Origin of the sequence: Rhizobium mongolense USDA 1844, assembly GCF_000419765.1 — a bacterium.
Taxonomy (GTDB): Bacteria; Pseudomonadota; Alphaproteobacteria; order Rhizobiales; family Rhizobiaceae; genus Rhizobium; species Rhizobium mongolense.
The window spans coordinates 1-52,465 of the sequence record NZ_ATTQ01000029.1; the positions used below are offsets into that span (position 1 = coordinate 1).

General features: G+C 57.9%; 51 protein-coding genes, 1 tRNA gene, 1 rRNA gene and 6 pseudogenes. 33 read left to right on the forward strand and 26 right to left on the reverse strand.

The window, feature by feature from the left end; genetic code table 11:
- The 6 genes and pseudogenes from rrf to A3C3_RS47450 form a co-directional block, all read left to right on the forward strand.
- Nucleotides 1-92: ribosomal RNA gene (gene rrf, locus A3C3_RS42795) — 5S ribosomal RNA — on the forward strand; the annotation flags it as partial.
- 100 nt (nt 93-192) lie between these two features.
- A tRNA-Met gene (locus A3C3_RS0132365) sits at nt 193-269 on the forward strand.
- Between the two features lie 262 nt (nt 270-531).
- Nucleotides 532-756: a transposase gene (locus A3C3_RS48265; RefSeq protein ID WP_325058583.1), complete on the forward strand. Its 225-nt coding sequence runs from the start codon at nt 532-534 to the stop codon at nt 754-756.
- Between the two features lie 283 nt (nt 757-1,039).
- Complete coding sequence (locus A3C3_RS0132370; RefSeq protein ID WP_028740190.1) at nt 1,040-1,291, forward strand: ribbon-helix-helix domain-containing protein; 252 nt, start codon at nt 1,040-1,042, stop codon at nt 1,289-1,291.
- Between the two features lies 1 nt (nt 1,292).
- A complete protein-coding gene (locus A3C3_RS0132375; protein ID WP_022718700.1) occupies nt 1,293-1,670 on the forward strand; it encodes a type II toxin-antitoxin system RelE/ParE family toxin in 378 nt (125 codons plus the stop codon).
- A 151-nt stretch (nt 1,671-1,821) separates the two neighbouring features.
- Nucleotides 1,822-1,967: pseudogene (locus A3C3_RS47450) on the forward strand (transposase); the annotation flags it as partial.
- Between the two features lie 4 nt (nt 1,968-1,971).
- Here A3C3_RS47450 and A3C3_RS0132380 read toward each other — a convergent pair.
- Nucleotides 1,972-2,466: a YqhA family protein gene (locus tag A3C3_RS0132380; RefSeq protein WP_022718701.1), complete on the reverse strand. Its 495-nt coding sequence runs from the start codon at nt 2,464-2,466 to the stop codon at nt 1,972-1,974.
- Between the two features lie 349 nt (nt 2,467-2,815).
- Here A3C3_RS0132380 and A3C3_RS0132385 point away from each other — a divergent pair, with 349 nt between their 5' ends.
- From A3C3_RS0132385 to A3C3_RS0132410, 6 genes and pseudogenes are all read left to right on the forward strand, one after another.
- A complete protein-coding gene (locus tag A3C3_RS0132385; RefSeq protein ID WP_028740191.1) occupies nt 2,816-4,246 on the forward strand; it encodes a basic amino acid/polyamine antiporter in 1,431 nt (476 codons plus the stop codon).
- A 254-nt stretch (nt 4,247-4,500) separates the two neighbouring features.
- Nucleotides 4,501-5,934, forward strand: coding sequence for a basic amino acid/polyamine antiporter (locus tag A3C3_RS0132390; protein ID WP_022718703.1), 1,434 nt, complete (start codon nt 4,501-4,503; stop codon nt 5,932-5,934).
- Nucleotides 5,935-5,953: 19 nt separating this feature from the next.
- Nucleotides 5,954-7,198, forward strand: a complete 1,245-nt coding sequence (locus A3C3_RS0132395; RefSeq protein ID WP_022718704.1) for an arginine deiminase — start codon at nt 5,954-5,956, stop codon at nt 7,196-7,198.
- 218 nt (nt 7,199-7,416) lie between these two features.
- Nucleotides 7,417-7,635 (forward strand): annotated as a pseudogene (locus A3C3_RS48715) (alpha/beta-hydrolase family protein); the annotation flags it as partial.
- Nucleotides 7,636-7,816: 181 nt separating this feature from the next.
- On the forward strand, nt 7,817-8,311 hold the full coding sequence (locus tag A3C3_RS0132405) for a DUF1269 domain-containing protein (RefSeq protein ID WP_022718706.1): 495 nt from the start codon (nt 7,817-7,819) through the stop codon (nt 8,309-8,311).
- Between the two features lie 135 nt (nt 8,312-8,446).
- Entirely contained in the window at nt 8,447-9,481 is a 1,035-nt protein-coding gene (locus tag A3C3_RS0132410; RefSeq protein WP_022718707.1) for an AI-2E family transporter, read from the forward strand.
- An 11-nt stretch (nt 9,482-9,492) separates the two neighbouring features.
- Here A3C3_RS0132410 and A3C3_RS0132415 read toward each other — a convergent pair whose 3' ends face one another.
- Together A3C3_RS0132415 and A3C3_RS0132420 are read right to left on the reverse strand one after the other, a co-directional pair.
- On the reverse strand, nt 9,493-12,660 hold the full coding sequence (locus tag A3C3_RS0132415; protein WP_022718708.1) for an efflux RND transporter permease subunit: 3,168 nt from the start codon (nt 12,658-12,660) through the stop codon (nt 9,493-9,495).
- Nucleotides 12,657-13,802, reverse strand: coding sequence for an efflux RND transporter periplasmic adaptor subunit (locus tag A3C3_RS0132420; protein ID WP_022718709.1), 1,146 nt, complete (start codon nt 13,800-13,802; stop codon nt 12,657-12,659). The genes A3C3_RS0132415 and A3C3_RS0132420 overlap by 4 nt, the downstream gene beginning before the upstream one ends.
- A 501-nt stretch (nt 13,803-14,303) precedes the next feature.
- On the opposite strand from A3C3_RS0132420, the gene A3C3_RS0132425 reads away from it, so the two are divergent.
- Together A3C3_RS0132425 and A3C3_RS45630 are read left to right on the forward strand one after the other, a co-directional pair.
- Nucleotides 14,304-15,449: a helix-turn-helix domain-containing protein gene (locus tag A3C3_RS0132425; RefSeq protein ID WP_022718710.1), complete on the forward strand. Its 1,146-nt coding sequence runs from the start codon at nt 14,304-14,306 to the stop codon at nt 15,447-15,449.
- 127 nt (nt 15,450-15,576) lie between these two features.
- Nucleotides 15,577-15,729 carry a hypothetical protein gene (locus A3C3_RS45630; RefSeq protein WP_022718711.1) on the forward strand — a complete coding sequence of 51 codons (153 nt, stop codon included), beginning with the start codon at nt 15,577-15,579 and terminating at the stop codon, nt 15,727-15,729.
- 222 nt (nt 15,730-15,951) lie between these two features.
- Here A3C3_RS45630 and A3C3_RS0132435 read toward each other — a convergent pair whose 3' ends face one another.
- The 5 genes from A3C3_RS0132435 to A3C3_RS46300 form a co-directional block, all read right to left on the reverse strand.
- Entirely contained in the window at nt 15,952-16,485 is a 534-nt protein-coding gene (locus A3C3_RS0132435) for a hypothetical protein (RefSeq protein WP_022718712.1), read from the reverse strand.
- Nucleotides 16,486-16,731: 246 nt separating this feature from the next.
- Nucleotides 16,732-18,105: a sensor histidine kinase gene (locus A3C3_RS39860; protein WP_022718713.1), complete on the reverse strand. Its 1,374-nt coding sequence runs from the start codon at nt 18,103-18,105 to the stop codon at nt 16,732-16,734.
- A complete protein-coding gene (locus tag A3C3_RS0132445; protein WP_022718714.1) occupies nt 18,102-19,157 on the reverse strand; it encodes an HWE histidine kinase domain-containing protein in 1,056 nt (351 codons plus the stop codon). The genes A3C3_RS39860 and A3C3_RS0132445 overlap by 4 nt, the downstream gene beginning before the upstream one ends.
- Nucleotides 19,147-19,293: a type II toxin-antitoxin system ParD family antitoxin gene (locus tag A3C3_RS48720; RefSeq protein ID WP_084797091.1), complete on the reverse strand. Its 147-nt coding sequence runs from the start codon at nt 19,291-19,293 to the stop codon at nt 19,147-19,149. The genes A3C3_RS0132445 and A3C3_RS48720 overlap by 11 nt, the downstream gene beginning before the upstream one ends.
- A gap of 152 nt (nt 19,294-19,445) precedes the next feature.
- Complete coding sequence (locus A3C3_RS46300) at nt 19,446-19,799, reverse strand: tyrosine-type recombinase/integrase (RefSeq protein ID WP_022718715.1); 354 nt, start codon at nt 19,797-19,799, stop codon at nt 19,446-19,448.
- Nucleotides 19,800-19,860: 61 nt separating this feature from the next.
- Here A3C3_RS46300 and A3C3_RS46305 point away from each other — a divergent pair, with 61 nt between their 5' ends.
- Nucleotides 19,861-20,052, forward strand: coding sequence for a hypothetical protein (locus A3C3_RS46305; RefSeq protein ID WP_022718716.1), 192 nt, complete (start codon nt 19,861-19,863; stop codon nt 20,050-20,052).
- Nucleotides 20,053-20,562: 510 nt separating this feature from the next.
- Here the strand turns inward: A3C3_RS46305 and cydB are convergent.
- From cydB to hemA, 4 genes and pseudogenes are all read right to left on the reverse strand, one after another.
- The gene (gene cydB / locus A3C3_RS0132460) at nt 20,563-21,567 is read right to left on the reverse strand and encodes a cytochrome d ubiquinol oxidase subunit II (protein ID WP_022718717.1); all 1,005 of its coding nucleotides are present in this window, start codon (nt 21,565-21,567) and stop codon (nt 20,563-20,565) included.
- Complete coding sequence (locus A3C3_RS0132465) at nt 21,557-22,978, reverse strand: cytochrome ubiquinol oxidase subunit I (RefSeq protein ID WP_022718718.1); 1,422 nt, start codon at nt 22,976-22,978, stop codon at nt 21,557-21,559. Before A3C3_RS0132465 ends, cydB begins: the two co-directional genes overlap by 11 nt.
- A 113-nt stretch (nt 22,979-23,091) precedes the next feature.
- Nucleotides 23,092-23,403, reverse strand: a pseudogene (locus A3C3_RS47460) (DUF983 domain-containing protein); the annotation flags it as partial.
- Between the two features lie 216 nt (nt 23,404-23,619).
- On the reverse strand, nt 23,620-24,843 hold the full coding sequence (gene hemA / locus A3C3_RS0132475) for a 5-aminolevulinate synthase (protein WP_198019868.1): 1,224 nt from the start codon (nt 24,841-24,843) through the stop codon (nt 23,620-23,622).
- Between the two features lie 76 nt (nt 24,844-24,919).
- Between hemA and A3C3_RS0132480 the strand changes: the two genes are divergently transcribed.
- On the forward strand, nt 24,920-26,293 hold the full coding sequence (locus A3C3_RS0132480; protein ID WP_022718721.1) for an aminotransferase-like domain-containing protein: 1,374 nt from the start codon (nt 24,920-24,922) through the stop codon (nt 26,291-26,293).
- Between the two features lie 86 nt (nt 26,294-26,379).
- Here the strand turns inward: A3C3_RS0132480 and A3C3_RS0132485 are convergent, their stop codons facing one another.
- From A3C3_RS0132485 to A3C3_RS47465, 3 genes and pseudogenes are all read right to left on the reverse strand, one after another.
- Nucleotides 26,380-26,784: a cupin domain-containing protein gene (locus tag A3C3_RS0132485; RefSeq protein ID WP_022718722.1), complete on the reverse strand. Its 405-nt coding sequence runs from the start codon at nt 26,782-26,784 to the stop codon at nt 26,380-26,382.
- Between the two features lie 47 nt (nt 26,785-26,831).
- Entirely contained in the window at nt 26,832-27,587 is a 756-nt protein-coding gene (locus tag A3C3_RS0132490; protein WP_022718723.1) for an SDR family oxidoreductase, read from the reverse strand.
- An 822-nt stretch (nt 27,588-28,409) separates the two neighbouring features.
- Nucleotides 28,410-28,597 (reverse strand): annotated as a pseudogene (locus A3C3_RS47465) (zinc-binding dehydrogenase); the annotation flags it as partial.
- Nucleotides 28,598-28,809: 212 nt separating this feature from the next.
- On the opposite strand from A3C3_RS47465, the gene A3C3_RS0132495 reads away from it, so the two are divergent.
- The 8 genes and pseudogenes from A3C3_RS0132495 (at nt 28,810) to A3C3_RS0132525 (ending at nt 34,514) form a co-directional block, all read left to right on the forward strand.
- Nucleotides 28,810-29,160, forward strand: a complete 351-nt coding sequence (locus tag A3C3_RS0132495; protein ID WP_022718724.1) for a helix-turn-helix transcriptional regulator — start codon at nt 28,810-28,812, stop codon at nt 29,158-29,160.
- A 296-nt stretch (nt 29,161-29,456) separates the two neighbouring features.
- Nucleotides 29,457-30,440, forward strand: a complete 984-nt coding sequence (locus tag A3C3_RS41910) for a type II toxin-antitoxin system HipA family toxin (protein ID WP_233450671.1) — start codon at nt 29,457-29,459, stop codon at nt 30,438-30,440.
- Between the two features lie 556 nt (nt 30,441-30,996).
- Entirely contained in the window at nt 30,997-31,725 is a 729-nt protein-coding gene (locus tag A3C3_RS0132505; protein WP_028740193.1) for a phosphatase PAP2 family protein, read from the forward strand.
- Between the two features lie 151 nt (nt 31,726-31,876).
- Entirely contained in the window at nt 31,877-32,023 is a 147-nt protein-coding gene (locus A3C3_RS47470) for a hypothetical protein (protein ID WP_233450708.1), read from the forward strand.
- Nucleotides 32,024-32,562: 539 nt separating this feature from the next.
- Nucleotides 32,563-32,961, forward strand: a pseudogene (locus A3C3_RS39875) (nucleotidyl transferase AbiEii/AbiGii toxin family protein); the annotation flags it as partial.
- Between the two features lie 230 nt (nt 32,962-33,191).
- Nucleotides 33,192-33,557, forward strand: coding sequence for a helix-turn-helix domain-containing protein (locus tag A3C3_RS0132515; protein ID WP_022718726.1), 366 nt, complete (start codon nt 33,192-33,194; stop codon nt 33,555-33,557).
- A gap of 343 nt (nt 33,558-33,900) precedes the next feature.
- Nucleotides 33,901-34,143, forward strand: coding sequence for a glycine zipper 2TM domain-containing protein (locus A3C3_RS0132520; RefSeq protein ID WP_022718727.1), 243 nt, complete (start codon nt 33,901-33,903; stop codon nt 34,141-34,143).
- 17 nt (nt 34,144-34,160) lie between these two features.
- The gene (locus A3C3_RS0132525; protein ID WP_028740194.1) at nt 34,161-34,514 is read left to right on the forward strand and encodes an EF-hand domain-containing protein; all 354 of its coding nucleotides are present in this window, start codon (nt 34,161-34,163) and stop codon (nt 34,512-34,514) included.
- Nucleotides 34,515-34,641: 127 nt separating this feature from the next.
- On the opposite strand, the gene A3C3_RS0132530 is transcribed toward A3C3_RS0132525, so the two are convergent.
- The 10 genes from A3C3_RS0132530 to A3C3_RS0132575 all read right to left on the reverse strand — a co-directional run bounded on the left by A3C3_RS0132530 (nt 34,642) and on the right by A3C3_RS0132575 (nt 44,987).
- Nucleotides 34,642-35,775, reverse strand: coding sequence for an ABC transporter ATP-binding protein (locus A3C3_RS0132530; protein WP_022718729.1), 1,134 nt, complete (start codon nt 35,773-35,775; stop codon nt 34,642-34,644).
- Between the two features lie 84 nt (nt 35,776-35,859).
- The gene (locus A3C3_RS0132535; RefSeq protein WP_022718730.1) at nt 35,860-37,065 is read right to left on the reverse strand and encodes an ABC transporter substrate-binding protein; all 1,206 of its coding nucleotides are present in this window, start codon (nt 37,063-37,065) and stop codon (nt 35,860-35,862) included.
- A gap of 74 nt (nt 37,066-37,139) precedes the next feature.
- The gene (locus A3C3_RS0132540) at nt 37,140-37,997 is read right to left on the reverse strand and encodes a carbohydrate ABC transporter permease (protein ID WP_022718731.1); all 858 of its coding nucleotides are present in this window, start codon (nt 37,995-37,997) and stop codon (nt 37,140-37,142) included.
- Nucleotides 37,994-38,878: a carbohydrate ABC transporter permease gene (locus A3C3_RS0132545; protein WP_022718732.1), complete on the reverse strand. Its 885-nt coding sequence runs from the start codon at nt 38,876-38,878 to the stop codon at nt 37,994-37,996. The genes A3C3_RS0132540 and A3C3_RS0132545 overlap by 4 nt, the downstream gene beginning before the upstream one ends.
- Nucleotides 38,879-38,891: 13 nt before the next feature.
- Nucleotides 38,892-40,049 carry a Gfo/Idh/MocA family protein gene (locus A3C3_RS0132550; RefSeq protein ID WP_022718733.1) on the reverse strand — a complete coding sequence of 386 codons (1,158 nt, stop codon included), beginning with the start codon at nt 40,047-40,049 and terminating at the stop codon, nt 38,892-38,894.
- 130 nt (nt 40,050-40,179) lie between these two features.
- Entirely contained in the window at nt 40,180-40,704 is a 525-nt protein-coding gene (locus A3C3_RS0132555) for a GNAT family N-acetyltransferase (RefSeq protein WP_022718734.1), read from the reverse strand.
- Nucleotides 40,705-40,722: 18 nt separating this feature from the next.
- A complete protein-coding gene (locus A3C3_RS0132560) occupies nt 40,723-41,601 on the reverse strand; it encodes a carbohydrate ABC transporter permease (protein ID WP_022718735.1) in 879 nt (292 codons plus the stop codon).
- Complete coding sequence (locus tag A3C3_RS0132565) at nt 41,598-42,497, reverse strand: carbohydrate ABC transporter permease (RefSeq protein ID WP_022718736.1); 900 nt, start codon at nt 42,495-42,497, stop codon at nt 41,598-41,600. Before A3C3_RS0132565 ends, A3C3_RS0132560 begins: the two co-directional genes overlap by 4 nt.
- Complete coding sequence (locus A3C3_RS0132570; RefSeq protein ID WP_028740195.1) at nt 42,494-43,609, reverse strand: ABC transporter ATP-binding protein; 1,116 nt, start codon at nt 43,607-43,609, stop codon at nt 42,494-42,496. The genes A3C3_RS0132565 and A3C3_RS0132570 overlap by 4 nt, the downstream gene beginning before the upstream one ends.
- A gap of 121 nt (nt 43,610-43,730) precedes the next feature.
- Complete coding sequence (locus A3C3_RS0132575; RefSeq protein WP_022718738.1) at nt 43,731-44,987, reverse strand: ABC transporter substrate-binding protein; 1,257 nt, start codon at nt 44,985-44,987, stop codon at nt 43,731-43,733.
- 193 nt (nt 44,988-45,180) lie between these two features.
- Here A3C3_RS0132575 and A3C3_RS0132580 point away from each other — a divergent pair, with 193 nt between their 5' ends.
- Complete coding sequence (locus tag A3C3_RS0132580; protein WP_033419930.1) at nt 45,181-45,945, forward strand: GntR family transcriptional regulator; 765 nt, start codon at nt 45,181-45,183, stop codon at nt 45,943-45,945.
- A gap of 6 nt (nt 45,946-45,951) precedes the next feature.
- Nucleotides 45,952-46,128, forward strand: a pseudogene (locus A3C3_RS48725) (DUF4189 domain-containing protein); the annotation flags it as partial.
- 115 nt (nt 46,129-46,243) lie between these two features.
- On the opposite strand, the gene A3C3_RS39880 reads toward A3C3_RS48725, so the two are convergent.
- Nucleotides 46,244-46,720 (reverse strand): hypothetical protein, encoded by a 477-nt coding sequence (locus tag A3C3_RS39880; protein ID WP_022718740.1) that lies wholly within the window; start codon nt 46,718-46,720, stop codon nt 46,244-46,246.
- 89 nt (nt 46,721-46,809) lie between these two features.
- Between A3C3_RS39880 and A3C3_RS0132590 the strand changes: the two genes are divergently transcribed.
- From A3C3_RS0132590 to A3C3_RS0132625, 7 genes are all read left to right on the forward strand, one after another.
- Nucleotides 46,810-47,241, forward strand: coding sequence for a winged helix-turn-helix transcriptional regulator (locus tag A3C3_RS0132590; RefSeq protein WP_022718741.1), 432 nt, complete (start codon nt 46,810-46,812; stop codon nt 47,239-47,241).
- Between the two features lie 977 nt (nt 47,242-48,218).
- Nucleotides 48,219-48,374, forward strand: a complete 156-nt coding sequence (locus tag A3C3_RS46310; protein ID WP_167521937.1) for a hypothetical protein — start codon at nt 48,219-48,221, stop codon at nt 48,372-48,374.
- Nucleotides 48,371-48,955, forward strand: coding sequence for a BA14K family protein (locus tag A3C3_RS44225; protein ID WP_084797092.1), 585 nt, complete (start codon nt 48,371-48,373; stop codon nt 48,953-48,955). The genes A3C3_RS46310 and A3C3_RS44225 overlap by 4 nt, the downstream gene beginning before the upstream one ends.
- A 290-nt stretch (nt 48,956-49,245) precedes the next feature.
- Nucleotides 49,246-49,791: a DUF1269 domain-containing protein gene (locus A3C3_RS0132605; protein ID WP_022718742.1), complete on the forward strand. Its 546-nt coding sequence runs from the start codon at nt 49,246-49,248 to the stop codon at nt 49,789-49,791.
- A gap of 108 nt (nt 49,792-49,899) precedes the next feature.
- Entirely contained in the window at nt 49,900-50,928 is a 1,029-nt protein-coding gene (locus tag A3C3_RS0132610) for an extracellular catalytic domain type 1 short-chain-length polyhydroxyalkanoate depolymerase (protein WP_022718743.1), read from the forward strand.
- Between the two features lie 1,014 nt (nt 50,929-51,942).
- A complete protein-coding gene (locus A3C3_RS0132620; protein ID WP_022718745.1) occupies nt 51,943-52,260 on the forward strand; it encodes a PepSY domain-containing protein in 318 nt (105 codons plus the stop codon).
- Between the two features lie 24 nt (nt 52,261-52,284).
- On the forward strand, nt 52,285-52,465 hold a 181-nt coding region (locus A3C3_RS0132625), incomplete at its 3' end, for a general stress protein (RefSeq protein ID WP_028739483.1).

A 52,465-nucleotide genomic window follows, 5' to 3' on the forward strand; every position in this document is an offset into this window, starting at 1 on the left:
TGCACCCGTTCCCTTTCCGAACACGGCCGTGAAACGCCCCAGCGCCTATGGTACTTCGTCTCAAGACGCGGGAGAGTCGGTCGCCGCCAGGTCTGCAAAACGCAACAAAAACAATCTTCTCAACACAAAACATCGGCCTTAAGCCGATAAAAACACGCCGCAAACATAAGCGGTCCCGCTCAAAAACAATAACGCGGGGTGGAGCAGCCCGGTAGCTCGTCAGGCTCATAACCTGAAGGCCGCAGGTTCAAATCCTGCCCCCGCAACCAAACATTACAACATTCAAAGGGCTCCGAGGAAACTCGGAGCCCTTTTTGCGTTCGGAATTCCCGCAAGCAATGCTAGCATAAATCCCCGCTCAGCGATGCATGCACCCCAACTGGCGATGGCAGGTCACCGGGTTTATCCGTGACTGAGCGATCCAGGAATTAGATCAGGGTGTGAATTTCCATGTCTGCTACTGTGTCTGATCATAGAACCTTTCATATAATTGAGGCCGCCGCAGGCCTATTGGAAGGCCCTCCGCGGCAAATGTGGCGACATAGGTCGAGCGACTTCAAGGCACAGGCTGTGGCCGAAACGGTGCAACCTGGAGCGAGCGTCTCAGTAGTAGCACGCGGACTTGGTGTTGATCCGTCACAGTTGTTCACGTGGCCGTCGGGCCGAACGACGGACTATTCTGGAGCTCGGCCTTCAGCAAGCCCGGTACGATGCTACGCTAGCCAAACGCCGTTACGCTGCCTGCGATCCGGATAATCGCCTGCTTGCTGCCCAATTGGAGAAGAACTGGGAGGCAGCTCTTCAACGAGTGGAAGAGTGTCGCTCTATAGTGTCGCGCGCGTATCACTGAGGCCACAGTGCCTGACAAGGCGAATCCACCACCGGATTTTAGCGGATTGGCCGACGATCTTATGGGGCTTTGGACTGCCTCTGGTGTGACCACACGCACGCGTCAGCGCTCCCGTAGAGGAGCGGGTGATGAATATTGACAATATATGCTACGCTCCCCACAATAGAAGAAGAACGAAAGGATATGCCGATGGCATCGGGAAGCATTCATGTGAAGGTGGGCGGGCAATTGCAGGCCCATATTCAGCAGCAGATTGGCGAGGATGGCCTCTATGAAAATGCCAGCGAGTATATTCGCGCCTTGATCCGGCAGGATTTGCAGAACCGCGATGAGGCATGGGAGGCCTTGCAAAAGGAACTAGGCCCCGCTATGCGCGCGGACGATAGCCAATTCGTCACCGTTAAGGCCGAGGATGTAATCCGCCGAAACCAGCGCCGCTAGTATGGTCGCGTATCGTTTTTTCCCCCGAGCGGATGCCGCTCAGGATAAGATTTGGCGGGATACCGTTGAGAACTGGGGCGAGAAGCAGGCGGTGACTTATATCACCGGCTTACATACTCACTTACAGCGGTTGTGTGACAATAGGGCGATATGGCGAAAGCTCCCGCAGAAGCTTGCGGTTCCCGCTGACATCAACCGCGAAGCCTATTTTAGCCGCTACGAGCGCCATCTTGTATTCTTCCGGGAGCTGAACAATGGCGACCTTGGTGTGATGAGCATTCTGCATGAGCGAATGGACCTGCCGGTACGCCTCATGGAGGACTTGGCTGCACTGGATGAAAAAGCGGCCAGCGCAGAGAAACAGAATTTCGGCTCATAAGGCCGCAGGTTCAAATCCAGGGTGCCATACCCCGCAACCAATTGCGATACAGAAAATCGCTGTTCTCGGCGTCAATAATTGTTCGATTGACGATTTGGGCCGACACCGACGACGACAATCTCTGTGGCGTCGACGGGGATGACGTCTTCGTATTCGGGTAGCCCAGGCTGCTCGCGATTTGGAGGTTCATGAGAATGTCCTGCGCAAATGGATCAAGGAAAACGGTGCTACACACGCATTTCCCGGCCGTGGCAGATGAAGCGGGATCTGCTTGAGAATGAGTGGCTGCGCCGCGAAGCGATCACTTTCGTTCCACTCGCCTGCGGTTCTCGTCATGAGACGAACTAGCCACCAGTTTCATTGCGGCAGCGAGTAGGACGATAGCGCCGGGCAGTACTAGAGTGTTCCACTCCAGCTCTCCCTCGGTTTCTGCGATGAGCGTCGCAAAATGAACCACCAAATACAGAATGATGACCTGGAAGAAGAGAATCTTCAGTTCATTAATCGTGGACAGTAGCATCCACCTCGGCACTTTTTGACGCTCATCGTCCGACACATCGAAAACGAATCCGAATGTAATCGCATATGCGAAGATGATCAGAATGATGCCGAAAATGAACTTATCGGTAGAACGCAACACGGCCGCGATAACGGACGAACTTGGATCCATGCGAACGGCCGCGAACGCATTGCCGAGCGTCAGAGTGCCGTCCCAGAACGTGAGCGCAGCACCGCTTAAAAGACCTAAAGGCGCGATGATGATCACATAGCGCAGCGATAGAAACAGCGAGAGCATAAACTGTACTCCGTCGGCGGAAATGACGGTGGTCAACCCACCTTGCTATGTCGGGGGCAACGGCTCCACCCGGCCATACCAGCACCCCGTGTCAGAGCAATCGATTACTCCTGGACCTGAGACCAAAGGAAAGGAGCTCTGGCCAATCGTTCAGGCTATTCAGATATTTGCGTGTACGGCTGGCGAAGCATAGCCCGGACCGCTTCGCCTCGCCATTGCTGTGGGATCATTCCAGGTCGAAATGGACTTGAAGCATAGTCTTGGGATTCCATGCCGATTACGGGGACTCTGGGGCAAGGCTAAAGTGGCAATTCGATGAACACGACAAGTCCGCCGGGAGCGCATGACGATGGCTTCAGATTCAAATCCGCATTTTTCCGTTTGGACATTGATGGCGATGGTCGTGGGCTCAATGGTCGGGGCTGGAATTTTTTCTTTGCCACAGGCCTTCGGACGCGTGACCGGACCGTTCGGCGCACTGATCGCATGGTCGATCGCCGGTACCGGCATGCTGATGCTGGCCTTCGTATTTCAGACACTGTCTCGACGAAAGCCGGAGTTGGACGCCGGGATTTACGCTTATGCAAAAGCCGGGTTCGGCAACTATCTCGGGTTTCTGTCTGCGCTTGGATATTGGTCCGCTGCCTGTCTCGGCAATGTTTCGTATTTCGTACTGATCAAGTCGACACTTGGCTTGTTTTTTCCCGTCTTCGGCGACGGTAATACAATCATAGCGATTGTCTGCTCATCGACCCTTCTGTGGCTCTTTCACACGCTCATTCTGCGCGGTGTCAGGGGCGCAGCCGCGGTCAACACCATCGTGACTTTCGCCAAGATCATTCCGATTATCCTTTTCATTGCCCTTGTTGCTTGGGGATTCCATGCCGATATTTTCGCTGCCAATTTCTGGGGCGGCGAGGATATCAGTGTCAGCAACGTCGCCAGCCAGGTCCGCGCCACCATGCTCGTGACCGTCTTCGTCTTTGTCGGAATCGAAGGCGCCAGTGTGTATTCCCGTTATGCGCGAAACCGCAACGATGTTGGAGTGGCGACGCTTGTGGGTTTCCTCGGCGTATTATGCCTGCTTGCTCTTGTCACGATCCTTTCCTATGGCGCCATGTTACGCACCGATCTTGCAGGGCTGCGCAACCCGTCCATGGCCGGCGTCCTGGAAAGCGTCGTTGGACCCTGGGGAGCAATATTCGTCAGCGTGGGATTGCTGATTTCCGTTTTGGGCGCCTACCTGTCGTGGGTGCTTCTTGCTGCAGAAATTCTCTTTTCGGCGTCCAGGTATGAAACCATGCCGCGTTTTTTGTCACACGAGAACAGGAATGACGTGCCGTCGAATGCCTTGTGGCTTACCAATATCATCGTTCAGACGTTTTTGATCCTGACGCTGTTTACGCAATATGCGTTCAGGCTGGCGCTCGAGCTGACGAGCTCGATGATCCTCATTCCCTATCTCCTCGTTGCTGCATACGGGCTGAAACTGGCCTGGTCAGGCGAAACATACGACAGGGATCCATCCGGCCACCGTAAGGACCTGATCTGCGCCGGGATCGCCCTGATATACACCGTCGGCCTCATCTATGCGGCCGGAGCAAAACACCTGCTGCTGTCGGCGGTGATCTATGGCCCCGGTTCAATTCTTTTTATTGTTGCGCGCCGTGAAGGGGGCAAAACCGTCTTCACCCCTAGCGAGTGGGTCATGTTCGCAACTGCAAGTCTTGGCGCGGCGATAGCGATCTATTCCATCACGACAAGTCTCATCTCCATCTAGCCGAGCGCCGCAACGGGCCGCTTCGAAAGAAACGCTTTGGCGATCGAATCGCCATTGTTGGCTCAGCCAGTCGCGGCGTTTCATTTCGGTCCAAAAGGTCGTGGTTTCGTAAGTCGCTGCGAAAATCGGGACGCGAAGAATGCTTATGGGATTCTGTGCTGATCCATTGGAGGACCGAACAACACTATAATTCAAATCAGCATTCGCTGCCGTCAGCGCACGCGGACATTTGATAGAGTTTTGTAGAGGACACCATGGGTTCAGACTCTACTCAGAAATTCTCGTTGTTTGCGCTAACGGCCATGGTCGTCGGATCGATGGTCGGCGCGGGCATTTTCAATCTGCCCGGTCGGTTCGGTGCCGCCACAGGCCCGTTCGGAGCTATGATCGCCTGGGCGATCGCGGGAACCGGCATGTACATGCTGGCGCGCGTGTTTCAAGCGCTTGCAGAGAAAAGACCAGATATCGACTCGGGCGTTTTCGCCTATGCCAAGGCTGGCTTCGGTAACTATATGGGTTTCCTGTCGGCCTTCGGGTACTGGCTCGGCAGCTGCCTCGGCAACGTCTTCTACTGGGTGCTGATCGGCTCGACGCTCGGGCGCTTCTTCCCTGAAATTTTCGGCGATGGAAGCAGCGTCACTGCGATCATCGTGTCGCTGATCGGCATCTGGGCATTTCATTTCATGATCCTTCGCGGTGTCGAGCAAGCGGCATTCATCAACACTATCGTCACCGTCGCCAAGATCGTACCGATCATCGTGTTCATCCTGGCGTTGATCTTTGCCTTCAACTATGCGCAATTCTCCGAAAACTTCTTCGGTGGCCCGGGCATGCCGGAAAAATCGTTGATCGCACAGGTGCGCGACACCATGCTGATCACCGTGTTTGTTTTCCTCGGGATCGAGGGAGCGAGCGTCTATTCGCGCTTTGCCAAGGAGCGCTCAGACGTCGGTACAGCGACGATTCTAGGCTTCGTCGGCGTCACCGGCTTGATGGTCGCGGTCACATTGCTGCCCTATGCGGTGCTGCCTCAGTCGGCGATCGCAGCCGTCCAGCAACCTTCGCTCGCCACCGTTCTCGAGGCGGTCGTCGGTCATTGGGGCGCCGTCTTCATCTCCATCGGCGTTCTGGTCTCGGTGTTGGGCGCCTATCTTGCCTGGTCACTGATTTGCGCTGAAGTGCTCTTTGCCGCAGCCAAGTCCGATGACATGCCGAAGCTCTTCGCCGCGCAGAACGGTAATCGGGTGCCTGCCAATGCCCTGTGGCTGACCAATATCGTCGTGTCGCTGTTCGTGATCTCCACTTACTGGTCTCGGGACGCGTTCAACTTCATGCTCGACATGACAAGCGTCACCGCGCTGCTGCCCTATCTGCTTGTCGCTGGTTACGGTGTCCTGCTCGCCCGCAGTGGAGTGGGCTATGAAACCACGCCCGACGAACGCGGCCGTGACCAAGTCTTCGCCTCGATAGCGGTCGTCTACACGATCATCATGTTCATTGCCGCCGGGCTCAAATACGTGCTGCTCGTCGCAGTCCTGTTCGTGCCTGGTACCATTCTCTATTTCTGGGCGCGGCGCGAGCAGAATTTGCAGCTGTTTAACCCCACCGAGCTCATCGTGTTCGCAACCACAGTGGTCGCCGGCCTGATCGGGGCCTACGGCCTGCTGACTGGCATCATTACACCTTGAACAGAAAGGCGGAAACGTCATGACAAAAGATAGCCCGTTCGGTGTTCATTCCGAAGTCGGCCAGTTACGCAAGGTCATGGTCTGCGCCCCGGGGCGCGCGCACCAGCGCCTCACGCCGAGCAATTGCGACGATCTGCTTTTCGACGACGTTCTCTGGGTCGACAATGCCAAGCGCGACCATTTCGATTTCATGACCAAGATGCGCGATCGCGGCATTGAGGTGGTCGAGATGCACAATCTCCTGGCTGAGACGGTGGCGATCCCCGAGGCCAAGAAATGGATCCTCGACAACCAGGTCGTTCCGAACCAGGTGGGTCTCGGCCTCGTCGACGAGGTTCGCTCCTATCTGGAGGGCTTGTCGAACCGTGAACTCGCCGAGACGCTGATCGGCGGGCTGTCGACCTTCGAGTTTCCCGAAACCGTCGGCGGCGAGCAGCTGGCTCTGATTCGCGATGCGGCCGGCGTCAACGAATATCTGCTGCCGCCGCTGCCGAACACGCTCTACACCCGCGACACGACATGCTGGATCTACGGCGGCGTGACGCTGAACTCGCTCTACTGGCCAGCGCGGCACGAGGAGACCATCCTCACCACGTCGATCTACAAGTTCCATCCGGACTTTGCCGGCAAGGTCAACGTCTGGTGGGGCGATCCGACCCAGGATTGGGGCCTCGCCACGATCGAGGGCGGCGACGTTATGCCGATCGGCAAGGGCAACGCCCTCATCGGCATGAGCGAGCGCACCTCGCGTCAGGCCATCAGCCAGGTCGCAGCAGCGCTGTTCGAGAAAGGTGCTGCCGAGCGCGTCATCGTCGCGGCCATGCCCAAGCTGCGCGCTGCCATGCATCTGGACACCGTCTTCACCTTCGCCGACCGCGACTGCGTACTGCTCTATCCCGATATCGTCAATGGCATCGAAGCCTTCTCCTATCGACCGGACGGAAACGGCGGCGTGGAACTGCACAAGGACAAGGGCTCTTTCGTCGATACGGTTCGTGACGCGCTGGGTCTCAATAAAATGCGCGTTGTCGAGACCGGCGGCAACGACTACATGCGCGAGCGGACCCAGTGGGACAGCGGCGCCAACCTCGTCTGCGCCTCTCCCGGAGTCGTCTATGCCTATGACCGCAATACCTACACAAACACACTTTTGCGCAAGCAGGGCATCGAGGTGATTACTATCATAGGTGCCGAGCTTGGCCGAGGTCGTGGTGGCGGCCATTGCATGACGTGCCCGATCATCCGCGATGCGGTGGATTATTAATCCTGGCATCCTTTGATCGATCGCTACGGCGAATGCTGCGCACGCTTATGGGAGCACGCGTAATGTGCGGAGGGGTTTGCAGGCGAAAATTATGGCATTGGCGAGATTTTTCTCAATTTATCGGTTTGGTTGTCGGCATTGTCTTCTTCGCTGCATCCTTAACTCCGAGCCTGATGCCACGGACTTACGTTGTACAAGGCGTTGTTTCGGTAGTGTGCTGGTTCCCCCTGGTCACAATGACGCAACTTTTACTGGACATGGCAACAGCCACCACATCTCCGATTGGGTACGGCCATGTTTACGCGCCGGAACACTATATCGATGCGTGGATTGCCGTCACTGATCCGCAGGGCCTTTCTCCGAATGATGTCACGCGCCTCAAGATATTTTTCGAGAACAAGTTTCGAAGTGGCGCTGGGCCGGCCGCGCACGGATAAGATTTCAATCAATCGCGGCGCTGCTGTAGCGTCGTATGCATTGCTGACGGCGCGCTCAAAAAGAGACGCAACGCATCATTCTAGGATTCTGTGCCAATTTCCTCGTTGCGTTGGCGCGATATGTTTCGATGTGGCCTGGTGATCAAGGTCTAAGGGTTCGGTTCACAACTTGGAGGGTGTCATGTCTAGTCTCATCGCCATCGTCTATCCAACGGAAGCAAAGGCTGAAGAAGTGCGCCGACGCCTCATCGAACTGCAGAAGGAGTATTTGATCAAGCTTGGTGACGCTGTCATCGCAACCAAGACGGACACTGGCAAAGTCAGGCTTAACCAGCTCGTCAGTATGACAACGTCTGGAGCTGTATCGGGCAGCTTTTGGGGGCTTCTGGTAGGTGTCCTATTTCTGAACCCGCTCATCGGCGCGGCGGTGGGGGCGGCATCGGGCGCGATCGCGGGCGCACTAACCGATGTCGGGATAGATGACGCCTTTATGAAAGACCTCGCGGGCAGCCTTCAGCCGGGAAATGCGGCATTGTTCGTGCTGGTGCAGGAAATGACGGCCGATAAGCTGCTGAAGGAAATATCCGGTTTCGGCGGTGTGGTGCTTAAAACCTCCTTGGATGAGACCAAGGAGCAGATTTTACGTGACGCCCTGCAGAAAGATGCGGCAGCGTAATTGTCGGTGATCATCGGCCACGTTGATTCCGCAGCAGATGCTGTCACCTGGAGTCGCCAAACAATCCAGACGACGGCTCAGCCGGCGCAGTGATCATACTGTTTTTCCATTTGGAGAGCCGATAGGGATTCAAACATGAGAAGGCAAAGCGAAAGGCAATTCGGACCTCTCGCGGCCGGCATTCTGGTTCTTGCTCTTCTTTATTTCGCTCAGGCGATCTTTGTTCCGCTTGCATTCTCGCTGTTCCTCATTGCATTGGTCTGTCCTATCCAATCTGCACTGCAGCGGCGGTTGCCGCAGCTCATAGCACTGCTTCTCACCCTTATTCTCACGATGGCAGTCATCGCTGCTATCAGTTCATCGGTCACTTGGGGCCTCGGCAAACTCGGCCAATGGCTCTTCGCCAATGCGGGCCGATTCCAGCTCATCTACGCGAGTTGGGCCGACTGGCTGGAAGGACATGGCATAGCGATCGCCGGCGTGCTCGCCGACCGTTTCGATGTGAGGTGGCTGGTTGGCTTCACGCAAGGAATGGCTGGGCGACTCAATAGTTTCGCGGGCTTCGCATTGCTCGTTCTTCTCTTCACCATGCTTGGCCTCCTTGAGGTCGACGATTTCAACGGAATGCTGAGCAGCCCTGCCGCGCAGCCCCACGGAACGCGGATTCTCCTTGCAAACCGCGAGATTGGCATGAAATTGCGCCGCTTCATGATCGTGCGCACATTAGCCAGTATGTTGACGGGTATCGTCGTCTGGATGTTCGCGCTCGTCGCAGGGCTGGAACTCGCGGCCGCTTGGGGCGCGATCGCCTTTACCCTCAATTATATCCCGTTCTTGGGTCCGTTTGTCGCAACGGTACTGCCGACCTTGTTCGCCATTGCCCAATTCGAGTCGTGGCCGATGGCGGTCGGGGTCTTCGTAGGGCTCAACCTGATCCAATTTGTTATTGGGAGTTATCTCGAGCCGTTGCTGATCGGCACCTCGCTTTCGATTTCGCCGTTTGCAGTAATTTTCGCAGTGTTTTTTTGGAGTTTCATGTGGGGTGTTCCTGGGGCCTTCATCGGTGTGCCAATTCTAATTGCCTTCATTGTCTATTGCTCACGCGAGCAATCCACTAGATGGATCGCGACGCTTGCTTCGCGAGGGTCCGTAGACATGACCGGCCAGTGAATGTGAGCCGGTCAGCGTGACGACCGTCGCTGTTCCGCCCTCTCTCCTTCCCGAGCATCGTCGAGCGGGCGGGTAAACCGGCCGGAAAACCATTCTGCAAATCGTTCCACAACGACGAACAATCCTGGGATGAACAATATTCCCACGGTCGTTGCCGCCAACATGCCTCCGAGGATGGTGATGCCAAGGGCCTGGCGGGCGTTGGCACCGGCGCCCGTTGCGACCACCAGCGGGATCATCCCCAAGATAAACGAAACGGCAGTCATCATGACCGCCCTAAAACGCTGAGCCGCTGCGGAAACCGCTGAATCAACGATCGAGAGCCCGCGCTCTCGCTCAACTCGCGCAAATTCGACGATCAGGATGGCATTTTTCGAAGCGAGGCCAATCAGTAGAACGATACCAATCTGGGCATATAGCGAGTTTTCCAGTCCTGATACCGCGAGAGCCATGATTGCTCCTAAAGCGGCAAAGGAGAGCGAGAGGATAATGGAGACCGGCAGAGTCCAGCTTTCGTATTGGGCAACAAGAAACAAGAACGCAAAGATGAGCGCCAGCGCCAAAATCATAGGAGTCTGCGCCGCAGATTGCCGTTCCTGCAGGGACAGCCCTGACCATTCGTAGCCGTAGCCTTCAGGCAGCACTTCCGAGGCCGCGCTCTCGAAAGCCGCCATCGCCCGAGCCGAACTGGTTCCGACAGCCGGAATTCCGTTCACCGGAGCGGAGGGAAAAAGATTATACCGCGACAGCGAAAACGGTCCGAGGTCTGGTTCCAGGGTTACCAGAGTGCGCAGGGGTACCATCGCGCCATCGCGGCTTCTGACATGCAGATTGAGAACATCATCCGGGATTATTCTGAACTGGCTGTCCGCCTGTAGGTTGACCTTGAATGATCTGCCGTCATGCGTGAAATCGTTGACATACCTTCCGCCGAACTGCGCCCCGAGCGTTGAATAAATTTGATCGACGCTGACGCCCAGGCTTTCGGCACGCACGCGATTGACATTCACGAAAACCCGGGGGACATCCGCCGAGAAAGAACTGGATGCAATCGCAATCTCCGGCGTCTGGCCGGCTGCGGCTATCAGCGCCCGTGCCACCTGACTGATGTCTTCCGGCGACTGGCCCAAGCGTGCTTGTAGCCTGAAGTCCAATCCCCCGACCTGGCCGATGCCGGGGATGGGCGGAGGAGCGAATACAGCAACATTGGCCTGTGGAAGGGTCGAGAAACGCGCATTGAGCGATGCCAGTAAGGCTGTTGTTGACAGGTTTGGCGCGTCTCTCTTTTCCCAAGGATCCAACATGACAATGGCGAAGCCGCCATTCGGCACAGAGCCGCTCTGCAGAAGGCTGAAACCGGATATCGTCACGACCTTCGCCACGCCCTCCGTTTCTCGCAGCGCGGCTTCAACCTGTTGTATCGTTTTTTCCGTGGTCGAAAGTGCAGAAGCATTGGGCAGCTGAATATCAACAAAAAGGAATCCCTGATCCTCATCTGGCAAGAACGACGACGGCACTTTCAGGAAAAGCAGCACCGCTATGGCGATCGTGGCGGCGAGCGCGCAAAGAACAATAACGATACGCCGAGCCGAACCGCTGACAACACGGGTATACCCATTGCGCGTCCTTTCGAGCATGGACTCGAATCGTGCCAGTGGCCCGCTGAGATCCGTCGGCTTGCGGAGAAGGGTCGCGCAAAGCGCCGGGCTCAGTGTCAAACCCATCAATGAGGAAAAGACGAGTGATGCGGAGATTGTGACCGCAAACTGCCGGTAAAGCTGGCCGTTAATGCCTTGCAGAAATGCCGTCGGGACAAACACGCCCAACAATACCATCGTCGTCGAGATGATCGGGCCGGTAACCTGCAGCATGGCCTTTTCGCTGGCAGTTTTCGCGTCCAATCCCTGTTCCTTCATGAGCCGCTGTACATTTTCCACGACGAGAATGGCGTCATCAACAACGAGTCCCGTCGCCAGTATGAGGGCAAGCAGCGTGATGAGATTGATTGAAAACCCCGCGACATAGAGAACGGCGAATGTGGCGATCAACGATGCCGGAACGGCGAGCGCAGGAATAACGGTGGCGCGCCATTCGCCAAGAAACAAGAAGGTGACCGCCACGACAATTATGAAGGTGATTGCGAGCGTCATGATGATTTCGCGAATGGACGCGCGCACGAACTGGGTCGAGTCATAAACCGGCTCATAGGTCAGACCGTGCGGAAACTGTCGCGAGAGACTTTCAAGTTCCTTGGTCACTGCATCTGCTGTACCCAGCGCATTGGCGCGCGGCGCCTGATTTACGACCAGCATTGCACCAGGAGCCCCGTTCACTCTCACGCTGGACGCGTAGCTTTGCGCCCCGAGTTCGACCCGGCCGATATCGCGAACGCGAACGAGAGCGCCCGCCTGGCCTGTTTTCACGACAATGTCGCCGAAGGCTTCGGCCTCCTCAAGTCGCCCTTGGGCGACCAGCGTGTATTGAATCTTCGCATTGTCCTGCGAAGGTGGACCGCCGACCTGACCGATCGACGCCTGAATATTCTGGGCTTGAATTGCCGATGCGACATCATCCGGTGTTATCTCGAGCGCTGCCATGCGCACGGGATCCATCCAGATGCGCATGCTATATTGGGACGACCCCATGACCGACGCTTCGCCAACACCAGTCACGCGCGACAGGGCATCTGTCACATTCACGGAAAGGTAGTTGGCTATGTCGAGTTCACTGAGTGTCTGATCCGGGGAATAGAACCCGAAAGCCACCAGGAAATCAGGAGAGCGTGCCCGCACGGTGATCCCCTGCTGGGAGACCGCGGCCGGTAACTGTGCGGTCGCGAGTTGAGCACGATTTTGAACGTTGATCTGAGCGAGGTTGGGATCGGTGCCGACGGCGAAGGTCACCGTTAGCGTATAGGAACCGGCATCGGAGCTGTTTGATGACATATATATCATGTCGTCGACGCCATTGATCGCCGTTTCCAGCGGGTCCCCGACCACCTTTGCGATAACCTCGGCATTTGCGCCGGGATAGAAAGCCGAAACCGTGATGCTTGGCGGCGTTATGTTGGGATACTGGGCAATGGGAAGCCCGAATATTGATAGGCCGCCGGCAAAGCACAAGATAACGGCGACGACGATTGCGAACCGTGGACGGGAGATGAAGAAACCCGAAATCATGGCTTGGGCCGGCCGTCTTGCTCGACGGGCTGGACAGCGATCCCATCGGAGAGCCGTTGCGTCCCTTGCACAACGATCTTTTCTCCCGATTTCACACCTTGTCGGACGGCCCACAGATCACCGATCTTCGCCCCGGTGTCGATACGGCGTTGCCGAACAATATTGTTCTCGCTCATCACGTATAAGAAGCGCCCGTCGCGGTCCTGCAGGACGGCGGTTTGGGGTACGGATGGCCCCATGGCCTGCTGGGCGCTACCGACAATGAGCTTGACGAACTGGCCAGGCATCAGCAGTCCTTCGGGATTTGGGAATATCGTCCCGACGGTTGCTGTTCCTGTTCTTGAATCGACTTCTGGCGATAGGAACTCCAGAACACCGTCCCGCTTGTAAACGCTGCCGTTTGGTAACCTTAGGCTCAACTTTATGGCGTCGGCTGTCGATTTCATCTCCGCCGCATCTCTTTGACGAAAGGTTGTGATGTCTCCTTCGGTGACAGAAAAGACAACGCGCACCGGATCGACCTGCACCAGTCGGACAATCGCTCCGACATCCGGACCAACGAAATTGCCCTTGGTAAAAAGCGGCTGACCGATGCGGCCGGAGATGGGCGCTGCTATGCGCGTGTAAGAAAGGTCGAGCTCAGCTTTGGCGAGACCTGCCTGAGCTGCGTCAAGGTCGGCTATCGCGATCGCAAGGGCTGTCTGGGCCTCTTCATAGGCGGCCTGCGCCACGGTGCTGCGTCGGACAAGTTCCGCATTCCTGTTTCGATTGTCCGTGGCCTGTTGACGGGTTGCTTCAGCGCGTGCGACCTGCGCCTTGGCAGTGGCGACGGCAGCTTGATAACCCGCGGGCTCAATGACAAACAAAATATCGCCCTCTCTTACGGCTGCGCCCGGACTGAATGCGATTTCCTCGATGAAGCCCGAAACGCGAGCACGAACATCTACCGCCTCCAGGGCTTCTACGCGGCCGATATTCTCACTCGGAGATTCAATCGGTCCGTCGGCAACCGATTGCACCACGACAGTGGGGGCCGGCCGGCCCACAGGAGGGGCGTCCTGCGCTGAAATGGGGCCTGGCAATGCTGAAAAAAAGACGAGCCCAAGAGAGACGGCAAGGATAGTCCAGGAGATATTTTTCATCTGGATCTCCAAGGCGATCGCATTATCGCGCGGAGAAAAAATATATATTGCAAGCCACTATGCGAACAAGAAATTCCCTACTTCTCCATGTAGAAATGGACCTATTGCCAAGGTTTGGGACGTAGAGCGAATAGAAATCGGCTTCGCCTTTTGCGCACGCCCAAGAGATGCGTAGGCAATTTGCTGCTGGCGTGCAGGGATGGTCCAAGCTATTTCGCGCACCACCCAGAAGTGGCATGCGAGCGCTTGTATGTTTTTAACCACGTCGGCGCTTGCAGTTGTACCGGCGATCTCTATGCAGCGTTGGATGCAACTACCGGCTAAACAATCCGGATTAATTGTGTTATGTATTCTTACTACGCAGGGATGAGCATCTGATCGTCGGGGTGGAGCGATGTCGGAGCAGTATCTTCGGAAAAGCGTGATTTGCTTGATTGTGGTAGACGCAGCCGCAGTAAGCGACCTGTTGCGTGCTCTCCTAGTTACTAGGAGTGCGACGCTATGAGAGCCGAAGGCGCGATTGGACGAGATATATTGCCTAACGGCGCAATCTCAGGTGCAAAGCCTCCGGCGCCGGAGCAAACACTAGTTGAGCCCGAACAAGGAGTAAGTGGTCCTAAGCACCTGCCCACTTATGAGCTCGCAACACATGATCTTCCCCCAGGGTACCAGTTTGAAGCTTGGCGCAACAACTTTGCACCCATGCTCGAGTTCGACGAACCCGAAGACGTGACAGTCGGCTTTGGCGGCAAGCAAGTGACCTGGGACCTCGGTTGCCTTGCCTTCTCCCGCATCGAGACCGAAGCATTGGGATTCGTCAGCCTGCCCGGACATACACGACGGGATCCATTGGATCACTGGACACTGACGACGTTACTTTATGGGAGCGTCAATACCATCGCACCAGCCCGGACGTTCGAAGGCAGTGCCGGTGTGGTTCAGGTCCATACCCTTGGCCGCCCCTTCGAAGGGAACGTCACCAATAGCGAAATGCTGATGTTGTTCGTTCCACGTGATTTTTGCACCGAAGTAACGGGCGCACTAAATGCCGCGGAATTCTCCAATCTCAGCACCGGGATGGGTCGGCTGTTCTCTGACTACATGATTGGCCTTGCCAAGCGGCTGCCGGTGATCGATGAAGCTGAACTTCCAGCACTGGTGGCTGCCACGCGGGCAATGATACTCGCCTGTGCGTGGCCTTCCGCAGACCATATTGACGAAGCGCGAGAGCCGATTGCGTCGGTCCTGATCGAAAGAGCGCGTCGAATTATCCAGGCCAGATTGTTCGATCCGAAGCTAGCAACCGAGACCCTGCGTCGGGAACTTGGTGTCTCACGCTCGCGGCTCTATCGCCTGTTCGAGCCATTTGGCGGCGTCATGCATTATATTCAGCATCGGCGCCTGCTCGATGCACATTCGGCACTGAGTGACCCGAACGATCAACGCCGCATCATCGAGATCGCTGAGCAACACTGTTTCAACGACGGGACGGAATTCAGCCGCGCTTTCCGGCGCGAGTTCGGTTGTAGCCCAACCGACGTCAGGAGCGGGCAAAAGGCCGATCAGCCGTATAAGCCTGCGACCGATCTAAAAGCGTACGCGCCCGAAGAGCGGTTCGGCGTGCTGTTGCGACGGCTTCACGGCTGAGGCAGGCCGATGATCGCTTTAAACAAGGCAACGTTCGAGAGACGTACATGCCGTGCATGTGTGTCAAACAAGCTTTAAGCACCCGATGCATGTGTTTCGGCACGCAAAATATTCAAGGCTATTTGACATGCTGAAGGCTTCAGGCGAGGTTTTCCTCGCCGCTGTCAATCAATGCTCGATCGCCGTGCTTGCGATCGTTCTCGTCCGCACCGCGGCAAGCCTCCTTGGAGTGCTCGGTTTCCGGCAAGGCGACGTCGTTGATCCTCCAGAAGAAACTTAGCAGATGAAGCCGGGACTGAACACCTAGAATTAGTCAGTCAGGGATCGGTTGCGGCGCCAAGCCGAAATAGTTGCCCTCTTCAATCGGGTATATGGTTGAGATCGACCTTCTCCTTTGTGGCGAAGAAGATTTTGTTCGGCACCTTAAGTGGGTTGCCGGGGCGCGCGGAAAAGCCATCGATGCAGATGACATCGTGCGAACCTTCCTTGACGAGGCGCTTCTTCAGATCCGGATTGCGCTCCAGATCGCGGGCGGAGACCTCGCGATCCAGGCATTCTTGAACAGACCAAGGGCCTTGTCGGGATCACGGAAGGCGTCGCGGAAGCGATAGACCGTGTGGATGAGATATTGCCCATCCAGCCCGCCGCCGTTGCCCTTGGTGCGCCATTTGCGGTCCTCGGACATCTCGGTGTTGAGCGTGGCGAAGAACAGGTTTTGCAGCACTGCCTTGTAATACGTGCTGCTGTCGCGTTGACTGGCGGGTTCATCGTTCAGGAGCGCCTTAAGTTCGGTCGGATCAAACAAGGCTTCGGGCACGAGGCCTTTTTCCTTGATAAACCAGACGAAGATCAGCCGGGTGAGCAGCCGGATGACGGCGATCTGGTTCTGCGCCTCGAAGGCTTCCTTCTTCGCCTTGTCGGTTGCCTCGTTCTCGCGCGCCCGAACCGCGGCCGGAAACTCGACGATTTTCGTCGACCAGAAAAACCAGTTGGCCAGTTCGCGATAGAAACGGGTGTTCAGCGTCTGCGCCGACATCGAACCCGACCAAACGCCCAGCCGGGCCGGGCGCGCCGCCCAAGCACGATTGGGACGCCTTCGCCGGCGCGATCGCCCGGCGCGTCCACGATCACGGCATGCAGGCGAGCTAGGGCGAACTACTGCGCGATATGATGGATTGGTTCGCCGGTCGGGAGGATTTCCCGCCGCCTGACGAGCGGACAGTGCGGCGGAAAGTGTCGGCGATATGGAAGGAACTAAGGTGCGAGTGAGCTCAAAAAACCACTAGCCGTTTAGTCGGGCTTTACTTACGTGCAGCGTAACAACGACGCCGCTTTGGGGCCAGTCAAATGCGATGGTGCCCCCTAACTGACCTGCCATGCTTTTCGCGATCAGCTGGCTTCCGAACCCTGCGGGCCCCGTGGGAGCTACGACAGCGGGGCCACCTTCCTCCTTCCACACAATCACCACGTCCCTGTCGTCGGCTTGGCACGAAACGTCAAGTGTGCCGGATGACTTTGACAGCGCACCATATTTAATCGAGTTCGTCGCCAACTCATGAACAACCAGCGCCAGCGTTGTCGCCGAGGCTTCTCCGACCAGCAGTTCCGGCACGGAAACTTTGACACGCGCGTTGAGCGGTCCATCACCTGTGTAGGGAGCAAGAAGCGCTGCGAGGAGATCGCCCAGCAGAGCTGCCTTCTTGGGTTCGCTGAGGACAGGACGGACAAGGTCGTGCGCGCGGCTCAAGGCAGTCAATCGCAGCGTCAGATCCCCCGCCATCTCGCTCGTCGTTTTCGACGTGCGTGCTGAGATTCCGGTAAGCGCCGACGCTATTGCAAACAAGTTCTTGACTCGATGCCCCATCTCACCCGCGATCATCTCGCGTGCTTCCTCAGCCATTTTGCGTTCTGTCACGTTCAGGAAGACGCCAAACATCACGCGACCTACGATGCCTTGATCATCCCCTCTCCCCCGGGCGGAAATCCACCGAACATCCGAGCCGTGCAAAATTCTGAAATCGACTTCGTAACCACCCAGAATGTCCCGAGTAGCGGAGAACGCGGCCCTCACTCGGTCGAGGTCCTCCGGGTGGATACGGGCCGAAAGGTCTCTGAAAGTGACGATGCCGCTGGGCACACCCCATAACTCGTGCGCGCGCTCGTCCATTGAAATCTGGTCAGTATCAACGTTCCACGACCAGAGGGCCACGCCTGCGGCGTCGGTCGCTATACGAAGGCGATGGGCATCCCATACCGCGGTATCATGATGCTGCGTAGATGGTGTCGTCGTCCCCGGAACCAACAGTTCTGTTAACGCTTTGCCCAAAGTCGAACCCTCGAATGGCTTCTGCAAGGTTGTGTAGGTTAGATAGTCCTTGTGAACCCGTTGCTTGTTATAGCCAGTTGAGAAAACGAATGGCACTCCGCGAGCCGCGAGCGCGTCGGCTATGGGATAGCTTTTCTCGCCATCGAGGTTGATGTCGAGCACGGCAGCATCGACAAAACCGTTTTCGATCAAGCTCAGCGCCTGGTCGACCCGTGCGGCGGGTCCAACTACACTGTAGCCCAAACCGGTCAGCATATCTTCGAGCGCCCATGCAACCATGACCTCGTCCTCGACAACGAGGATGCGCCGAGCGGATTCCAGGGCGCTCATGACGGCACCGGAGTATCGCCTTGCGCAGGCATTTTGATTTCACAAATCAAGCCCGAATGATCGAAGGAGAGATGAACGCTTCCGTTCAGTTCCTGCGCCAACCCGCGCTCGATCAAGCGCGATCCAAATCCCTTGTACTGAGGCGCCGCTACCGGTGGACCGCCCGACTCCCGCCAGCACAGACGGAGCTGACCTCCGTGCAACGGTTCGACGCTCCACTCAACCTCGACGAGCCCTGCATCCCGTTCCGATAGTGCGCCATATTGGACCGCGTTGGTCGCCAATTCATGGAAAACCATTGCGAAAGTTAAGGCAGCTTTGGGCCGCAATCGAACATTTTCGCCCCTTAAGGCGAACCGGGAGTTGTACCCTTTGTTGAAGCGGAAGGGGTTTAAAATTCGGTCGAGGACATCGCGAAGACCCACTCGATCCCAGTTCTCGTCACCGAGCAGGCTATTGACTTCGGAGAGGGCCAACACCCGCTTCTCGAGTTTGGCGATGACGTCATCATCGGCCATCCCCCGCAAGGTTTGACCTATGATCGCCAGTACGGTTGCGAGCGTGTTTTGCGTCCGATGGTTTAGTTCGTCGAGAAGAAAGCGAAGATGCTCCTGTTCTTGCCGGTGCTTCGTCAGGTCAACGAACGATACGAAATTTTGGTTGATCTCCCCGCGCTCGTCCCGAACCGGGCTTACAAAGACGGATGTCGGAATAATGCTTCCATCGTGGCGTTTGAGCCCTAGTTCCGCATCGCCGTCCGATGCGCCCTCAAATGAAGAACCCAACTGCTCCAGAGCGCGAGTATCGGAGTTCGGAGCAAGGAGAGACCTGATGGTCTCTCCCAAAACATTACTTCGAGTGAAGCCGGTCAGGGAGAGAAAGCTGTCGTTTGCGAATATGATTGGCTGGTCATCTTTCTTTGCGTCGGTAAATACCATTGCCATTCGAGTTGTTTCAGCGGCAACGACAAACGGTCCAAGCTCCTGCTTGAATCCCTCAACCTCGGCCTCGGCGGCTTTCTGGCTGCCAGATCTGTCGGGCTCATTTTGCACGATGGCCCGCGCTTCCAGTATTCAAACGTTGGGACATTTCAGCCTCTGGCCCCGACTCGGACTTTTCGAGCAGTCGCAAAGCTGCACGGATTACCTCGCTGGCGCCGCGGTAACGGCCATGTGCCAACATTGACATGACAAAGCGTCCAATTCCGGATCAGGGAAACATTTCTAGTCTGCCGCACGGTCATAGAAAGTCCCATGTCGCGGGCGGCTGTGTGTCAAACGTTGCCACACGCTGTTTGTTCCGAGGTAGTTTCGGTCACCCTCAGCGCGCAGGGGGATGCCCTATAGGGACGTGCTTTCAGGGACGGCCGACGGCTTTGTAATTTTCGGCCCGTACGCCGCCGCTTCGGCCTGAACCAGCCTCGGCTTCGCCCGCAGCATATCCCCGACCTGTTCGAGCCCGGCGCGCAGCGGATCATCGAGCAAGTGGGCATAACGCTGCGTGGTTTGCACCTGTGTGTGACCGAGGAGCTTGCCGATCATCGGCAGCGTCATGCCGCCCGAGACGAGCAACGACGCGAACGTGTGGCGAAGATCGTGGATGCGGACTGCGGGCAGTTCGGCCTTCGCCCGGACATCTTTCCAGAACCGCTTGATGTCCTGAAGCGGTTTGCCCTCAGCGTGGCGCGGAAACACCCATTCGCAATCTTCCGGCACTCGAAGCCGGATCGGGCGCAGCAGCGCTGATCGGCGCGCGATGCAGGCGGCGCTGTTTCGTGGTGGCCGCAGGCTTGATCCAAACGGCGGCATCGAGATCGAATTGATCCCAACGCGCGCCCAGCACTTCGCCACGCCGCGCGCCGGTGAGCAGGATCAGCCGCACCGCATCGGCGGCGCGCTGGCATCGAGGGCGGCGCACAGCCGCCCGATTTCTTCGGTCGAGAGATAGCGATCCCGGGCGCTTCCGCGTTCCGGGCGAACCCGGCGGCCGGGTTGTCGGCGCGGATGCGCCAACGGATCGCGAGATTGAACATCTTGCGCAGGATTTCGCCAACGCGGTTCGCCCTCACCGGCGTCGGCTTGCGGCCTCGCTTCCCCGGGTCAGTCCAATCGTGGAGGGCTTTCTTGCGTTTGGGGCCTAGCAAACGACTAGCACAAACGGACCCCTCCGGTTTGACGGCTGCTTGATGGCGTGAATCCCTGTTCCTACATCAAAGACGAAAACAGGTTGGAGAGCGGGTGTGGCGAGCCACGAAATCCTTGGGGAAGGCTTCGTCGAGACGAGACAAGGCTGCATCGGTTGTCGGTTCTAGCATTCTACGGTCCTTTGCAAATGATGTGGCGGTCGTCTGGTGTCAGTTCAAGAAGGCGCGGATGACTAGCCCTACCGCAGTCACTGAGCCGACACCTGCCAGCCAGAGGCCGACGAACCAGGCGGTCTTTCGGAAGGCACCGCTGGTCAATGATATCCCTCGTCCGGATCGATCTTGCCGCGGAAGACCCAATAGGCGTAGCCAGTGTAGGCTAGAATGATCGGCACGAGGACGGCCGCGCCGACGAGCAGGAACTTGAGTGAGCTTTCCGGAGCGGCGGCATCCTTGATCGTAAGGACGCCAGGGATCATGTACGGATAGAAGCTGACCCCGAGACCTACGAAGCTGAGCACGAAGAGACCCAGTGCCGCGAGGAAGGGCTGCAGGTGCTTGTCATGCGTCAGCCCGTGCCAGAGTGCGAAGGCACAGAGAGCCAGCAGCAGCGGCACGAAGGACGAGAAGAAGGCCGTCGGCCATCCGAACCAGCGTTCGAAGTACCTCCCGTTGATGAACGGCGTCCATAGCGACACGATCCCGATCAGCGCGAGAAGCAGAAGGCTGAGAGGCCTCGCCAGCTTGGCAGAACGCGCCTGGATGTCTCCGCTTGTCTTGAGATTGAGCCAGGTGACGCCGAGGAGGGCATACCCGACCAGCACAGCTATTCCGGTCAGGATCGAGAAGGGCGTCAGCCAATCCCACCATCCACCTGCGTACTGTCGGTTCGAGACCGTGATCCCCTGAACCAATGCACCAAGAGCGATCCCCTGCATGACGGCGGCCACGGACGATCCGATCCAGAACCCGAAGTCCCACAGATGGGACTCGTGATGGGTGCGCCAGCGGAACTCGAAGGCGACACCCCGGAAGATCAGGCTGACCAGCATCAGGATGATCGGCATGTAGAGCGCCGGTAGGATTATCGCATAGGCAAGCGGGAAGACCGCCATCAGCCCGCCTCCGCCGAGGACGAGCCAGGTTTCGTTGCCGTCCCATACCGGCGCGATGGTGTTGGTCATGACATCGCGATCGCGGCGGTGTCGGAAGAACGGGAAGACTATCCCGATCCCAAGGTCAAAGCCGTCAAGAACGACATAGGCGAGGACGGCGAAAGCGATGATGCCTGCCCAGATGAAGGAGAGTTCAATGTCCATGATGTCCTCCAAGCGGATGATCCTGGGAAGGCCCGGGCGTGATGCCAGCCGTCCTGATCGGCCCTAAGTCCAGTTCGTGATCCTCCAGTGGCGTCGGGGGACGACGCATGAGCTTCAGGAGGTAGTAGACGCCCGTGCCAAACACGATGAAGTAGACGACGATGAACGTAAGGAGCGACGCGCCCACGGCCGGAGCAGATACAGGAGAAAGGCTATCGGCGGTTCTGAGGTGGCCGTAGACAGTCCAGGGCTGGCGGCCGACCTCGGTCGTGTACCAACCCGCGAGGACCGCGACAAACCCAGATGGTCCCATGATAAGCGCGGCTCGATGAAGCCAACGGGTTTCGTAGAGTGTTCGCTTCCACCGTGCCCATAGTGACCAGAGACCGGTTCCCAACATTAGGAAACCAATGCCCACCATTACGCGGAACGTGATGAAAGGCATCAGAGCCGGAGGACGCTGATCACGCGGCCACTCCTTCAGTCCTTTGATCTCGCCGTCCCATTCGTGCTTCAGGATCATGGACCCAAGCTTCGGGACTTCTACTGCATAATGTGTGGTCTCGGCCGCGTCATCTGGGATGCCGAACAGGATGAGCGGTGCACCATCCTCATAGGTGTCGAAATGGCCTTCCATCGCCGCGATCTTTGCGGGTTGGTGCTCAAGCGTGCTGAGCCCGTGCAGATCGCCGACGAATATCTGGATCGGGGTGACGATGGCCGCCATCCACATCGCCATCGAGAACATGATCCGTGCCTGACGGTTCTCCCGGTCCTTGAGGAGGTGCCAAGCGCCAACAGAGCCAACGGCGAAGGCCGTGGTGAGAAACGCTGCTAGCACCGTATGGGTCATGCGGTACGGAAATGACGGATTGAAGACGATCTGCCACCAGTCTTCGGGAACGAAGACGCCGTTGGGATCGATGCTGAATCCGGCGGGCGTATGCATCCAGCTATTGGCGGAGGTGATCCAGGTCGCCGAGATCAGCGTCCCGATTGCCACCATGGCGACCGCTACCATATGCGCCGTATCGCCGACACGCTTACGGCCGAACAGCGCTATGCCGAGGAAGCCAGCTTCCAGGAAGAATGCGGTCAGGACCTCATAGCTCATCAGCGGCCCGACAACTGGTCCGGCCTTGTCGGAGAAGGCAGACCAGTTGGTGCCGAACTGGTAGCTCATGACAATGCCGGAGACGACGCCCATGGCAAACGTCACAGCAAAGATCGTCTTCCAATATTCGAACAGCTTCAGGTAGGCCGGGTCACGCTTCCAAAGCCAGATCGCGTTCAGGACCGCCACATAGCTCGCGGTTCCGATGGAAAAGGCCGGGAAGATGAAGTGGAACGAGACGGTAAAAGCAAACTGGATGCGCGCCAGCATCTCCGCTTCGAGGCCAAGGAACGTCATAGCATTTCCTCTTTCAGAAGTCGTTTTTCGCTATTGCAATTTGTGACCTGCCTGATTTCCATCGGCGGGTTTGCTTTCAGCAGTATTGCTCCTGGGCCCGACGTAGTCACGGTCAATCTTGCCTCTTCCGCTGTGTAGTAAAACGGGCTGTTCACCAGCCAGTCCTTTAGGGGTCGAAGCGGGAGGAGGCATGCGAGGAGGGTGCACCCACGAGGGCTGTACGAAACCTCGATCCAGACCGCGATGGCCACGGCGGGAATGCACGTGAAAGCAGATCACGAAAAATGCCGGCCCGTCGGCGGGGTCGGCGCAGACTTCGCACTTGGGCTTCAAAGTCAGGAAGCCGTCGAAGAGGTGCCCTTGCCCGCAATGCAACGCGGACATAGCCCGCGTATGCCGGTCCGGATTGAAGGCAGAGGGGGCATTCAGTTGTCATGATTTCATCCTTGAGACTGGATCGAATATATGCATCGTGTACCCATACAATCATCCGATCAATCTATAAAGCTTCTAAATTGCCGCATGATAGTGGCCAGATCCGCGCCGGGACGCAGCGCTTCGCTCCCAGTTTTTCGACCCGCCAAGGACGAAGTATCTCCACTGGATTTCGGCTACTTGCGGCTCGGACGGTAGTCAACCAGTCAGGCCGCCGCCTTCGACCGTAGCCACCCAAGCTCCAACCCGACCCGGACGAGCGCGTCCACCAGCGTCGTCATGTGCTCGTCCGTGTGGAATGGGGTGGGCGTGATGCGTAGCCTTTCCTGTCCGCGGGCGACCGTCGGGAAGTTGATTGGCTGGGCGTAGATGTCGTGGTTTTCCAGCAGGCGCTCGCTAGTGTGCCGGCAAAGATGCGCGTTCCCGATGATGACCGGGAGGATGTGGCTCGGTGTATCGAGCACAGGAACCCCAGCCGCCTGGAGCATGGATTTCAGCTTGGCGGCATTGGCTGCCTGCATGGCCCGCTCTTCGGGATGGGCCTTAACATGCTCGACAGCGGCAAGCGCCCCGGCGGCGAGATGGGGGCAGAGCGAAGTAGTGAAGATGAAGCTGTTCGCAAGGCTCCGGATCACATCGATCAGGAGGGCGGAGCCGACGACGTATCCGCCCATCACCCCGAACGCCTTGGCGAGCGTGCCTTCTATGATGGTGATGCGGGGTGCCAACCCGTCTCTGTCGGCGATACCGCCGCCGCGCCGTCCGTACATCCCGACCGCATGTACCTCGTCAAGGTAAGTCAGCGCGCCATAGCGTTCGGCGATGTCGCAGATCGCGCCGATCGGGGCGATGTCACCGTCCATGCTGTACACGCTCTCGAAGGCCACAATCTTCGGCCGGGCGGGGTCGACGGCCGATATCAGTTCATCAAGGTGCGCTACGTCGTTATGCCTGAAGATGCGTTTCTCAGCGCCCGAGCGGCGGATGCCTTCGATCATCGAGTTGTGGTTCAACTCGTCAGAGAAAATGACGGCATCAGGCAGAACCTTGCCCAACGTGCTTAGCGCGGCGAGGTTCGATATCCAGCCGGAAGTAAAAACGAGAGCCGCTTCCTTGCTGTGGAGGTCCGCGAGAGACGTCTCGAGCGCCACATGCTGGCTTTGGTTTCCCGAGATGTTGCGTGTCCCTCCGGTTCCTGCGCCGGAGCGGTCTATGGAGCTGTGCATCGCCGCGAGCACGTCGGGTTGCTGCCCCATTCCCAAATAGTCGTTGCTGCACCACACGGTAACGCGCCGCGGCCCATGCGGGCCGTGCCACAGAGCTTCCGGAAACTCGCCCGCCAGGCGCTCGACCTGGATGAAGGTGCGGTAGCGGCCGTCCATCTTCATGTCGGCTATGACCGCTTCGAATTTCTGCAGATAATCCATCATTCGCTCCGTTGCTTGACATCCAGGTCCATATAATGTCCATATATTGGTCTATTGAGTGGATCACAACGGAACTTCGATGACTGCGACATCATGGACGCCGACGCTTTCGACCAAAGAGGGCCCTATCTACCTGGCCATCGCGGACGCGCTGGCTGCGGATATCTCCTGCGGACGGTTGCCGGATGGCGCGCGCCTGCCTGCCCAACGCAGGCTCGCGGATGACCTCGGCATCGACTTCACGACCGTCGGCCGCGCCTATGCGGAGGCGCGCAACCGGGGGCTTGTCGAAGGCAAGGTCGGCCAGGGAACCTACGTGACGGCACGGCGGAGCCCGCCCCGGGCGCAGCCCTCGGGCCTCGTGGACATGAGCATGAACCTGCCGCCGCGGTTTCCAAACTCCGTCCTGTCCCACAGGATGTGGGAAGCCACGAAGGACCTAGAGGGTCAGGGACTTGATCTTCTGATGCGCTACCAGGAGCCTGGAGGCATCATCGAGGACCGCGCCACCGCGACATTCTGGCTGGCTCGGAGGCTGCCCGGTCTGACCTTCGACCGCGTCCTGATAGCTTCTGGCGCACAGGGCGCGTTCCACGCTGTGCTGAGCGTTCTGGCGGAGCCTGGAGATACTATCTGCACCGAGGGCCTTACATACCCCGGCTTCCGGTCAGTGGCCTCCCACCTGCGCCTGAATCTCGCGCCCGTCGAGATGGACGAACATGGCTTGCTCCCCGAGGCGTTCGAACGCGCGTGTAGGGAGGCTAAGCCGAAAGCCCTGTACTGCATGCCGACGCTTCATAATCCGACCACGAGGACCATGCCGCTCGTACGCCGGCGAGAGCTCCTTAGCCTGGCGCTGTCGTTCAAAGTTCCGGTTATCGAAGACGATGCATACGGAGCGATGATCCCTGACGCGCCCGCACCGCTTTCCGCTCTAGCGCCCGAGATCGTCTATCATATCGCAAGCCTCTCTAAGTGCCTTTCCCCCGCTCTCCGGGTCGCCTATGTCGCCGTGCCCGAGGGACGCAGCCTTAGAGTTGCCAGCGCCATGCGCGCCTCGGCGTCTATCGTGTCCCCCCTCACGAGCGCGATCGCGGCTCGCTGGATCGAGGCGGGACTGGCGGATGCCGTATGTGATGAGATTGCGAAGGAGACCGCCACGCGACTGGCGGTCGCTCAGGCGATGCTTCCGCTGGGGGTCGAATCATCACCAAGCGGCTTCCACCTCTGGCTCAGCATCCCCGCTCCGTGGACGAGAGGAGAGCTGGTTTCGAGGCTGCGGTCCGTCGGCATAGGCGTTGTCGCGAGCGACGCCTTCGCAGTCTCGCATCCACCGGAAGCGGTCAGGCTAGGGCTTGGCGCTCCGGCAAGCGTCGACGAGCTAAAGAAGAGTCTAGGCGTCCTGGCCGATTTGCTGTCGCAGCAGCCGGCCGTCTCGACGATGGTCGTTTGAGCGGCGGCGCATTTTGTTGAAGTCATTTTGGACCAGCGACAACGGCGGAACGGTCGCGGCCCATCACCAGGCTCACGTACCGAATGTCACTCCACCGGCATGACAACCGGGGCGTCCTTGTTCTTAAGCAGCACGACGATGAACTTCGCCGGTTTAGACGTGCTCGCATTGCGGCTGACCAAGTGAATGTCGGAAGGACCTTCGTAGAAAGTCTCTCCTGGCGACAAGGTGACTTCTTTTTCTCCCTTGACCTGCATCACGATCGAGCCCTCCAGAACATAGACGAATGCACTTGCCTCATGTTTGTGAATAGGATCGGAACCTCCTGGCCCATACCCGACCGATATCATCAGCCCCTCCTTGCCAGGATAATTTGGAAGGTCCTTTTTCATGAGCGGTGTGACGATTGCAGTGTCGTCAGCGGCAACCGCCAAAGTGCCAAGGAGGCAGACTGTAGCTGACACAAACAGCGCTTTTAGAGCTGAGTTCATTGCCGTAGTTCCTTTGGTTTTGGACAGGATGTGCTTGACGCGTGGACTTACTTCGGCTGCTGGGACTGACGGAACCAATCCTCGAAGCCGATCTTGCCGATCCTCGCACCCTCGCCGGGTACAAGCGACCGATCATCCAGTTCAGAACCGAAGTAGCGCGCATGAACATCTGCCTCGACTGTACGTGGATCGTTGGCGGCTTTCAGATATCGGGCAACGATTTCGTGCATGCGACCCCGCTCGGGACCCGCAATCTCGATCGTACCGTTGAGCGGTTTCCCGAGGGCGACTTCCGCCATCACATCGGCAACGTCGTCCGATGCGATAGGCTGGAAAGATGCCGGAGAAAGACGAGCGACGGTACCAACGGTAGCTTCATCGGCGATGCCCTTCAGGAATTCGAAGAACTGGGTGGAATGGACGATTGTGTACGGGATAGGTGACGCTTTGATGAGTTTCTCTTGGGCGAGTTTAGCCCTGAAGTACCCGTTTTCCGGCAGTCGCTCCGTCCCCACGATCGAAAGGGCAACATGGTGCTTTACACCAGCCTTGCCTTCCGCGGCGAGCAGATTGCGACCCGACGTTTCGAAGAACTCGAGGACCGCCTTGTCTTCCCACGAAGGCGAGTTCGCTAGGTCAACGACGACTTCTGCACCGGCTAGCGCTTCCGCCAGACCTTCTCCGGTGATGGTGTTAACGCCGGTGTTTGGCGAGGCGGCTAGTACCTCGTGGCCCTTATTGCGCAAACGCGCCGCGGTCTTGGATCCGATTAGCCCGGTGCCGCCGATAAGAACGATTTTCATGACGAATCCCCCCTTTGAGGCCCTCTAGGACCAAGGTCTCAAGTTTCGATCACGCAAGGCGCAATCCGCCGCAAACGACGTCTGAGGCGTGGGCTTGGGTAAGCCGAAGTCGCGTCCAATATCGTCACCATGGCTGAGGTCAGTCGAGACCGAACCTAGCCTCGCGCTATCGGACATATTCTTCCCTAATCAGATTAAGCGCAACCTAAATGGCGAGACGCGCGGAGATTCAATTTGGGCGGAGGGCATGGAGTCATAATCGCCGTCGGAAATCCCGATCATTGCACCGGGATGCTGTGCTTTACTATCCTCAATCGGCGAGCGGATCCGCGACCGGCATATCATTCAAGAGAGCCGGTTCGTCAAACCAAACACGAAGCGACCCTGCACCCTTGCGTGCGCATCTTGCTGATCGAGTGCGTGAAGTCACGTCATACAAATGTACTGCAGTGGGAATCGGCTTTGATGTAGATTTCAGTAGGGCTCGGCTGCCCCGTCTTCGACGACTGCTGATGGCGGATATCGTTGAAAAGTGCGTTTCTACAACGTCTGATTTTTTGGAGAGGCCGAGACAGAAAATTGACGTGGGGACCTGCCTATTCTCAAGCAGCATGTGAGCCGTGTAGCGGAGTTGAGGCGGCATCGAGCAGCAACATTCGGATCCCGAATTGGCCGACTTTTCGCTAAGCCCCAATTTTGGAGTTTTCAACACAATCGGCGCAAAACCGGACAGGTAAGCTATGTTCGTGTAAGGGCTTGAAATTATAAGTCTCTGTTCAATCACGCCCCCGCAACCAGAATTTACGAATAATATCAAATAGCTCCGGGTTCCCCCGGCTCCACAGCTTTTTCGAGCGTCTTTGGATCCTGACTGTTCAGCACGAGATCGTAACCGACAGGATCTTCTCAAAGTCCTGCGTCTTGTAGTCGATGACCACGTCCGCCCCGAGACTTTTGACCAGCTCGGCATTCTTCGCGCTCGTCGTTATCGCGGTGCAGCGCTGCTTATGGGAGTGATCATGGCACGGGGCGCGTTACGGGTGTTGCGGCGGACGTTCAGTCATTCGGATCTCTGGCGCTCGGCAGGCGGCAGCAACCTATTGAGCCAATTCCGTGCGCTATTCCGCTCTATTGGACTAAATGAGCGGAATTCCGCTTGCATTCGTCCGCTGAATGATGTAGCGGAATTCCGCATATATACCATAAAAGAGCGGTATTCCGCATGGCGAACACGATCTTCAATATCCTCGGCACGCAACTGCGTGAAGCCCGGGTCCGACGCGGCCTGAGTCAACCACAACTGGCCATGCGGGTCGGGCGAGATCGAGCGCGGATCTCCGAACTCGAGCGCGACCTGAGCGGTGACCGATTGGGCCGCGATCGGCTCACTCTATTCGCCGAGATATGCGATGCGCTTGATCTTGTTCCCGTTCTCGTGCCGCGTTCTCGCGCCCTGGAAGTCCGTGCCTTGGTCAGTGAGACCGACAACGAGGAGCGACGCGCGCAACCCGGCCGCACGGCTTTCGACGAATTGTTCGTCGATCTCGGCGCCGAGGATGAGGGCGAACGCTGATGGCAAAAAAAGAGCCCGCTATCCTTGGCGTCCATCTTCTCGATCATGCGCGTAAACCGGTCCGGGTCGGCACATTGACACGAGACGGGGATGGAGGCGTCGCGTTCTCGGTTGCAGAACCGTATCTCAGACACCCAGCGCCCTAACCTCAGCCTCGGCTGGTATGATCCGGACAGCGATAAAAGCACCCGTGATCGGCTTGCCTATCGCGGAGACAAGATCGGTCTGCATGGAACATTGCCTCCATGGTTTGCCGGATTGCTGCCTGAGGGGGCCCTTCGCGAATTGGTTCTCAAATGGGACCCGGGGACCATGATCAATTCGACGTCGTAACCCGGCTTGGTGCCGACCTGCCGGGAGCAGTCCTGATCACTCCAGAAACCGGTGTGCCGACCTCGACAGGTCCGTTTGAGATGGAGACGGTCGCGGGCTTCCAGGTGCCGTTGCCGGAAGGCGCCGTGAAATTCTCCCTGGCCGGCATCCAGCTCAAATTCACCGCCAATCCCGAGGGCGATCGCCTTACGGCACCGGGCAGGGGCGATACTGGCCGCTGCATCATTAAGGTTGCGAGCGAGCGATTTCCCGGCCTGCCGGAAGCAGAATATGGCGCCATGCGCCTGGCGGAAATGATCGGCGTTCATACAGCCAAATGTCGCCTTGTCTCGCGCGACTCAGTGGTAAGCGTATCCGCTCACTTCCTCGAGCACGGCAAAAGCGTCCTGGTCGTTGATCGCTTCGATCGAACGCCCGATGGCGAGCGCCTCCACATCGAGGATGCCGGACAGATCATCGGTGCGGTCGGAGATCGCAAATATACGATGGCCACGACAGAGACCGTCCTCAATATGGTGCGTCGCTTCAGCACCGATCACCGAGAAGATATTCTGGAGGCGGTACGCCGCGTTGTCGGGGATGTGCTGCTTGGAAATGGCGACAATCATCTCAAGAACTGGTCATTCTGGTTTCCCGAACCCGGCCAAATACGCCTCTCGCCAGCCTATGATATCGTCCCGACAGTCCTGTTCATGTCGGGTGATACTATGGCGCTACGGTTTGTCGGGACCCATAATTTCGAGAATGTAAATCTGCGTCGCTTCGAACGGGTCGCGAGCTTCTTGCGCGTCGATCCGAAATGGATCGTTGATGAAGTCAGATCCACCGTCACGCGCGCCCTCGAACTATGGCCAGACCGCGCCAACGAGTTTTTAGGCGAGGAACGGGCGAAGCTAATCATGGATCGGCTGTCGACGCTCCAGCTCGTCCGCGAGGTGGGGGGCTAGACCCGCCGGCGAAGCCTGCGTGTTCCGCAACGATGGTTTGCGTGCCGCCCGCAACCAACGCTTACAAAACGCAGAATTATTGAGATACGTCATAGAAGCTCCTCCGCGTAAGCGTCGAGGATTTTTGCGTTCGGGCACAAGAAGCGAAGGAGCCGAGCCGTTGTTCCGGGCGTAAGGCCTTGGTGCTGGGTTGCGCAAATTTCACTCTTGTTCAGACAGCTGTCAGGTCGCCTCTTACGCAGATCGCCAGCTGCTCCAATGAGGTGAAATATCTGCGATAGAGGCTTTAGCCGCGAGACGGAGGGCGGCGAAGGCGGTGGTCCGATGCCCCTGACGCTCGATCAGCCGACGGTGAAGGCAGGCAGAGGGTTTCGCGCCAATAGATGCATCCGTGGATACCGGCGGGCGAGTTGCCGGTATCCACAGCCGGCTCTTCGGAAATCTTCTCATCAGTTCCGGTATCAAATCCCGTTCAGGCAATTGTCAGGCAAGAGGCAGACAAGGACGCATGGCGACAGAAGCCATAGCCGGTGGTTGAAACACAGGAACTATGAACATGGCCTATCAAGCCGTACCGCTCGGCCGCGCCGGCGCCAGCTGGACCTTCTTCCTCCTGGCCGCGACCTGGCTGTTGCTGCTTTCCATTTTTCACGCATTCCCGGCGATGGATATTGCAGTCTCGTCGTTCTTCTTCCGCGGAGCGCTTTGCGGGGGAGGTGCGGGATGCGGCAGCTTTGCCTTCGGCCGCTATGAATCCATCAAATTGCTGCGCTGGGCTCTCTATGTTTTGCCGTACATCGCGGCCGTCGCGATCGTGATCGCCGTCACTGCGGGAAGCTTGTCAAAATCGATTGCAGCGAAAATGCCGATGCGGCGCCTATGGCTCTCGCTCGCCACTTTGGGCCTCAGCACGGGATTGATCGTCAACCTGCTGCTGAAGAACCATTCGGGGCGTCCCCGCCCGATTCAGACCAGCCTATTCGGCGGTCACATGGACTTTATGCCGGCCGGATCGTTTCTCGGTCAATGTACGAGCAACTGCTCCTTCGTGTCTGGTGAGGCGTCGGGAGCCGGCTGGTTGCTGTGCCTGATGTTCCTTCTGCCGCCGAAGGCAAGGCTCTGGTTCGGCTGGCCGGTTGCCATTGCTTCAGTCGCGACCGCAGTCCTGCGCGTGGTGGTCGGCGCCCATTATATCTCCGATGTCATCCTCGGTTTTTTGATGCCGATCGTCGTTTTCTCCGGCTTGATCGCACTCGAACAGCGCATTCAAACTCCCGCCAGATGACCGGCGATACTCACACAGAACAATGTTTGACTGTCCTCTGAGGCTTGGTGCACGCCGGATTATATAAGCGCGTTGTTCTTGGGTGCGGTCGACAAGTTGACCCGAATTCATACCCGTCTCATCGACGGCCCACCTGATCCTTCTCGGATATATCCTCGGTGTCAAATGGGCTGCCACCTTCGACGTTCTGATCCAGCTTGGGCGATCCTCGCCATCTTGCTGGTTTCTTCCGAAAGCTCGCGGAGATCGTTTCGCAGTTGCCACGGAGCCGCCGCGCGCAGCATTTCGTGCTTGCTGATTACCGACACCCGAGATATCCGACAGGCGGATATCATGGCGCATCGGAGGATATCCGTCAGTCAGGCAGGCGCTGGCGCTCCTGCGACTCGTGGAAATGTCTTCCGTGACCAAGCGGTCGCCGCTTCGGGAGTGTTATGTGATCCAGTCGGTGGGTTAAATTAGAACTCTGTCTATTGTCCTTTGGGGAAACGGCCGCAAGCCATCGCGAGATCCGTTGCAGCCACGGACCCGAAGCGGCCGCGGAGTGCTGGCGAACCGCACTCGCCGGCTCTTCCACCCGCCACATCGTTTGGTAGCAGTCTTCGATGAGGCAATAGGGTCGGACCAGTTTTGCATGTCGCCTGACACTCGTGCAAATCAACACCTTGAGCTATCTTGAAGAGTGGCTGGCACCCGAGGACCGGTATAAGTCGAAATACGCCAAACTTGGGCCTCAGGCCATAGATGTAAGGCGCCCGGACATTGGGTCGCATATCTTACGCGGCGCTACCTGCGTCGAACGACCGTCTGGAGTCCACGCGCTGCAAGGCGCTGGAAATGCTGATGATGAGCTGGTTCGATGATCCGCACCGTGGCACGCGCGATCTTGATCTGCTGGGCTTCGGCGATCCGAGCGCTGAGCCGATGCTGGCGACGTTCCGTGAGATCTTGGCGCAGGACGCCGGTGATGGCGTGGAATTCGACGCTGACGCACTTCGCGTCGACCGCATTCGGGAGGAGCTGGAGTATGGCGGACTCAGACTGAGGACGACGGCCTCGATCAGCGGCGCCCGGATCAGTCTGACGATCGACATCGGCTTTGGCGATGCACTGGAGCCTGGTGCCGAAGAACTGGACTATCCTTCCATGCTCGACTTCCCAATACCCCGACTACAGGGCTATGCGCGCGAAACGGTCATTGCCGAGAAATTTCAGGCGCTGGTGGCGCTGGGGCGTGCGGGATAGGTCGTTCAACCAGTCGCAGGAATCGTTGGTTGCGAGCCCCCCCGCAACCTTTCGAAGGGCATGTCACCAATAGCAAAATGCTGATGTTGTTCGTTCCACGTGTTTTGCACCGAAGTAACGGGCGCATTAAATGCCGCGGAATTCTCCAATCTGAGCACCGGGATGGGTCGGCTATTCACTGACTACATGATTCCTTGCCAAGCGGCTGCCGGTGATCCAGATTGTTCGATCCTAAGCTAGCAACCGAGACCCTGCGTCGGGAACTTGGCGTCTCACGCTCGCGGCTCTATCGCCTGTTCGAGCCATTTGGCGGCGTCATGCATTATATTCAGCATCGGCGCCTGCTCGATGCACATTCGGCACTGACTGACCCGAACGATCAACGCCGCATCATCGAGATCGCTGAGCAACACTGTTTCAACGATGGGACGGAATTCAGCCGCGCTTTCCGGCGGGAGTTCGGTTGTAGCCCGACCGACGTCAGGAGCGGGCAAAAGGCTGATCTGCCGTATAAGTCTGCAACCGACCTAAAAGCGTATGCGCTTGAAGAGCGGTTCAGCGTGCTGTTGCGCCGGCTGCACGCCTGAGGCAGGCCGATGACCGCTTTAAACGAGGCAGGAGCGGGACCGCAATCTCTTCATCTATGTCCGGTCTTGGAGCTCTGAACCCAGCGATCTGATCTCGCTTCGGCAGGACATCAGCGGTCGAGACAGGCGCCACGTGTTGTCTTCGCCCATGCGCGGTGGTAGTATTCAGTAGCAGTGTTGCAGCTTCAGCGCGCGCTGCATGCTTTGACTGTGAGTTGCTTCTGATCAGCAGAAGAATCTCCTCACACACGAGGGACATACTCAGAAGCTGTTTCGTCCGACGCCACTCATTGGCGCCTCCGCCGTCTGTCTTAAACGTGAACGGAAATACTTGGAGGAAAAAATGACCAAGTGCACGATAAGTCTTACTCTCATAGGCTGCCTTGCTTTGTCTGGCTGCCAATCTGCTGCAACGTCGCAAGGAGGACGCAGTAACGAATTCGGCTGCATCGCCGGTACGGTCGGCGGCGCGGTCGTCGGCGGACTGCTCGGCGCGACAATTGGCTCGGGGACCGGGCAACTCTGGGCTGTTGGCGGCGGCGCCACGCTGGGCGCTGCGGGCGGCAATGCCCTGACCTGCAATTGATGCGAAAGGCCGGGATGATGAAAAGAGTAGCCCTACTGACAGGATTGGTTTTTTTCACCGCCATTGCGGCCGCCGCGCAGAATCAACCGATGGCTATGAACCAGGGCCAAATGGACCGGCTCGACCGTAACAAGAATGGAGCGGTCGACCGATCCGAATATCAAGCCTTCATGACGTCGGCCTTCGCGGGCCTGGATAAGAACAAGGACGGCAGCCTGAACTCCGACGAAGTTGCCCGAGTTCTGAATACCCAGCAGTTCGCCGCCACCGACGCCAACAGCGATGGCAAGGTCAGTCAGAACGAGTTCCTGAATAAGGTGATGACGGACTTCAAGGCTGCCGACCGCGGCGGCGACGGGAGCCTGCAGTAGCGTAAAACGCAAAAGCGACCCTGGCGCCAGGGGCAAGCGTGTTTCCGCTCGCCTCTACGCTGCAGCGACGGCCAGGTGCGTTCGTACCGTTGCGCAACCGGCAGGCTTTAACCATAAATACGGTCGCCTAGGCCGCTGTCGGATCAAGCACGGTCATGTCGATTTCCGTGAGTTCCACGCGGCGCTCGAAGGCAATGCCGGCCTCGTCGAAGAGGTGACAATCGGCGGCGTTGATCCCCGTGACGACAGGCGTATCGGCACGAATCCCGACACTGCCGGGAAGCATCGCGCAGAAGTTCTCGCCCTCGCCGTTCAGCGCGGCATAGGCGACCGTATGGGCGCCTAGCCGTTCGATAACCGTCGGCGTAACGGTCAGCGAGATGTCGCCCGATCCAAGCTGCACATGCTCCGGCCGAATGCCGAGCGTAAGTGTCTTGCCGATCATGCCCTCGCGCGGAGCAACCGGCAGAGTGGTGGTCTGCCCGCCATGGTCCACCTCCACGCCGGCATCGCTGACGCTTTTGCAGGTCACCGGCAGGAAGTTCATTTTCGGATTTCCAATGAAACCGGCAACAAAGAGGTTGGCCGGCTTGTGATAGAGCTCCAGTGGCGCACCGGTCTGCGAGATGTCGCCGGCATCCAGCACGACGATGCGGTCGGCCATGGTCATGGCTTCCACCTGGTCGTGCGTCACATAAATCATTGTGGCCTTCAACTGGCGATGCAGTTTTGCAAGCTCAATGCGCATATCGGCGCGCAGGGCGGCATCGAGGTTCGACAGCGGCTCGTCGAAGAGGAATATTTTCGGCTCGCGAACGATGGCGCGGCCGATTGCGACACGCTGGCGCTGGCCGCCGGAGAGCATGCCGGGCTTCTGCTGCAAGCGCTGGTCGAGATGGAGAATGCGCGCCGCATTCTCGACCTTTGCCTTGAGCTTTGACTCCTCCATCTTCTCGACGCGAAGCGGAAAGGCGATGTTTTCGAATACAGTCATGTGCGGATAAAGCGCGTAGGACTGGAACACCATGGCAATGCCGCGCTTGACTGGTGGCAGGTCGTTGACCCGGATACCGTCAATGACGATATCGCCGGCAGTTGTCGCATCGAGACCGGCGATCATGCGCAGGAGGGTGGATTTGCCGCAGCCTGAGGGACCGACGAAGACAACGAATTCGCCGTTCTTCACATCGAGCTGCACGCCCTTCAGAACTTCGTAGTCGCCGTAGAATTTCTGCACCTTATTGAGAAAAAGCTGTCCCAAAACCTGTCTCCGGTCGCTGCTGTTGCAGCACTTGCACAATCAGGAAGGATCGCGGGTTGTTGCTCCCCGCGATCCCCACGAAGGCTACTTGAACGCCTCGATTTCGCCAGCAGCCTTCTTGAGTGCGTCGGCCGGCTGGGCCTGACCGGTCACGACGGATTGCACCATCGCAATCATCGAGTTCTGGAAGCCCTTGTAGTCGGTGAAAAGGGGCTCCGGACCACCGTAGCTGATGCCGTCGATCAACGGCTTCCAGTAAGGCTTTTCAGTCACCAGCTTGTCGATATTCGGCGACGGACGAAGCGGCGTCAGACCGGATTCGCCGTTGAGCTCATATTCCTCCTGGGGGCCGGGAGAGGTGATGAACTTGGCAAATTCGATTGCCTTGTCCTCGACGCCCGAACCCTTGAAGATCGCAAGACTGTCGGTGATGAGCAGAGTGCCCGGTCCCTTGGCCTGCGGGCCAAGCGGCAGGGTCGTGATGCCCCAGTCGATCTTGGTATCCTTCAGGCGGTAGGCAGCACCGGAGCCTGCCTGGATCATCGCGACCTTGCCGTCGAGGAAGATGGCGCGGACTTCGTTCTGCTCGTAGGCCGTCGGTCCTTCTTCGGAGTAGGGCACGATGCTCTTATAGGCCTCCAGCGCTTTCAGCACTTCAGGGCTATCGAGGGTAATTTTGCCTTCCGCGTCCGTCACCGTGCCATTGTTGGTGTAAACCCAGTGCATGAACTGATGCATTGTGTTGTCGAAGGTCTTGGCCGAAAGGCCGAAGCCGGGGATTCCGGTCTTCTCCTTGATGATCTTGGCATATTCGATTTCCTCGTCCCAGGTCTTCGGCGGCTTCTCGGGATCAAGGCCAGCCTGCTTGAAGAGATCCTTGTTCCAGTAAAGCGCCTTTGTCGAGAAAGCGATCGGAACGCCCCATTGCGTGCCGTCGAAGGTGACGGTGTCGACGATGTGCGGATAGTAGGCCTTCTTTTCCTCGTCGGTCATCGGCACCTCGACGATCAGGTCGTTCTGGGCAAATTCCTTGAGGGTACGCGAACCGACATAGGCCATTGCGACTGGCGTGCCAGCCGCAGCAAGCGTCGTTGCCTTGTCTTGGCACTGGGCCCAGCCAACGACTTCCGGCGCGATCTTCCAGCCGGTGTTCTTTTCTTCCCACTGCTTGATGTACTTCGCATGGATATCGTCGAGCTTGTCGCCGCAATAAATCCAGCTGATCTCCTGGTCGGCGGCTTCGGCCGTGACAGCGGTCAACGCCGTCGAACCGAGCAGGGCGAGTGCCATGAGGCCTGTTCTGATGGTAATACTCACGTTGTGACTCCCATTCTTGTGTTAGCTGTTCACTCGTTTTCTTGGTCTTATTGTTTCACCGCACCGGCGGTCAGCCCGCCGACGAGATAGCGTTGCAGGAAGAAGATGACGACCATCGCCGGCAGGATGCCGACGAAGGAGGCCGCCATCAGTTCGTTCCAGATGACCTCCTGCTTACCGAAATAAGCAAAGAGTCCCACCGGCAGAGGCATGTATTCGGTCTTCGAGTTGAAGGTCAGCGCGAAGATGAATTGCTGCGCATAGGCGCCGATGAAAGTGGTGATCGCCACGACGATGATCCCGGGCATGGCGATCGGCAGGATCACGCGGCGAAGCGTGTAGAAATGGCTGGCGCCATCCATATACGCGGCTTCATTCAATTCCTGGGGAATGCGGATCATATAGGTCCTGAGAAGCCAGATCGCCGATGGAATGAGGAAGGCCACGCCCGGCACGATCATGGCGAGATAGGTATTAAGGACGCCCATGCTGCGCATCAGCCGGAAGAGAGGGATCAGGAGTACCGCGCCGGAGAACATGTTGACCGTCAGGAAGGCGCCGAGAAGGATGCCCATGCCCCTGAACTCGAACCGTGCAAAGGCGTAAGATGCCGGGATGACGAGACACAGAACGATTATCGTTACGATGATCGATATGAAGAACGAATTGAAGATATAGCGCCCGAAACCTGGAACGCTGACCCACATCGTCCGGTAGGCCTCGAAGGAGCCGTTCTCCGGCCAGAACCGGTAAGGCGAGGAAAAGAGCTGGCTCAACGGCTTCAGCGAAACCAGAAAGCCTTCGACGAAGGGCGAAAGAACGAAGGCCAGAAACAGCGCGATGCCGCAATAGATCAGCACGAGTTCCCACCAGCTGTAGCGATCGATCATAGCGGGGCTGCTCATGCGCGCTTCTCCGGGTTGAGACGGCGGGTGACACGGAAATACGCAAAGCAGAAGAGCGACAGGAAGATGCAGATCAGCACCGCACGTGCAGCACCTTCACCGTATTTCTTGGAGCCGATGGCAGTCTGGTAGGTATCGATGATCATTGTGGTCGTCTGACCGCTCGGACCGCCCTGGGTCAGAATCCAAATGATATCGAAGGAATTGAACGTGGCGATCAAAGACAACATCGACATCGTAATGATCGCCGGGACCATCAGCGGCAGCGTGATGCGGCGGAAACGATAAAATCGTCCGGCGCCATCTGTCCAGGCTGCCTCGTAGAGGTCCTTCGGAATGGATTGGATCGCGGCCAGAAAATAGATGGTGACCAGCGGAACACCGATCCAGACGTCGGTGATGATCGTTGCCCAGAAGGCAGTACTTCCGTAAGCCAGGAATGCCACCGGTCCGTCGGTCAGGCCGAAGCGCTGCAGAAGGCCGGAGATCATCCCGAACTGTCCGTTGTACATCCACCCCCACATGAAGATGCCGATCGCCATCGGCACGATCCATGGCGGCATGGTAAGCAGGCGGAAAAGCGAGCGGCCGGGCACGGCAGCATTGAGCATCGTCGCGCCGAAGGTGCCGATGATCATTTTGATCGAAACCGAAAAGAACGTCCATATGAAGGTGCGCAGGATGACTTCCGCAAATGTGGCGTTGAAGATCTTCTCGTAGTTGATCCAGCCGACCCAGTTCGTTGTCTTCCTGAGCGATGCGTCGGTGAAGGAAAGAATGAACGTATCGACCAGCGGATAGGCGACGATCGCCATGACGTAAAGGACAGCTGGAAGGAGAAGGATCCAGGCGAAGATGACGGTGCTTTTTTGAACACTCATCCTGCCATCCTCCTCAAGCCGCTCTGGCGTGGAGCGCCTCGTCGAAGCGATCCCACACAGGACGCAGATCGACGACTGTCCTTTTCATCCGTGCTTCGTCCATCGCTAACGCAAGGATGCCCGCCTCGAGCGCATTGAGCGTCGAGACGGGAAGTTCGGTGCCTGTGCGGACGCTGTCGAGCAGGTCGGCCGCCATCTGTTCGTCTGCGCCGTAATGCTGGGAAAGTTCGGTTGCGGCATACTTGGTCTCAACGATCTTCTTTCCGGTCAGCTGCTCGTGCACGTCGAGATAGCCGCGGACGAAATCGCCTTCCGCCATCCCGCGCGAACCCATGATGGCAAAGCGGCGGAACTGATCGGGAACGTTGAGATTGGTATGGAAATTCATGCCGACGCCATTTGCATATTCGACGATCGCGACCTGATAGTCGATGATGTCGGCATCGCTGTCGAAGACCCTGTCCGATCCCATCCAGCCGCTGGGTTTGCGATGAAAGAGTTCGAGGTCGTTGATCCCTTCACGCGCTGGATCATTTGCAGGAATGAAGCTCTTGCGTCCGCCGAAGCTTGCGACGCGTTCCGCCCTTGCGCCGACCACACCGTTATAGAGGTCGAGGTCATGGCAGCATTTTTCCAGCATGAAACTGCCGGAGTACCGCTCGTAACGTCTCCAGTCGCGCATGAAGAACGCGCCGTGATAGGGCTCGATATGTTCGGATGCCTCGATCGAGACGATCTGGCCGAGCTTGCCGGCTGCCTGAATGGCGCGAAGGTCCTTGTAGAGCGGCGAGTACCGCAGCACCAGGCCGACCATCAGCCGTTCATGGCCGAACTTTGCCATGAGCCTGGCGAGTTCGATGCTTTCGGCGATCGTGGTGACAATCGGCTTTTCGCAAAACACTTTCAAGCCGGCCTCAAGGCCCAGCCGGATGTGTTCCAGATGCATGTGGTTGGGCGAGCCGATCATGAGCAGGTCGAGCTTTTCGCCGGTGAGAAGCTCCTGAGGCGACGCGTAGGCCTTGCCGACCGAAATACCCTTTTCCGTCAAGCCGGGGAGGCCGGCAGGCTCCGGATCGACATAGCCTGCGATTTCGAAGCTGCTGTCGATAGCCTTGAAAACATAGCCAAGATAGCCGAGCCGGAATCCCAGCCCTACGATTCCCACTTTCATGCTAAAGTCGTTCCCATTTCGTAATTTATTTTCTTCAGGTTGGGGCAAAAATTACAAGTCGTCAACTGTTAACGCGGCTTCTCCCGAAATCATGAAATTAATTTTCATGAGCCGAAAGTCGACCGCGATATCATCTCGGCTTTTCCGTTTGCAGTTTCTCAGATTCGGAGACTTCGCTTGGAGTGGCTATCGGAAGCATGTCGCGATAAATTCCCGGAACGGATCCTTCGATCGGGATCGCGCCAACGCTGCGGCGATAAAATTCCATCGGGCCGGCACCGCCAATGACGCCATAGGCGTAACCCTGGGCGTGCATGTCGAGCAGGGTGGCGATCAGCAAGGCCTGACCGACGCCGTGGCCGCGGGCTGAAACATCCACGCCTGTCGGCCCAAAGAAGCCTTTGGCCGTCGCCTCGTGGCAAGCAAAGCCGATGAGCTCACCGTCTTTGACGGCAACAAAACACGACGGCGGCTGGCGCATGGTGGCAACGGTGGCCTCCGACGCCCATCCGGCGCCAAAGCGCGGCTCGATCCACGAGGTGAGCGCTTTGAGCTCGGGCGCAAGCACCCGGCGGATCAGGATGTCCTGATCTGCCAAACGCTTCTCCAGCACGGGATCGGGCTTAAGTTCGTAGAGTTTTACCAGCATGTCCATGATTATGTCCCTTGTCTTTCATCCCTTGACCGCGCCTGCCGTCAGACCCGCAACGATGCGGCGCTGGAAGAAAAGCACCACCAATATGAGGGGGAGGGTAACGGTAACCGAGGCCGCCATGATCTGGCCGAAGGGATATTCGTAGCGGCTGTTTCCGGCAATGAGGCCGATTGCAACCGGCACCGTGCGGTTCTCGTCCGTCAAAGTGAAGGTGAGTGCAAAGAGGAACTCGTTCCACGCCAGGATGAAGGCCAAAATGCCGGTGCTGGCGAGCGACGGACCCATCAGCGGCAGCAGGATCTTCATCAGAATGCGAAAATGCGAGCATCCGTCGATGATTGCCGCTTCTTCCAGCTCACGGGGGAATTCCCGGATGAAGGTCGTGAGAACCCAGGTCGTGAACGGCACTGTCGAGAGAAGATAGGTCAGAACCAGCGCGCTTGGACGATTGAACAAGCCCATCCAGTTGATCAGCTCGAACATGCCGGACAGAACGACGACCTGCGGAAAGATCGAGATCATCAGGATGATCATCAGCAGTGTCCGGCGCTGCGGAAAATCGATCCGCCCGAGCGCATAAGCGGCACTGAGGCCGATGAAAAGCGACAAGAACGTCGTCGCCACCGCGACATAGGCGGAATTGAGCAGCGAGCCCATGAAGACCGGATTGTCGATCAGTTGCCGGTAGTAGGTAAAATCGAGCGCGGGAACGAGTGCAGCCCGGTAGAGTGCTGCGCCCTGCTTCGTCGAAGACACGAAAGCCCAATAGTAGGGGAACAGCGTGTAGATCAGCACGAGCAGGAGTGCTGCGGACTGAAAGAGCCTCACGATGCGTCGCCGCACCCGGTAGTAGGCGGCGGGTTTGCGTACCGTTCTGTAGAGTGCAACGTCCGTCATTTCGTCAGCTCCCCGCTTGCGCGATCGAGACGCAGCGCGCCGATGATGATGATGGCGGCGAGCGCCACCAAGAGGAACACCCATGTCGATGCGGCCGAGCCGACACCAAGCTCCTGAAAGCTGATGAGCCTGTCGCGCGCATAGATCGACACAGTCATGACATTCTCATTGCTGGCAGCCATGACATAGGCAAGGTCGAACATCCGAAGGGCATCGAGCACGCGAAAGAGCACAGCCACCCCGATGGCCGGCCGAAGCATCGGCAAGGTGATCGACCAGAAGCGCTTCCACGCCGGAATGCCGTCCACCTCTGCAGCTTCGAATATTTCCGGCGAAATCAGCTGCAGTCCGGCGAGGATCAACAAGACCATGAAAGGCGTCGTCATCCACACGTCGGCAAAAATGATGACGCCCATAATCAGCGAGCTGCTCGCCGTCCAGGCTATTCCGTGATCGATAAAGCCCAGTCCGATCAGGATCTTGTTGAGCACCCCGAACTGGTCGTTCAGCATCCATTCCCAGATTTTTGCGGAAACGACGACGGGGATCGCCCAAGGGACGAGGATGGCAGCACGTACCAGCCCCCGTCCCGGGATGGCCTCATTGATCAAAAGCGCAATTGCAAGGCCGAGAACGGTTTCTATCGCAACGGAAATGACCGTGAAGACGATCGTGTTCCTGACGGCCACCCACCAGCTTCTGTCGTTGATCACGTCGAGAAAATTATCGATCCCAACCATGGAATAGATAGAAGGATCATCGAGATAGGCATCGGTGAAGGAAAAGAAGAAAGTCCGCGCGAGCGGCCAGACGGCGACGAGCAGCATCACGATGATGACGGGGACGAGGAAAAGCCATGCGGCCAGGTGGTCGCGGCGGGCCAGACGCGCGCTCATTGCTCTACTGCCCTCACATTGCTGGCAGTCGCCCTTTTTTGCGCGATCCGCCGGTCCGCCGCGTCGAAGACGAATACCGCCTCGTCAGCAAACTTCAGTCCGATCCGCAGGCCGATCATTTCCTTGGCAGGCGGAATATTCACCCGGATCACCCACACGACCTCTTCCGTAATGCGGCAATAGGCAAAATGCTCATGCCCGAGGTCCTCGACACGCTCCAGGACGCCTGATATGCGCCCGGTGCCGTCGGCTGCGATGGTAAGGGCTTCCGGCCTCACGCCGATGGTCGCTGCCGTTGCATCGGAACCCAAAAATCCTGCGTCAATAGAAAGTCCACCAGGGCCCGCAATCTTCTTGCCGCTGGCGGCATCTTGCATGGAAACGGACAGGAAGTTCATCCGTGGGCTTCCGATGAAGCTTGCCACGAAGCGGTTGTCCGGCGCGTGGTAAAGGGTTTGCGGCGTCCCCACCTGCTCGATGCGCCCGTGATTGAGAACAACGATCCTGTCGGCGAGCGTCATGGCTTCGGACTGATCGTGCGTCACATAGATCATCGTCGTCTTGAGTTCGTCGTGAAGCTTGGCGATCTCCATGCGCATCTCCATGCGCAGATCGGAGTCCAGGTTCGAAAGCGGCTCGTCGAAAAGAAAGATCTCCGGCTGACGGACCAGCGCCCGGCCGATCGCAACACGCTGACGTTGGCCGCCGGACAACTCTCTCGGACGGCGATCCAGGAGATGATCGACCTTGAGCATTCTTGCAACGGCGAGCACCTTGTCGTTGATGGCGGTGCGCGCAAGACCGAGCGTTTCCAGCGCAAAGCCGATATTGCGCGCAACGCTCATATGCGGATAGAGCGCATAGGATTGGAAAACAAAGGCAACGCCCCTCTTGGAGGCCGGAACGTCGGTGACATCGTCGCCGCCGATGCTGACGGCACCCTTTGTCGGGGACACCAGACCGGCGACGATACGCAGCAAGGTAGACTTGCCGCAACCAGACGGGCCGACAAAGACGATGAACTCGCCGTCCCTGATCCTGAGATCGACATCTTCGATCACGGAATGCGTACCATAGCTTTTTGAAACGGAGTCCAGTGAAACCGATGCCATCTTACACCCGAACTTGATTATGCTGAAAAGCAACGGCCACTTCAGTGGCCGGCTGCACGGCAGGCAAGCCGGCCGCCGAGCAGGCAAGGGGACCTGCTCGCGCCGGCTTGTCAGGAAAGCCTCAACGGCTCTCCTTCAACTTCTCAAGTCGCGCTGCAAGGGCGCTCAGCCCGGCCTTGATATCGCCGCCGCCTGAAAGCATGTCGTGGACCGAGCGATAAAAGGCTTGCGAAACGCGGTTGTAGCTCGTGCCGGTATAGCCTGAGGGACGGCTTGCGCTATCGGCGAATGCCTGCTGGTTGTCCTTGAGGAAGGGCAATTTTGCCAGCACGTCCGGATCGCTGTAAAGCGCCTGGATCGACGGGTTGTAAGCCGCCTCGATCGCCCGCATCTTCTGCATGTCGGGAGCGGTGATGAAGTTCACGAAATCGGCCGCAACCTCGGGCTTGGCACTGAACTTTGAGACGCCGTAATACATCGGGCCGAGGCAGCCGCTCGACTTTTGGCCCTCCTTGCCGACGGGAAGCGGCATCACGCCGACCTTGTCGATGACAGCACTGCCTTTCTGGTGGGACGTTCCCCAAACATAAGGCCAGTTGCGATGGAAAACTGCGTTTCCGGACTCGAAGATCGCGCGGGAGGCTTCCTCGTCGTAATTCAGCACGCCTTCCGGGCTGATGCTGCCGATCCAGCCTTTGGCCTTCTCGATCGCTTCGGCTGCCTGCGGATTGTCGATCGTCACCTTGCCATCGTCCGAGATGATCGTGCCGCCGCCGTTTGAGGCGATCAGTTCGATAGCGTCGCAGGTAAGACCTTCGTAGCTCTTGGCCTGCCAGGCATAACCCCACATCTCGCCATTGCCGGCGGCGCGTTCCTTGTCCTGGATTTCCTTTGCACTGGCTGCAAGCTCGTCCCATGTCTTCGGCGGCTGTTTGCCGTATTTCTCCAGAAGATCCTTGCGATAATACATCAGCCCGACATCCATATAGGCGGGCATGGCGACCAGCTTGCCGTCAAGCTTGCCTGCGCCGAGCGTCGAGGCGAAATGCTTGTCCTGGTCTGCCTGCGGCACCAGGGTCGTCAGGTCGAGCAGGTTGTTTTTGAACATGCCGAGCCAGATGACGTCCAGAAACAGGACGTCGATGTCCTTGGATTTCGACGCCAGAAGCTGCTGATAAAGCGGGATGGCATCATCCAGCAAAGCCGGCATCTTGTTGATCTTCGCCTCGTTGCCGGTCTTTTCCTTCCAGGCATTGGCGACCGTCGTACAAAGCTCGAACTCGGTCGGCGAGCAGAATACGGAAATGGTTTCCGCATGGGCGTTCCCGGTCCAAATGCCGACGGAGATGGCTAAAGCAGCAAGACTTCTCTTCAACATGAACTGTTCCCTTTTTGTGATAGCGCTTCGGTATCTATGGAACTCTATGGCTCCTGGGTACACATTAGGACTGGTTATATCCAGTCATGTCAATATGGACTTTGTCGAGAATTACGTGGAGAGTGGTTGCAAAATGACAGCAAAGGAAAGGGGAACAGGTTTGAACAAGCGTCAGGAGCGCCCGCTTTCCATTATGCCTCAGAGTCTGGTGGATCGCGAAGATCCCCGGCCGCTCCACAAGCAAGTCTATGAAGCGCTTTTGACGTCGATTCGGAACGGCAAGCTGCCGTTGCGGGGGAAATTGCCCTCGGAACGCGAATTAGTTGATCTTTTCGATGTCAGTAGGATTACCATTCGGCACGCAATACGCGAGTTGGTCCAGCAAGGCGTGGTGACGAGCCAGCCGGGCAAAGGGCTTTATGTGGCAGAACATAGCGGCGGCTTCGAGCTGCAGGTCCTCAAGAGCTTCACCGCCACAGCTATTTCGAACGGCCGCGTTCCTGGACATCGCCTGATCGAGGCACGTGTCCTTCGTGCACCGCTGGAGATCAGCCGGCCGCTTTTCCTGCCGCCCGGCGCCGATGTCGTCGTGCTCTCCCGATTGCGCTTGCTCGATGAGATCCCGGTTGTCATTCAGACGGATTGGCTGCCGGCCGCGCGTGTTCCTGGCCTTCTGGACCTGGATTGGACGGTGGGCAACCGCTCGCTCTATGCAGAGCTGCGCCAGCACCATCACATCCATCCGTCGCGCGGGCAAACAACATTGAGCGCGCGTCTGGCGTCTGCTGACGAGGCGGAGATGCTTGGCTTGCATTCGCCGGCCGCTGTCCTGACCGTCGATCAGATTGCCTTCGACAACCGCAACCGGCCGGTGAACCTCACGGCCCTTGTGCATCACCCGCAACGCTATCCCCTGACGCTCGCGCAATCTGAAACGGGCGACATCGCGCAATATTGACGAGATGTCGACGTGTTCCGCAACCATCGCCACTGGGATGACGACGACGGCACGGGCTTTCCCTACGAGCATTGCGCAGCTCTGTCGCTAGGTGGAACCTGTCGCGAAACGAAATGGGAGGCCCTGAGCCTCTGTGGCGGTCAGGAAAACCAGTGCAAGATCCGCGAATGGGTCTGCACCTAGGGCAGACGAAACACCGCGCATTGCTTCCCTTAAATCGTGTACGTTCTCGGCGGCCAATCCAGTGCGCACCAATGAAGATGTGGCGCACGCCCCCGGGGGCCATTCGATGAGGCCATTACTCGGCAATGGCCCCAATTAGCTTCTTGTTGGACATCGACTCCACGTCGGTGACGACAAGCTTGTCGTCCGAGCGCGAAATCTCGAGGCTTTGGCCAGGTTCGCCAATTTTCCCCGGCACGGATATCGTCGCCGATTGCCCCTCGGAGAGAGTGGCTGAGAAACGCACCGGAACTCCGGCTTCTCCCTCCGCAATCGTTGCAACCACTCGATAACTGTCATTTTCGTCGGTGTAGTAGAAGACGCCATGAAAACCGCCGACATGGATACTTTCCCCCGCCATGGGGGGCAGCTCATCGGCATGCAACGGAGACGCGGCCAGGCCGAATGCCACCAAGCCACCAATAAAGTTGATCATCGCGAGGCTCCGTTTGGATGGTGCCGATCTCGGGTGGCCGGTGGCGACATGATGATGCGATTGCGCGCGCCGGCGGTTAAGTTCTGGATGGGGAGCGCCAAGATTGATCTTGTTCATGGAAGTCACTTCTTTCTTTGTGCTGGATTACAGCTTGAAAGGATGTTACTATCATTTCGATACGAAGTCACTATCGAAATGATACGAACATGAAGAATCTTTCCGACGCCTCTTGCCCAATTGCCCGCAGCCTCACCTGCGTCGGCGACGCGTGGAGCATGCTGCTCCTTCGTGACGCGAGCATGGGCCTCACCCGCTTTGACGAATTCCGCAAAAGTCTGGGCATCGCCCCCACCATTTTGACCCGACGGCTGGCGACGCTGACGGAGGAGCGACTTCTGGAAAAGCGGCGCTACTCGGAGCGGCCTCCGCGCGATGAGTACCAGCTGACCGCCGCCGGACGCGATTTCTTGCCGGTGCTTGTCTTACTGGGTGCGTGGGGACGCCAGTATCGTGGAGAAGGCAGGTTGGCGCGATACGTCGACGCGGAGACAGGAGAGGATATTGAGCCGGTAGCCGTGGATGCCGTCACAGGGGCAAAGATCGGCACTCGCCCGATTCGCGTTGCAACACCCGAATAGCCGGCATGCGCCCGCAGTGCCACTGTACCTGGCCATAGCTCTGAAAAACAACCTACACCGACTCGTCCGCGGCTGTGAATCAGCGTCACACATGGCCTGGGTTCAGGGCGGCCAAGCTAAAGGTGTCCGATCCGGCGACAGGTGACTGATCGTCCCTGAACTCGTGCGTTTGTGTGGAGAATGGTGCCGAAACTTAAGCAATGGGGCGTTGCCGAGCGAGTCTTTGCTTTCCGAGGGCGCCAGATGCAGCCGGTCACAATATTGCTTGTCGATGATGACGCTTCGGTGCTGCAGGTCTTTCAACACGTGCCCACCGACGCGGGATTCGAGGTGCACACGGTATCTGACGGAAGGAAGGCCATACACATTATCTGGGCGCCGCCGATCCGCCCAGGCAAGGGTTGATCTCCGATATCCGGTTGGGAGACGGGCCGGACGGCTGGAAGGTGGCTCGCGCTGCGCGAAATCGCGCCGGGGATTGCTTTACACGAGTGGGAACAATTCCGCCGAGTGGGAAACAAAAGGTCTTCCGAACAGCATCATGCTTCAGAAGCCTTTCGCCCTCGCGCAGTTGGTCACCGCGATCTCGCAATTGCTCAACGAAAGCTCGATCCCGGAAGAGAGCCGCGCGGCTCGACTCCATCCGCTAGAGCTCGAAAAGCTCGAACTACCACAGGTCGCGAGCTCCCATTATCAGTTTTCCGGATCGGCGGCAGACGCATCGCCAGGCGCCTGCGTCCAGCTTAGGCGGTTGGATCATTCATGTATCTCCTTCAATCTCCTGCCTGTGTCCGCGACGGCGGCGCCTTTCGATCCGCAAATAGTGCCAGCAACGGACATTGAGGTGGGTTTCGGACAAAAGGCCGGGGACTATCAGACTGAGGTCCTGGGCGTGGAACAACCCCTTACCCAGGTCGTTGGTTGGCAGCGGTCACGAAAGGCCGGCCCCCGCCGCGAGGGGCTGAGGAGAAGGAACAATGATCTATCCCGAAGAGAAATCTAGTGATCTGACCGCGCCGCTCGCCATCCTGCTGGCAATTGCCGGCATTCTGGCGGCGCTTTTCGCCAGGCCGAAAGGATACCGCCGGCAGCGTTGGGGTTCCACAAACTCAATAGCAGGGGCGGGAAGATGAAAGCCATCGCATCCGTTGTCTTTGGAATCGTCAGCTCGGTCGGGGCGTGCGTAGCCGCCGCATCTGTCGCGTCACACGTCGTGGGGGATGCCGAACCTCATGCTTTCAATGACCTTGCAACGCGCGATCTATGGACTACGAGGCCGGTGAAAGTCGATCCTCGGCAGCAGCGTTATGAACGAATTCCGCCTCTTTATTCGAGCTATGTCACCGAAGCGTCGGCGACTATGACCTCAAGAGCGAGGCGGCCGGATTCCGCTCGCTCGTCAACCGAACGTCACACAACGCAACCAAAACTTTCGACCGAACACCTTGCTTGGTGTGCGGAACGCTACCGCTCCTTCAATCCCGCGACCAATAGCTATCGATCCTATAGCGGTGAGACCCGCGAGTGCTCTTCGCCGTTCCAGCGAATTGTCGCCGAAGCAAATGAACGCGTCGGCACGAAAATGAACACACAGGCGGCAGCCCGGTGCGCCGCTCGATACAAGTCGTATCGACCGGAAGACAATACGTATCAACCATGGGAAGGGCCGCGGCGCAGCTGCGACGCGTCGGACCTCGTCGCGATGAGCAACTGATCACCGGCGGTGATCGCGAGGTGCGGACCATGTTGCAAACGCCGCGGTTGTGAGTTGGAGAGCGGGATAGCAACTACGCTGAAAACTAAAATTCCATCAGGCAAAGACGAGTCTTCAGTTCTTGAGCAGGACCGGAAGCACTTATCGTTTGCATCCAGGCTTCGATTGATTGACCTCCAAGAGCGGAGGGCAGCCTGGATCTCACATAGGCTTATATGTAGCTTTTGATCCATGGACGAAATCCATTTGGCTGCTATGTCCTTGTCGAGATACCAACGCGGAGAAACTCGATGTCAGAACTCGTGGTGCTCGGTTTCGATACCGCCGACAAGGCGGACGCCATTCTCAACCGGCTTGTCCAACTCGAGAAGGAATACCTTGTCGATCTGGAAGACGCGGTCGTCGCAGTCCGCGACAGCTCGGGCAAGGTCCGACTGAAACAAAGTATCAATCTTACCGCGGCCGGCGCGGCGAGCGGCGGCGTTTCTGGTGCTCTGTGGGGATCGCTGGTCGGTCTCCTGTTCCTCAACCCTCTGGCGGGCATGGTCCTCGGTGGCGCCTTCGGCGCCGGATCGGGCGCGCTTGCTGGTTCAATAACCGACTATGGGATCGACGACGATCTCATCAAGCGGCTGGCCGAAGCGATTCCAGCCAATAGCTCGGCGCTGTTCCTTCTCGTCCGGAAGGCGCAGCCCGAGAAGGTGCTGGAAGCATTCAAGGGTGAGCATGCCAAGGTACTGCGCTCGTCGCTGTCTCCGGAGCAAGAGGAGCGTCTACGTCGGGCCCTCGCCGCCGAACCGCTCGTCCCATCTGCTCCGCCTTCGTCCAGCATGTGATGGCTTCTGGACTATTGCGAATAGCGCTAGAAATTTGAAGCTTGTCTGTCGACGGTTGCCTTTGGCTACGGGAGAAGCGTCGAAGACCTCGTGGTAAGGACGTAGCCGGTGAAGGTGCGATTTGCGAAGTCTTTCTCGCGACTATTGAAGACGCAAAGGAAGTTTCAAAGCCTCTTCGAAAAGGCTTGGAAAAGTTCGCAGACGAAAACGAGACCCACGTCGACCAGATCGAAAGGCGGCGCAAATCCGGTCCTCAGGGAGATAGTCGGCTTCGGCAGTAACCCCGGGCGGCTTGGAATGAAACTTTTTCTTCCGAAGCGGTTGCCAGCAAAGCCGCCGCTCGTCGTGATCCTTCATGGGTGCCGGCAAACGCCTGAGAGCTTCGACGCTTCAAGCGGATTTTCCAGGCTCGCCGCCCAGCGCGGATTTGTTCTTCTTTATCCGCAACAGAAGAATGCCAACAATGCCCATGGCTGCTTCAACTGGTTTCGGCCAAGCGCAGTGGCGCGTGACCGCGGCGAGCTGATGTCTGTCCGGCAGATGATCGAACATGCAATTGACCGCCACCGGATCGATCGGACCCGGGTCTACATTGCGGGGCTATCTGCGGGGGGAGCAATGACATCGGCCCTTATCGCAACATATCCCGGCCTTTTTGCCGGTGTCGCGATCGTCGCTGGAATGCCCTTTGGAACCGCAAGGGACGCAGTATCCGCTTTGCGTGCGATGAAATCCGGCACCGCGCCTCCACCGGGCGGATGGGGCAGCCCAGTCAAAGCGGTTTCGCCTGCACAGAGCGTATGGCCACCAGTCTCCATATGGCAAGGAACAGAAGACCGCGTGGTGAAGTCCGTTAACGCGAAGGCATGCGTTGCCCAATGGCTCGAGGTTGGCGGCATCCCGGAAGAAATGCGCCGCACAGTTGTCCGGCCCTGGGGTACGCTCGTCCGGTGGGAGCAAGACGGGCGTTTTCGGGTGTTGCTCTACATGTTACAAGGGTTTGGCCATGGGCTTCCAGTGCGAGATCTCGGGAAGAAGGGCCGGGGACGAAAGCTCGATCCCTATGTCCTTGACGCGGGTATTTCCGCTCCAGCCGAGCTCATGCGTCTCTGGGGTTTGAAACGGTTCGTTCCTTGAACATAACTGCTGCCTTTCTCGTTCCGGGCGAGAAGTCGAACCAAAATGCAGCCTGAAAGCCAAATTTTTATGGTGGCTGGAACGTGCAGCCGTCGACGAATGATGTTGCCGCAGGTATCGTTCAACTGGACGATGGTCGAGCCGCTCACCTCAATCGGCGGCATGGTCGTCGCCGCTTGCCTTGAAACGCTCATAGTCACCCTTGACGTCGTCGGTCGAGGCTGGCGCTGGGAGCCCGCGGATCAACCGCGGGCTCCATTCGATCGGATGAGTGGTTACTTTGAGGTCTTGTGGCTCTGCTGACCCGCTTTGACGTGCTGTTCGTGAGAACCGCCCTGCTTTCCGGACGAAGAAGACTTCGAGGGCGAGGAGCTGGATGCGCTCTTTTCGCCCTTGCCTGAGCTACTTCCCTGCTTCTTTTCTGTTGATGCCATTAGGTGTTTCCTCCATCGAGACCGTGATCGGTCACGCTGCCAAACGTCAGTCAGCGCTGTCTGTTCCATCATCGCATCCTGTGACGTGCCGACAACGCAACCGCACGGCGCGCCCATTGTTACACGTCACTCACCTAATGACCAAGAAAGGGCCCTCGGAATGATGGACCAGTGGCGTTGATGCTCCTGCCGTTGCGCGTCAAGACGACGAGCCGAGGAAGTCGTTTGTGCTTCCGTACGCGCTGGCGTCGCTCCTCGTCTGATGCTTCCCGGGCAACCTTTTACGCATTCTCAAAGTGTCTGTTGTCTCTCGACTAGCGCACTTGTCTGCCGGACCTTTTCGTTCTTCATCCGTGCCTCCCTAGGTGATGCTGGCAATCGCTCGAATGCAGGTTTTAGTCACCATTTGGCTGGCAACTGAAATTTTACGGCGGACGATGGAACTCGCAAAGAGCATGCAAGCAAGGATTGTGTAGCGGTCAGTAACGAACCCATGCCTAAATTGGCTGGAACTTAAAACACCGCAGGGTGTTTCTTCGATCACGGATCCGACATGAGGTCCGCAGAAGAGGAAACACCGATGAAAAACACCATTCTGGCGGCCGCCCTGGTAGGGGCATCCGCGCTCTCGGCACTTGCCCAGACCACCCCCGCTCCCTCGTCGAACGGAAATACACCTGCAGTAGCGACCCCGGACACGAAAAACCCGGCGGCGCCCGTCGAAGGGGCCAACAGCTTTACCGAAGCCCAGGCCAAGGAGCGCATCGAGAAGGCAGGTTACACCGATGTCAAAGGCTTGAAGCTCGATGACAAGGGGATCTGGATGGCGTCCGCCACCAAAGACGGCAAATCGGTATCGGTCGCACTCGACTACCAAGGAAACGTAGTCGCCAAGTAACCAGCACCATCAAGGANAAGAACAATGAGAACCGTAACTGGACTTTTCGACGACTATGCGGACGCGCGCTCGGCCGTGAACGAATTGGAGTCGGCTGGCATTCCCTCGGATGATATCAGCATCGTCTCGAACAATGGGCGCGATCGGGACACCTCTGGCGCAGCAGAAGGTGCGGGAACCGGCGCCGGTATCGGCGCTGCAGTCG

Coding starts and splice junctions, on each gene's coding strand:
- A3C3_RS48265 (WP_325058583.1), top strand. CDS start 532: ATGTGGCGACATAGGTCGAGCGACTTCAAGGCACAGGCTGTGGCCGAA.
- A3C3_RS0132370 (WP_028740190.1), top strand. CDS start 1,040: ATGGCATCGGGAAGCATTCATGTGAAGGTGGGCGGGCAATTGCAGGCC.
- A3C3_RS0132375 (WP_022718700.1), top strand. CDS start 1,293: ATGGTCGCGTATCGTTTTTTCCCCCGAGCGGATGCCGCTCAGGATAAG.
- A3C3_RS0132380 (WP_022718701.1), bottom strand. CDS start 2,466: ATGCTCTCGCTGTTTCTATCGCTGCGCTATGTGATCATCATCGCGCCT.
- A3C3_RS0132385 (WP_028740191.1), top strand. CDS start 2,816: ATGGCTTCAGATTCAAATCCGCATTTTTCCGTTTGGACATTGATGGCG.
- A3C3_RS0132390 (WP_022718703.1), top strand. CDS start 4,501: ATGGGTTCAGACTCTACTCAGAAATTCTCGTTGTTTGCGCTAACGGCC.
- A3C3_RS0132395 (WP_022718704.1), top strand. CDS start 5,954: ATGACAAAAGATAGCCCGTTCGGTGTTCATTCCGAAGTCGGCCAGTTA.
- A3C3_RS0132405 (WP_022718706.1), top strand. CDS start 7,817: ATGTCTAGTCTCATCGCCATCGTCTATCCAACGGAAGCAAAGGCTGAA.
- A3C3_RS0132410 (WP_022718707.1), top strand. CDS start 8,447: ATGAGAAGGCAAAGCGAAAGGCAATTCGGACCTCTCGCGGCCGGCATT.
- A3C3_RS0132415 (WP_022718708.1), bottom strand. CDS start 12,660: ATGATTTCGGGTTTCTTCATCTCCCGTCCACGGTTCGCAATCGTCGTC.
- A3C3_RS0132420 (WP_022718709.1), bottom strand. CDS start 13,802: ATGAAAAATATCTCCTGGACTATCCTTGCCGTCTCTCTTGGGCTCGTC.
- A3C3_RS0132425 (WP_022718710.1), top strand. CDS start 14,304: ATGAGAGCCGAAGGCGCGATTGGACGAGATATATTGCCTAACGGCGCA.
- A3C3_RS45630 (WP_022718711.1), top strand. CDS start 15,577: ATGCTGAAGGCTTCAGGCGAGGTTTTCCTCGCCGCTGTCAATCAATGC.
- A3C3_RS0132435 (WP_022718712.1), bottom strand. CDS start 16,485: ATGTCGGCGCAGACGCTGAACACCCGTTTCTATCGCGAACTGGCCAAC.
- A3C3_RS39860 (WP_022718713.1), bottom strand. CDS start 18,105: ATGAGCGCCCTGGAATCCGCTCGGCGCATCCTCGTTGTCGAGGACGAG.
- A3C3_RS48720 (WP_084797091.1), bottom strand. CDS start 19,293: ATGTCAATGTTGGCACATGGCCGTTACCGCGGCGCCAGCGAGGTAATC.
- A3C3_RS46305 (WP_022718716.1), top strand. CDS start 19,861: ATGCAGGCGGCGCTGTTTCGTGGTGGCCGCAGGCTTGATCCAAACGGC.
- cydB (WP_022718717.1), bottom strand. CDS start 21,567: ATGGACATTGAACTCTCCTTCATCTGGGCAGGCATCATCGCTTTCGCC.
- A3C3_RS0132465 (WP_022718718.1), bottom strand. CDS start 22,978: ATGACGTTCCTTGGCCTCGAAGCGGAGATGCTGGCGCGCATCCAGTTT.
- hemA (WP_198019868.1), bottom strand. CDS start 24,843: ATGATGGATTATCTGCAGAAATTCGAAGCGGTCATAGCCGACATGAAG.
- A3C3_RS0132480 (WP_022718721.1), top strand. CDS start 24,920: ATGACTGCGACATCATGGACGCCGACGCTTTCGACCAAAGAGGGCCCT.
- A3C3_RS0132485 (WP_022718722.1), bottom strand. CDS start 26,784: ATGAACTCAGCTCTAAAAGCGCTGTTTGTGTCAGCTACAGTCTGCCTC.
- A3C3_RS0132490 (WP_022718723.1), bottom strand. CDS start 27,587: ATGAAAATCGTTCTTATCGGCGGCACCGGGCTAATCGGATCCAAGACC.
- A3C3_RS0132495 (WP_022718724.1), top strand. CDS start 28,810: ATGGCGAACACGATCTTCAATATCCTCGGCACGCAACTGCGTGAAGCC.
- A3C3_RS41910 (WP_233450671.1), top strand. CDS start 29,457: ATGGGACCCGGGGACCATGATCAATTCGACGTCGTAACCCGGCTTGGT.
- A3C3_RS0132505 (WP_028740193.1), top strand. CDS start 30,997: ATGGCCTATCAAGCCGTACCGCTCGGCCGCGCCGGCGCCAGCTGGACC.
- A3C3_RS0132520 (WP_022718727.1), top strand. CDS start 33,901: ATGACCAAGTGCACGATAAGTCTTACTCTCATAGGCTGCCTTGCTTTG.
- A3C3_RS0132525 (WP_028740194.1), top strand. CDS start 34,161: ATGAAAAGAGTAGCCCTACTGACAGGATTGGTTTTTTTCACCGCCATT.
- A3C3_RS0132535 (WP_022718730.1), bottom strand. CDS start 37,065: ATGGCACTCGCCCTGCTCGGTTCGACGGCGTTGACCGCTGTCACGGCC.
- A3C3_RS0132540 (WP_022718731.1), bottom strand. CDS start 37,997: ATGAGCAGCCCCGCTATGATCGATCGCTACAGCTGGTGGGAACTCGTG.
- A3C3_RS0132545 (WP_022718732.1), bottom strand. CDS start 38,878: ATGAGTGTTCAAAAAAGCACCGTCATCTTCGCCTGGATCCTTCTCCTT.
- A3C3_RS0132550 (WP_022718733.1), bottom strand. CDS start 40,049: ATGAAAGTGGGAATCGTAGGGCTGGGATTCCGGCTCGGCTATCTTGGC.
- A3C3_RS0132555 (WP_022718734.1), bottom strand. CDS start 40,704: ATGGACATGCTGGTAAAACTCTACGAACTTAAGCCCGATCCCGTGCTG.
- A3C3_RS0132560 (WP_022718735.1), bottom strand. CDS start 41,601: ATGACGGACGTTGCACTCTACAGAACGGTACGCAAACCCGCCGCCTAC.
- A3C3_RS0132565 (WP_022718736.1), bottom strand. CDS start 42,497: ATGAGCGCGCGTCTGGCCCGCCGCGACCACCTGGCCGCATGGCTTTTC.
- A3C3_RS0132570 (WP_028740195.1), bottom strand. CDS start 43,609: ATGGCATCGGTTTCACTGGACTCCGTTTCAAAAAGCTATGGTACGCAT.
- A3C3_RS0132575 (WP_022718738.1), bottom strand. CDS start 44,987: ATGTTGAAGAGAAGTCTTGCTGCTTTAGCCATCTCCGTCGGCATTTGG.
- A3C3_RS0132580 (WP_033419930.1), top strand. CDS start 45,181: ATGCCTCAGAGTCTGGTGGATCGCGAAGATCCCCGGCCGCTCCACAAG.
- A3C3_RS39880 (WP_022718740.1), bottom strand. CDS start 46,720: ATGAACAAGATCAATCTTGGCGCTCCCCATCCAGAACTTAACCGCCGG.
- A3C3_RS0132590 (WP_022718741.1), top strand. CDS start 46,810: ATGAAGAATCTTTCCGACGCCTCTTGCCCAATTGCCCGCAGCCTCACC.
- A3C3_RS46310 (WP_167521937.1), top strand. CDS start 48,219: ATGATCTATCCCGAAGAGAAATCTAGTGATCTGACCGCGCCGCTCGCC.
- A3C3_RS44225 (WP_084797092.1), top strand. CDS start 48,371: ATGAAAGCCATCGCATCCGTTGTCTTTGGAATCGTCAGCTCGGTCGGG.
- A3C3_RS0132605 (WP_022718742.1), top strand. CDS start 49,246: ATGTCAGAACTCGTGGTGCTCGGTTTCGATACCGCCGACAAGGCGGAC.
- A3C3_RS0132620 (WP_022718745.1), top strand. CDS start 51,943: ATGAAAAACACCATTCTGGCGGCCGCCCTGGTAGGGGCATCCGCGCTC.